This window comes from Pediococcus argentinicus (assembly GCF_001437605.1).
In the GTDB taxonomy this organism is placed as follows: Bacteria; Bacillota; Bacilli; order Lactobacillales; family Lactobacillaceae; genus Pediococcus; species Pediococcus argentinicus.
In genome coordinates this window covers 1-42,136 of record NZ_JQCQ01000014.1, presented here as the reverse complement: position 1 = coordinate 42,136, position 42,136 = coordinate 1, and the positions used below count along the sequence as shown (strand labels likewise).

Sequence of the window (42,136 nt, the reverse complement as noted above, 5' to 3'; positions counted from 1 at the left end):
TTTCTCAGAGCTAATCTTAGTATGTTTTAGTTTAAAATTGCGACACTGAATGTTAGATAGGTGGCGAATAGAATCCAAGCCAGATAAGGGATTAGTAAATAAGAAGCATATTTGTTAGTGGCGTAATACTGTTTAATACAGACGGCAACTGTGATATCTAACAGGATAATAACTGCTAATCCGAGCCAGTAGAGATTTCCAGCGAAGAAAATAATGCTCCAAATGAAGTTCAAAAACAGCTGACCGATGAATAAACTGATATTGGTAGTTTTAGCTTTAGAAGTAGGACTGTCTAGAACTAATAGAAATCCACTAATTCCAATTAGGCAGTATAAAATGGGCCAGACAATCCCGAATAGTCCAGCAGGTGGAGCTAATGGCGGTAGCTGTAAAGCTAAGTAATCACTACGAATGTTACCAGCGAGAATTCCAGATAATCCACCAATTAATTCGACTAAAATAATCGTTAAAACTAGGTAAATCCAACGGTGAGTCTTATGAATACTGTTCATCTTCAAGGACCTCCTTTGAGTAATCAGCTATGTAGTAAGTTAAGTTTAACAAGGCTGTTTGTGAAACTACAGATTATTGCCTACAAAAAAGCACCCAAACAATTTGTCTGGGTGCTTTATTTTAATTACGTTTGAATGTAACTGTTAAATCATTTCCTGGTGCCGGATCAGTATGTGTAGCGGTTATTCCATGAGCTTCACCAACAGCGGGTTGATTAGTTTTGATAACTTGCTGATAGGCGTTGAAGAAGTTAATTGAACTCCAACCCATACCTTGTTCAAATCCTTCAAAAGCTTCATCCCAACCAGGTGTTTGATCTAAATCAGAATGAATTTTAATTTCATCCACCTGGCCTGCATGAACATTCATAGAAATCCGAATCGGACCATTATGAAGCAGTTCATTGTTTCCATCTGGTGCAGAAGCTGGAAGCTTCATGTTTGGATCCTTAGTAAATCCATTAAATGCATCACGTAATTCGGAATAGCTAGCAATAATTGCCAATGATGACACCTCCCTTAAGGTGAACTAGAACACTCCACCTGCAGGGATATTTTAGCATAACTCTTAGTACTTCCGATAAAAATAAACGTCAAACTTACCAAGCTGTTTGGTAAAGTCGTAATCACGAGTATTTAGACCACCAATTTCAAAGTTGTTTTTTAGATAGAATTTACAAGCAGCTAAGTTATTGTCTTGTCCAATGGTGTACATACCCTGGTAACCCTGCTCTTTTGATATCTTTTTAGCAAATTCTAAAAGTTGACTGGCAATACCTTGTTTACGATATTCGGGATTAACTTTAAGGTCGTCTAGATAAATATAATGGTTCCAATTATTAGCGAAAATTGCGAGTCCGATACATTTATCATTCTCAAATGCGCCAACGGCAAAACCATTCTGATTAACTTCACTTAACTTATAGTTTTCATCGGGGAACTTCATAGTTTGAACTTTATCAAATAATACTTCTGAATATTTCCATTGATCATTTGTTCGAGTTACAACCAAGCGACCAAAGAGATTGAAATCGTAGTTTTTAAGTTGTAAATCAGCTTCATTATCGATTAGTTTTAAGTTCATTTAAGTTAAATACCACCTAGTTCGTTATTTCTTACTATCCTGCAGGCTCTTACGCGCAGGGCTAATCCAGGTTCCAGATCCAAAACCGAGAATGGTTTTTAAGGCTGGAATAAAAGTCATAACTACTGTAATTGGGTTTACCATCCAATAGAACAACATGTACAGCGGTGCGAATAGCAGATACTTCATTTTAGCACCATGGTGATCTAATATCAGGGCCGCTAATAATTGAATAAAGCCAGCTAGTACTTCGAAGGCAACAAAGATCAAAGCCATCAGAACACTTTTCTCAATCCGAGCATACTGACCAGTGGCTACAAAATAAGCCATCGTTCCAATAAAGATGATACTTGTAATCATAAAGAAGAATGACCAGATGATAGACAAGGTAGAATCGACAAACATCGACATTTGATAACGGTGACGAATGGGATACATTAGGAACTTTTTAATGTTTGTTAACCAAACTTCTGTACCACCTTGGGCCCAACGTTTACGTTGTTTATATAAATCACGGACGGTTTCAGGAACATTCATGTGAAAGACGATGTTGGGTGCGAAACGTGGAACAGCACCAATCATCTGATGATCCCAAGCGATACTAATATCTTCGGTTGCACGATTTTGTCTGAAACCACCTACATCAATAAGGAAATCTTTCTTGTAGAGTGTATTGGCTCCGCTATAGGCATACATTGAATCATTAATTGCAGTTTGGCTTCGCTTGATAATTCCAACGATACTTGAGAACTCAACTGTTTGTGACTTACCAATTAAAGTAGTTCGGTTTTGAACATCCATATTAGCTGTTACAGCAGATGTGTTTAAATCGCGCGCATTCATAAAGAAGTTCATGTATTTCATCAGAGCATCCGGTTCAGGAATCGTATCAGCATCGTTACTTAAGATATATTCACCCTTAGCAAAGTACATTCCAATATTAAACGCATGGGCTTTACCCTTATTTTTAGTGACACGAACAGTTCTTAGTCGAGGATACTTATTTCGCAATATGGCTAAAATTTCAGGCGTTTGATCGGTCGATCCATCATCCATGACTAATACTTCAAAGTTAGAGTAGTTAATTTCTTCAAATAGGTAAGTAATTGTTTCTTCAATCATGACTTCTTCATTGTGGGCTGGAATCATAATAGTTATTAGTGGCTGTTCATCTTCAGGTATTTCTTGCCAATTATCATCACGTTTATTCGTTTTAAAAAAACGGTATGACATTGATCCAGCAAACCAGAAGAACGCTCCAATAACTGGATATAAACATAGGATTAACAGACAAACATACAAAAAAGTGTTTATGGTGCCGGAGCTCCAAATAGTTGATATAACCATAATTGTTCCTCCTAATCCATATCGTTAATATCTAAATCATCGTAGAGCTTGGAAATTACATGAGTATCCAAGTTTTGATCGGGAGCTACCTCATAATAACGGGTGTTTTCACGAAACTCTTTGTCACCAAAACGCTTGCTCATATAGTCTTCTAAAGCTTGTCCACGTTTCTTTTGGTTAATTGGACTAAAAGTTGGCCATTGTTCAATTAAGCGATCTCGACGTCGATTTTGAATCAGAGTCATGCTGACAGCGAATAGGAAAGCCATTGAGAAACTAAAGAGAAGTAAAATTCCGAGGAATTTAATTTCAAAGATCCCATCTTTATATGACCATATATGTGGTATTTTAGGATTATAAGAGGCTAAAAAGGCGGTTACTGTAATTACCACGGGGATAATTGCAGCAAACCAGCCTAGGATTGCTATGAATGTTTGCCAAATTTTTAAGCCAATATGGCCTTTTTCGAAATAAGAATCAGAGTATAACTGCTGACGGTCGTCTTTTTTTGTCATTAGTCTACCTTTCTACTTTGAATATTCTCGGGTTTACCAAATGAGAATCCTTGTCGGACTTCTATTTTTAATTGATCGGCTAGTGCTTGATCGTCCTCATTTTCTACACCCACTAGAACCAGTTCGATTTGATGTTCTTGGGCTAATTTATTCCAAAATTGAAGGTTCAAGTCGAGCCATTCATCAGGAGTCTCTTTTCTAAAACTACTCATTGAACATTTTAAAATATCAATTTGTGGTAAAAGCCAGTCGATTTTTTTAAGACTAGTCAGAGAAGAATCAACGTTATCAATCGCGAACTTCATCCCAAATGCTCGTGCAGCTTTTAGTTGGCGTGCTAACTGTAATTGATTAATGTGATTTTGGTTATTCTTTGGTGTGTATTCAACGGTAAGTGTCATAGAGTTAATACGAGTAACAGACCAACGGACAAAATATAGAAAGTCACGACTCATAATTTGGTTATAATCTAGATTAATTGATAGGTTGTATGGTTCTAAAGGTAATGCGTCTGAAGTTTCTTCCAATAGTTTAATAACACGTTGTAAGGGAATCGATTCGAGATGTTCAGGTAATACCCATGATCCATCTGCCTGCTTGGTCCGCAATAAACATTCATAACCAATAATTTGACCACGCCAATCAACCTGTTTTTGAATGAAATAGCGCAGGTTAACGTCATCTTTGCCAAGATAGTTACTTCCCTTATGACGTGAATGCCAATAATAGGTAACGATAATTATTATGACAATAATATTCATAAAGAGGGTTAGCCATAGTAAATCTCGACCCAATATCTGCAACGACATAGCGAAAATCCTTTCTTACAAAAAGTCAGTTGTACACATAAATCAACGATTATACACTAGTTAAGTTATTTATTCTAACCTACCCAGATATTAAGTCAACAAAATAGCTTAGAGGCTTATTCTATTGCGGTTTTGTTAATTTCTGTTACAATGTTAACTAATATGTGAAAAGGGGTATTTTTATGAAAAATACAGTAAAGAAAACGAGCATTGTGCTAGCCTAGGAGGCTAGTGGGAAGCCTCCCAAGTTTAAAAACTTTTAGGAGGATACAATGCAAAGTAAGAATAATCAAAAATTTCAAGTGAGTTTTCAGGCCCAGGATAATTATCGGGTCATGGATCAAAATGGAAATGAAAAGTTGGCCAAGCTATCCGGTCAGCTCATGTACAACGATAAGCGTCCCGTTGTGGGTGATTATGTTAATGGTAGTCCCCAACAGGATTTTGTCTTGATTGAACAAATTGAACCAAGAAAGAGTAAGCTAACACGTCAGACACAGGGAACTGACCAGCGTGAACACGTGATTGCTGCAAATCTCGATTATGTCTTTATCACCATGTCATTAAATGACGACTTTAGTTTGACGCGTCTAGATCGTTATACAACGTTGGTATGGGATAGTGGTGCTTCTCCAGTTATCGTATTAACTAAGGCTGATTTAGTTTCTGATGATGAAAGAACGGATTTAGTTGAACAGGTGGAGGACAATTCAATTGGTGTGCCAATTATTATCACTGAGCAAGATCAAGTTGCTGAGACGCTCCAACAATTTGAACCATATCTAAACAATCATCAGAACATTGCCTTTGTAGGTTCATCAGGTGTTGGTAAATCAACGCTGGTAAACTTATTGATGCAACGTGTGGTTGCTAAAACTAAGGGGATTCGAGCTGATGACAGCAAGGGCCGTCATACAACGACTAGTAGTGCTCTGCATCTATTGGATAATGGTTCGAGAGTTATTGATACGCCTGGAATTAGAACGGTAGGGGTGGCAAATGTTGACGAGGCAGCAACCCAACAGAGCTTTGCAGATATTATGGAGCTTGCTGCTAATTGTCGTTTTAAGGATTGTCAGCATAATCAAGAACCAGGCTGTGCTGTGAAAGCAGCCATTGAAGCAGGTGAGTTATCAAGTAGTCGATTGAATAGTTTTCGAAAATTACAGTTTGAATCACAGTATGCCGGACTAACCGCTAAACAAATTGAAAAGACAAAGATGGACCGTATGTTTAGTTCCGTCGGTGGCGCAAAACAGTTCAAAAAGCAGTTGAAGCATAAATAGAAAAAGTGATGCTACTAAGTTTTTAGTGGCATCACTTTTTAATTTGTTTATTGTTCAAACAAGCAGAAGGATAAAAGATCGTGATATTCTTCATCGACCAGTAATTGTTGTTTTAAGGTGGCTTCTTGTTTCATATTTAACTTCAAAGCAATGTTAATACTCTTTTGATTAGTAGAGTCTGCTTCAAGAATGATTTTATGTAAATGAAGTTCATTGAACCCGATTGAGATTAACTCTTTAACGGATTTTGTCATAGAACCTTGTCCTTGAAATTGAGATCCAAGCCAATATCCAATTTTAGCGTTCTTATTTTCAGGATCGATTTCATGTAAATCAAGATTACCGATAACTTGATTGTTATAAAGAATACACATCGGTAGTAACCGACTATTATTCATCTGCTTTAGGGCATATTTAATAAAGCGAAGTTCATCCTTAGCGGTTTTTGTCTGTGCTGCCCATGGCATCCATTTGGTCAATTCCTGACGATCATGTTCTACTAACTGAAATAGGTCCTCTGCATCAGATTCTTGAATAGTTCTGATGGATAGTTTTTCATTAATTTGATAAGTTTTTGGTTCCATAAAGAGCTCCTAGTTCCTAAAGCGTGTGTTTTTAGCTTTCCAGTCCATGATTTTAATGTTAACCCAAAAGCCGTAAATTCCAAGTGTGATAATGGTTAGAATGAGCCATTTAATCCAATTTCCAAATAATCCCCAAGCACTTCCGACAAAGGCCATGCGTTTACCTTCAATGACAGTGTGATTGATTTTCCAACCATATAACATTACTACAGCCCAGGGATATAGGATTCCGAGTGATAATGTTGTAATAACGAATCCTAGAATTGACCAACCAATAAGTTGTAATAAGCCTCCATCAAAAAATGAATTCCGACCGTATTTGATTTCCATAAGAATATCCCCCAAAGTTATTGATAGTAGTCATTATAATAGAAAGTAGAGTGAAATGCTCCATATTGAATGAACATTTTAATAGGAATTTTGGCATAGACAATAGTAGGATAGAGTTAAAGTAGTCAGATGGATGGTGTTAATAGATGGAGTATCAAGGACCAGCACAGATTGAAGTTAGAGGTGCGAGGGTAAATAATTTAAAAAATATTGATGTTAATATTCCATTGCATCAGTTAGTAGCAATTACCGGAAAGAGTGGATCTGGTAAATCTTCTTTAGCGATGGGTGTATTGTACGCGGAAGGGATGAGTCGGTACGTAAGCTCACTCTCAACATATACTAGACGTCGCTTGTCTCAAGCTAAGAGAACTGATGTAGCGAGTGTTAAGCATATTCCGAGTGCAATCGCTTTGAAACAAAGACCCGGAGTTCCTGACGTTAGATCTACGGTGGGAACAGTCACGGAAACTCTAAATATTCTGCGTTTAATCTTTTCGAGATTGGGTTCACCACTATGTCCAAATGGGCATCGAATTAAACCAACTTTAGATATTGCACGAGCAATGGATTTGCCAAATGACGGTGTGAGTCATATGGGAGAAATTACTTGTCCAGTTTGTGGCGTGGTATTTGATGCGTTTTCAGCTGAAGACTTTGCGTTCAATGCTGAAGGAGCCTGTCCTACTTGCGAAGGCACGGGGATGACGCGTCAGATTAACCCACATAAACTAATTGGAGATCCAAAGCTCAGTATTCGTGATGGAGCAGTTGCGGCTTGGCACGTTCCGGGTCGTAGTTTTATGTTCTTGATTGCTGAACAAGTAGGAATTGATATTGATACACCATTTGAAAAACTGTCTGAAAAAGATAAAGACTTGGTTTTCCATGGCCCAGTGAAGGAATATGAAATTAACATTCCAACCAAAACTGGTAAGGTTTTCCACATGGATCATGCCAAATATAAAAATGCCTATAACGCAATTGAACATAGTATGGCTAATACTGACAATGCTCGCACCATTAAGAAGCTGAATAAGTTTTATGAGTTTAGTGAATGCCCAACTTGTCATGGAAGTCGCTTTGATCCTAAACTTTTTACGCAATTAATTTTAGGTAAGAACATTGCTGAAGTAAGCGATATGGAATTAGATCAACTAGTTCAGTTTGTTCCAAAAGTGTTGGAATGGTTGCCAGATGAGATGCATTCCTTAGGCAAAGAGTTATTGAACGAGTTAATGAGTCTCTTAAAGCCTTTGATCGATTTAGGATTGGACTATTTAACACTGAGTCGAGCAGGTAACACTCTTTCAACCGGTGAATTACAGCGAATTCAACTTGGTAGAACCCTACGGACTGAGACCACAGGCGTTTTATATGTGTTAGATGAACCTTCGATTGGACTGCATCCTGCTAATGTTCAGGGGTTAATTTCGATTATGCAAGGTTTAGTGGAACAGGGAAATTCAGTAGTGGTGGTCGATCATGATCCAACTATTATTGAATCTGCGGATTATGTAGTTGAAATTGGACCAGGGTCTGGCGTGAATGGCGGCCAGGTGATTACACGTGGAACGGTTTCTCAAATCCTAAAACACAAAGATTCCTTGATTACGCCATTCATTAATGGAACCGCGCAATTGATTCAACGTGACTTAGCATCAGACTCAACAAATGTATTTAAGCATGGATCCATCAATATTGAGATTGGCGAATATCACAATATTAAGAAGCTATCTGCTTCGTTGCCGATTAATCAATTTTCAGTAATAAGTGGGTTTTCAGGTGCTGGTAAGTCGACTTTATTGTTTGACGCTTTGATTCCAGCTTTAGAAGATCAAAAGAATCCACCTTCATTTGTTAAGAAGATTGAGGCTAAAGAAATTAAACATGTGTATACCATTGATGCGACACCAATTGGTAAAAATATTCGCTCCACACTCGCAACTTACACAAATATTTTGGACGAGTTACGTGAGTTATTTGCGGGGCTACCTGAAAGTATTGCTCAAGGATATGATAAGAAGTACTTTTCATACAATTTGAAAGAAGGGGCTTGTCCCACTTGTAATGGAACGGGAATAATCACGCTGGATATTCAGTATTTACCGGATATGCAGCAAATATGTTCCACGTGTAACGGTAATCGATATAACCAAGATGTTTTGAAGATTAAATGGCATGGCTACAATATTGCCGAAGTGCTACGGCTAAGTGTTGATGATGCTCGTTCTATTTTCAAAGATGAACCTAAGATTCTAAATACACTTGAAGTTCTGCACGAAATTGGATTGGGATATATCACATTAGGTGAAAGTACCGTAACTTTATCCGGTGGCGAATCTCAGCGCTTACGATTGTCTAAATACATTCGAACACGTCAAAAAGGAGTGCTGTTTGTCTTTGATGAACCTTCAATTGGACTTCACCCACTGGATATTCAGGTTCTACTTCATGTCATTCAAACATTAATTGATCAAGGTGGCACAGTTGTTGCTATTGAGCATGATATGGATATTATTCAGAATGCTGATTATGTGATTGATATGGGCCCCGGCGGTGGTAGTCATGGTGGAAAAATTGTGGCACAAGGTACTCCTAAAGAAATAGCTGAGAGTGGCAGTTTAACAGGCAAGTTTATTCAGGAACAACGGGAATTGTTTAAGTTGAATTAAGTTCAAAAAAAGTCGTTCAATGCGAGATTGATTCCCGCGTTGAACGACTTTTTACTTTTATCTACACAAGTTAATGTGCTTGTTAATTATTTTAAATATTAATGCACCAGCACACATAACAATGAATTCACCGGCAGCTACGGTGCCAAAAGTAATCCAAAATGGATAGTGCAAAATCCAGAATAGCTCTAATGCGACTGTGAACATCGAAAATGTCACAATCACCACACAGTAGGCTAGCTTCAGGTTTTCGTTCGTAATGTTTTTGACAACCAGATAAATAATAATCAAGGTTATACAAGTTGCAGCACTACCCCAAATAACATCCAAGGGACCGAGTGGGGATGCAATATTAGAAATGAAAACACCGAGTGTTACCGATAATATGTATCGTCGGTTATAAATAACTAAAATATTGAATATTTCAGCTATTCTTAACTGGATTGGACCAAAACTAATTGGAGCAAAAACGAGCGTAACTGCAACATAGATACCTGCTACTAAGGCGGTTAAAATAAGTTCTTTAGTTGAAAATTTAGATTTCGTTAACATGTAATTCTCCTTTATAACTTAATAGTTATTAATAACTGTGACCAAAGGAAAGTCTTTTACGACTGAAGTGTCACAGTGGGGATGAAAAATTATTTAGCTGTCCATCCACCATCAATAGGTACAATTGTTCCGTGAATATAATCTGATTCTGGGCTAACTAGAAAGCGACTTAATTTAGCAACTTCACTAGCCTGACCCCATCTCTGTGCCGGAGTTTCTTTAGCAACCCACTTAGCCATCTTAGCATCATCAGCAAAATCGGCCTGATTCATGGGAGTATCAATGGCTCCAAGGGCAATTGCATTTACTCGAATGCCTTGGTTAGCATATTCAAAATCTAGTTGTTTAGTAAAACCAACAATAGCATGCTTAGCGCTTGTATATGCGATACCTCCGCCACCAGCTACTAGTCCAGCAATAGATGCCATGTTGAGAATCACACCGTGTTGTTGATTTAGCATTTCTGGGAGTACAAAGCGACATGCAGTGAAAATGCTAGTTAAATTGGTATTTAGAAACTTTTGCCAGTCATCCAAATCAGTTTCTAGTAGTGGACGGTACTGATCAAGAATTCCCGCGGTATTGCACAGGATAGTTGCAGCTCCAAATTTCTTTTCAGCATTTTCAAGTTGGTTAGTAAACTCCTCAGGATGGGATACATCAGCAACGAAGAAGTTCAAATTGTTATAGTTGGATGCTAACAATTTAAGGTTAGTATCTGATATATCAAAAACAATTACAGTAGCATCCAGTTGTAGAAATTCTGTCGTTTGTGCTAATCCAATCCCAGAGTTTCCGCCAGTTATATAGATAATTTCATTTTGCCAGTTCGAGCTAGTCATCTACTACTGCCCAATCTTCAGCAAGTACATCACAGTCGGTTGGTGTCCACATACTGAAAGCTTCATCTGCAGTCTTAATAACAAAGTAAGGATTGAGAGGTTGGCCCTCAAATGTAGTTTTAGGAATCATCTGAATGTATAGTTCAGTTCCTTCCCAGTTAGTTCGAACCATTTTTGAACCAGATTTAATTAAAGGTAGTGCCTTTTCAAATGTCATAATAATCTCCTAAAATAAGTTGTTAGTTAATATTAAAGACCCATTTCGTTATATGCATTGCCAATGAAGAATACAACAAATACTGTATACAAAACAAAAATTGCAATAGAAATGATGAATTGGAATAATCCAGCACGGTTCCAAGTTTTTTGAACGGCTTTAAAAGTTTCAACATCCTTATAGTCACCTTTTTGCCAAGCCCAACCGTTACCTTTGAATCCGACAATGAAAATCCAAACAATGTTAAATACTGGAATTAAGCATAGTAGTGGCAAATAAGTACGGTTCCCAATTCCCCACATAATGTTGTACATAAATGCTCCCCAGTTCCAGCCTTTAACTTCTTGTGGAATTGTTTTTCCATTTTCTTCCATGATGTGTGTTCCTCCAAGTTAATATGTAGTTTATGGTGTATGTTTTAGATTATATCATGTGGTAGGTTTGTAAATTTGATTAAAAAAATAGTAACCACTCTCGTAGTTACTATTTTATCTTATTAATAGCCATATCTTATTGAGGATAGTACACTCAATTTTTTGAATTCAGTTAATTGAGCATCGGATAATACAATATTATTTTTTTGAATCGTATTTGAGATTTCTATATTCATTCTACTTAATACTAATGGTACAGAAGATTCTCCGTTTTCTAATTCTACTTGGTAGTTTTGTAAGGTATCGTGTAGAGCATTATAACCGTTACTCTTGCTATCTAAATTATTTATCAATTTTGAAATAGCAGTTATTGCTTCTTCTTTTCTATCCTTACCACCAGAAAACCATTTTAACTTTTTCATAATTTATTCCTCGCAATACTTATATGATTTTTTAAGCTTAATAGGAAATATAAATAGAAACAAGCTGGTTATCTAAGACAAGCCCTGAAGCTAGTGAGTCTGTAATAACCAGACACGAAAAATAGAGGATATATTAATTCCTATTAGGTCGTAAAAAGAATACTGAAGTAAAGCTTGTGGACAATAAAGTCAAAACAAAAAACTTTCCTGTTAAAAAGCCATTAATAAAATTCACATCTTCATGATCTAAGTTTATTGTAGTTCCATACAACAAAAAGAGTTCGAACATAAATGCTCCAACTATGATATGTATTATAAATGTTAGAGTGATTTTAATTATTGATTTTTTATTTGAAAGGCTGTACCAATTATCATAATGAGCTAGTAACAAAATAGTATTTATTAAAAGGAATAAAGATATTAAGATAATGTGTATTTTGAATAAATTGAAAAATTCGATATATCCCAGTAGCAAGAATAGAATATTCACAATATAAAAAAAGTTATAAATATGCCTATTGTTGTGATTAATCTTAGTCTGTAATTCATAATGTTGAACAATTCTATCGTCGTCTAATAAATCATCTAGGGAGATATTATATAGTTTGCTGATGGTTACTAAATTGGAAATGTCAGGGTAATTTCTATTATTCTCCCAACCAGAAATTGTCTTTCTAGATACATTTAGTTTCTCAGCAACATCAGCCTGAGTCATATTATTATCTAGTCGACATTTTTTGAGTTTTTCAGAGATATTCATGATAACGCCTCAAGGTTCATTGTTAGTGTTGTTTATTATTTCATAATATCATTGCATTTAAATTGCTTACCAGCCTAGGTACTAATTCTTTTTGACTTGTATATTTAAAATTCCAAACATTATTGATAGTGCAAGATAGATAGTAATTCTACTGAAAGTAAAATGAATACTTTCCTTTAGAAAAGCAGGTAGTATGATTTCTTCTACCAATAACATGGTTGCAAAGAATCCTAAAGCTAACATAATACATTGAAATAGTAGGTATGACTTGTGCTTACTAAGTTCCTTTGAGCGTTTTGTATGTGGTAATGCGTATTTGAACATTAATAAATTGATCGGAATAATACCTATAAAAAACAAGATAATGGTTTGAATATGGAGTTGCATACTTACTAAATCAGTAATCAAAGAAATTAATAGTAGGACAGCTATAACAACAATATATACTTTAAATATGTTTTGCTTAGTACTAGATTTAATTTGATTTAGTCCGACAAGCTCATAAATTTTTTTCACTATGGAACCCCCACTTTAATTTTTTAATAGCATAGAAGTAATTCGTGAAATAAACAAGCTGGAATTTCAAGACACCCGGTATATAGGGCGCTTCTCAACATTTATAATTTTGCATTTTTACACAAAAAAATCAGCAACTACGGCTTTTAGCAGCGTAATTACTGATTAGTGGTGTCTTTTGATGGGTGGTCAGGGGATCGAACCCTGGACCCACGGATTAAGAGTCCGTTGCTCTGCCAGCTGAGCTAACCACCCATATATGATATGTATCAATCGACTTAAATATATTATCACGAAAAAAAAGACTTGGCAACAGCTTTTCTGAAAAAGATTCACTAAATCATATAAAAAGTCCTGTGTGGTATAATACTATCGTATGCGGTAGGAATATTCCTACTATAAAAGGATTAGATGAGACTAGTCTAATTACGGAAAAAAGTTCTGTTTTAAGGAGGGCTAATATGCCAAAGATTTTAGTAGTTGATGACGAAAAACCCATTTCAGATATTGTTAAATTTAACCTAACAAAAGAAGGTTACGATGTAGTAACAGCTTATGATGGTGAAGAAGCCCTAGAATTAGTGGAATCAGAATCACCAGATTTAATTTTACTTGATTTGATGTTACCAAAAGTTGATGGATTGGAAGTTGCTCGTCAGGTCCGTGCAAAACATAATATTCCAATTATCATGGTTACAGCTAAGGATTCTGAATTAGACAAAGTTGTTGGTTTGGAACTCGGTGCTGATGATTACGTTACAAAGCCATTTTCAAACCGTGAGTTAGTTGCTCGTGTTAAGGCTAACTTACGTCGTCAAGATCAAAATATCGCTGAAGAAGCTGAAAACAACGATGTTAAAATTGGACCACTTACAATCAATGCGGATGCATATTCAGTTACACGTGACGGTAACCAATTAGATTTAACCCATCGTGAATTTGAACTTTTGCACTACTTAGCTAAGCACATGGGTCAAGTAATGACACGTGAACATTTATTACAAACTGTTTGGGGATACGATTACTTTGGTGATGTCCGTACAGTTGATGTTACCGTTCGTCGCTTGCGTGAAAAGATTGAAGAAACACCAAGTAACCCTCAATTCCTTGTAACTCGTCGTGGCGTTGGTTACTACCTACGTAACCCAGAAAATGATTAATCTAGGAGCCGCAAATCTTCTATGAAGAAACGAACAGCATTTTTTAAATCAATTAACTTTAAAATAGCTCTAGTGTTTGCAATGTTATTAGTCGTAACGTTGGAAGTCGTTGGGGTTATTTTTGTACGCCAATTAGAGCAACAAAATTTAAACCAATTTAAAACTCAAATTCAGCTCCAACCTTACTATGACAATGCAATTATCGACCAGTTGAGCCGTTCCAATACAAAGAGTGCTGATCGTCAAATTGGTCAGATTATCGCGAACGTGAATAACCAAAACATCACTGAAATTCGGGTTGTTGATAATAAAGGTACAATTCGCGGAACTAGTAATGGAAATAATCAATCGATTGTTGGTCAAAAAACGACTGATAGTAATGTAAAAAACGTTATTTATAATACGAGAACCTACCAACAGGTTTCTTATGATAAGCAAAACAACACCCGTTACTATATTTCGGCGGTACCTTTAATTAATACGTCAGGTGCTACGAATAACTTGGTTGGTGTCTTGTATATCAGGGCTAACCTAGAGTCAGTTTATCAAAATGTGAATAATATTACGCTGATTTTCGTAGTTGCGGCCTTAGTTGCGGTTACGATTGGTTTGGTGTTGGCAATTTTCATTGCGCGAGCGATTACGCGACCAATTGAAGAGATGCGTCTTAGAACGATGCAGATTGCTCGTGGCGACTATTCTGGTCACGTTCAAGTCTATGGGGATGATGAACTAGGTCAACTTGCTTCAGCGGTTAATAACTTGTCTGTCCGAGTTGAAGAAGCACAGGAATCAACTGAATCTGAACGGCGTCGTTTGGATTCGGTCCTTGGTTATATGACCGATGGGGTTATTGCGACCGACCGTCGTGGAAAAATTACAATTATTAATGAAATGGCGACTGACTTTTTGAATGCAACCGATGATCAAATTGTCGGTAAGTCCATTTTAGATATTCTTGATTTACGTGATTCATTCACCCTACGTGATCTTTTAGAAAATGAAGAACAAGTCGTCCTTGATTTCTCAACGGATGAACAAGACTTAATTTTGCATGCATCATTTGCGTTGATTCAGCGTGAATCAGGCTTTATTAGTGGTCTTGTATGTGTGCTTCATGATGTTACTGAACAACAAAAGATTGATCAAGATCGTAAAGAATTCGTTTCAAACGTTTCGCATGAATTGAGAACCCCGCTAACTTCGATGAGAAGTTATATCGAAGCGCTTGTTGATGGTGCCTGGAAGGACCCAGAAGTTGCTCCGAACTTCCTTCAAGTTACCCAGGAAGAAACTGATCGAATGATGCGAATGATCAACGATCTATTAAACCTTTCTCGGATGGATTCTGGAACTGCTAAATTAGACCTAGAAATGGTTAACTTGAACGAAATGTTTAATCATATTTTGGATCGTTTCGATATGATTATTAAAAATGGTGACAAGGACCAGAAAAACTATTCCATCAAGCGTGACTTTACTCGTCGCGATATTTGGGTTGAAGTCGATACTGATCGTTTACAACAGGTTTTGGATAATATTATGAATAACGCGATTAAGTACTCACCAGATGGTGGGATTATTACTTGTCGTCTTTTAGAGACTCACAACCACGTTATCATGAGCATTACTGACCAAGGTTTGGGTATTCCGAAAGATGCGCTCCCACATGTCTTTGACCGTTTCTACCGGGTTGATAAAGCTCGTTCAAGAGCTCAAGGTGGAACTGGTTTAGGATTGGCTATTTCAAAAGAAGTTATTCAAATGCATGGTGGCCGAATTTGGGTTGAAAGTAAGGAAGGAGAAGGTTCAACCTTCTATATTTCACTTCCATACGAACCACTTGAAGAGGGGGATACTTGGGAATGAAAGATTCAAAGCTCAGAGTAATTCTAAGACATACCGTATTAACAATCTTAGCCCTATTAAGTATGGCTCTTTCGTGGATAATTTGGACAAATCCAGCTCGCTATGAACGATCACATCAACAAGTATCGAGTGAAAAGGTTCAATCAAGCCAAGTCAGTCATGACATGAGTGATGTGATTTTACCGACGCAATTGATTCGGACTGATAGTGATCAAAAACAAACTTTACTAGCTAAAAGCCAAGTTAATTTAAATCAAGTAGTGACGGATAAAGTTGCTAAATGGAAGTTTGAAAGTGTTCGAATGGTGTCTAAGGGTAACAAGGAACGCTATTTAGACTATGCACGTGAAGCTAATAGTTTATTGCTCAAATATCCTAGCAATATTGCGGGTGGAGTTTTAAATGAAGTGCTCGATCAGAAGCTTGATTTTAGTTCAGAAGTGGGTCGCATTGTTATTTCATTAGATAAGAACAACGGTGTTTATCTGTTAAATGACAAGAACTATGGGGTTTACCAAGTTCAAGTTAGTGGACAGGATTTAAGTTCATTGAAGGAAAGTTTAACTGGCTCAAAACGCAGTGTAGACGTGAAGGAATCGATATTAAATCATAATTTAATCACGGAGTATCAAGACAGCTATCAAGTACCAAACTATAGTTATGTGATTAATAAGCAGAGTAATGGGATGTTTTCATCTAATTTGTTAGCTAATGATGATTCCGCAACGGTTACAACAAAGAAAGAAAAAGATAGTACGATTTACAGCGACGGCAACCGGAAGCAGTTAACAATTAACAAAGATGGTACTGCTCGATTTGAGGATTATACACGTAAAGGAACAGATGGGAATTCACTTAGAGCCCATATCGAAAATGGATTCTATCAATTACGTGAAATGGGTGTACCCATGGATAACATGCGCTTCTTTAACTACACTGATCGACATGATGAAGTAGTTTTCAGAAGTTATGTTGAAGGATATCCGATTTTCAATGATAACGACTATGGAACCGTGACAGTTTCACATAATAACTCTGGACGAGTGACTGATTTCTCACTCTATGGATTAGAAATTCCAGTGCCAGCAGATAAAAAAGAAACAGAACTACCTAGCACTAAAATGGTGCTGTCCCAGTTAGAAGCAACGGGGATCAATTCGGATGATATCTCTGATATTCAGATTGGTTATCAATGGACGAGTGCCAAGGGTAGTGGTTCGACAATCAATTTAACCCCAACATGGTATGTAAATTACAAAAATAACTGGTATCCATACGACCAAGTTTCAACTCAAGGATAGGAGGTGACTTAAATGAATTTTAAACGCATTGAATTAATGTTTATCGTGGTATTTGCCGTGTTAGACGCTTTTCTATTTGCTTCTTTTTGGCAAAATCAGGCTGGTATTCATACCACAACTAACTCCAACCGGAACGCAACCATTTTAAAAGAGATGCGCAATGATCAAATTACATTTGAGCCACTTTCTAACAGTAAATCAAAAGGCTACTATGCTTCTGCTAACAACAATAGTAATGATTTACGCAATATGAAGCAGTTGGTCGGCCAAAGTTCACATTTAGTAGATGGAAAATTAGTCAGCACTTTAGATACGCCACTTCAAGTTGACCGTAGCCATCCATCAAAAGTGTTAAATAATTTCGTAAAAATTAGTTCCAATATCATTCATGGCACAGAGTATGAGTATAATGGTAGCCTATCAACTGATGATCAGGTTGTGTACACACAGATGATTGATGATCGTCCCGTTTATTCGCATCAAGGACAATTGATTTTTGATGTTAACGGACAAGGTGTGGTAAATGGTTATACGCAAGGATATTTAGCTAACATTGAACCATTGCGGGAATCAGATGAACTAATCAGTCAAACTCGAGCTGTAACGTGGTTATATCAATATAATGAAATTCCAAATGATTCACGTATTGAATGGGCCAACCTAGGGTATACTCGTTTACTTAGCAGTGATAATGGCTTAGTATATGTACCAACATGGGTCGTTGCAATTAAGAGTAAGAGTAGTCAAAATATTCAGTTGAAACGAATCAACGCCTTTACTGGTGTAATGTTAAAACGAGTCACACAACAAAGTGGTGAAACCACTACTAGTGATACTTTAGGCAATGAAGATACATCTAGCTCAACAGCTAATAAAAGCGAAAGTACAACTCAATCTAATAAAACAGCGAGTGGTCAGTCTTCTGCAAGTAGTGCTTCAAGTAGCAGTAATACTGCGGAAGAGTGACCTTCAGTTGAAGTTAATTAAAGGGTTCAGTGAAGTTCAATTAAGAAAGAGGATAACAGTTCATGAACGATGATGAGATGAAGATCAGTGTGCTATCAAGTGGTAGTACGGGAAATGTAACTTATATCGAAACGCCCCAACATAAAGTTTTAGTGGATGCTGGATTAAGCGGTAAGAAGATTGCCGGATTAATGGATAGCATTGGTCGTGATATTAATGATGTTGATTCACTCTTAATCACTCATGAACATTCTGATCATATTGCGGGTGCAGGTGTATTGGCCCGTAAGTACAACCTAGATGTCTATGCTAATAAAGGTACTTGGGATGCAATGGCATCTAAAATTGGTAAAGTACCTGAAGAACAACGTTATATCTTTGATCCCAACACTACGAAATCATTGGGCGATTTAGATATTGAAAGTTTCTCAGTTTCACATGATGCAGCTGAACCTCAATTTTATGAATTTCATCATAATGGCAAATCCTTTGTGATCTTAACGGATACTGGATACGTATCAGACCGCGTGGCTGGCACGATTGAAAATGCGGATTGTTATCTATTTGAAGTTAACCATGATACAGAAATGCTTCGAATGGGAGGCTATCCATGGCCTTTGAAGCAACGTATTCTTGGTGATCATGGTCATTTATCTAATGAAGATGGTGCTAATGCTTTAATGGACGTGATTGGTAATCGTACTAAGAAAATCTATCTTGGACATTTGAGTTTGCATAACAATATGAAAGAACTCGCTCATTTAACAGTTTCTTCTATGATGCAAAACAAGGATATCGCGGTTGGTCATGATTTCCAATTGCTAGATACTGACCATGATAGGGCTGCTCATTTAACAATTCTTTAAAAGTTATTTGCACAAACATCAGTTTTACTTCATAAATTAGTCTTAATTACTGGTTACAATAATAACTAGCAAAAACTTTATTCGAGGAGGGTTGGCGGATCGTTCGCCGAAATTATGAAAAATAGTACATCGAAAACATTTATTACAGCTTTAGTAGCTGGATTAATTGGTGGAGGTGTGGCATTTGGTGGCGCTAATTTCATGCAAAACCAAGCCCAAAACTCCAACACAGCCGTACCAACATCATCAAATAAGTCAGGTACTGCTCAAGTTAGCAATGTTAAAGTGAACGTTGATAATCAATCTGAAAAAGCTTTTGATACGATTAAAGATTCAGTTGTTTCCGTAATTAATTTACAAAACGCTAAGTCTTCTAATAGTAGTAATGGAATTTTAGGGCAGATATTTGGGGAACAAGGTTCCGCAAGTAAACCTAAGACGGATTCAAAATTAGAGACAGCTTCTGAAGGTTCTGGTGTTATCTATAAGAAGAGTGGTGACACCGCTTATATCGTAACTAATAATCACGTGGTAGAAGGTTCTAACTCACTTGAAATCATTATGAGTGATGGTAAGAAGGTTCCAGCAAAGATTGTTGGTAAAGACTCGGTTACCGATTTAGCCGTTGTTAAGATTAATGGATCTGCTGTTAAGAAGGTTGCCAGTTTTGGTAATTCAGATAATATCAAAGTTGGTGAAACAGCCTTAGCAATTGGTTCACCACTTGGTTCAGATTATGCAACGTCCTTAACACAAGGTATTATTTCCGCTAAGAAACGTACAATCGCTACTGGTAGTGAACAAGGGCAAAAAACCGGTGAAGCAACTGTTATCCAGACAGATGCTGCGATTAACCCTGGTAACTCTGGTGGACCACTGATTAACCTTGCTGGACAAGTTGTTGGGATTAACTCAATGAAGTTATCCACATCAACTGATGGACAAACAAGCGTTGAAGGAATGGGATTTGCGATTCCTTCTAATGAAGTAGTTTCAATTATTGATCAGTTGGTTCAAAACGGTAAAATTACACGTCCTGCATTAGGAGTTTCACTCGTTGATTTGACTCAGATTTCCGCTAGTCAGCAAAAATCAGTTCTGAAATTACCTGGGGATGTTAATGCTGGTGCTGTAATCATGCAAGTATTCGGTGGTTCTCCTGCAGCAAATGCTGGTTTGAAGAAATATGATGTAATCACAAAAGTTAATAACGATAAAATTACAGGCTTAGCTAGTTTGAGAGAAAACCTTTACAAATATAAAGTAAACGATAAAGTTACAGTTGGCTACTATCACAACGGTCAGTACAAAACTGCCAAAGTGTCGTTAACTGAGACGTCTAACAAGCTTAGTTCGCAAGCTAAGTAAATTTAAATCCTGTTAAATCCATCTTCATGTGAAGGTGGATTTTTTGTTTACAAAGACTGATATAATAGAGTTTGAGTATTTTAGATGCAAAATTAGTCACATTCTAATTGTTAAAAATCGACAAATTCGTTGTATAGTACAACTAACGGAGCGTTACGGCCTTAATTAGTTAAACGTATGAACGGTTAAAGTTTAATTCACATATCTGTGGAAAACTTTGTTAATAACTTTCTAGCAGAAGTGGTGTAGTTCTATAAAAGTTATTAAATAAGTCTTAAGGGCGGTTAATAAAGTTATCCACAATTGACCTGTTTACTTGTGGATTAAAAATTTACCAACCGGGATTTAACTTCACAAACGCTGTTGTAACAACTCTTTCAGCTTGTGGATTGCAACAAAATTAAATGTGGATAACTGTGGACAACTAAAATAATCGTTGACAATTTTAGGTAGATAAATATGGTGGCGAACATAAATTCGACCCAATATATAGTGATTTAAAATTTTAACCTGTGGACAACTTTGTGAATAACTAAAATGGAGATGTGAATAACTGTGAATATAAAATTTGTTGTTGTGGGTAAATTAAAAGAAAAATACTTCAAACAAGGAATCGCAGAGTATGCGAAGCGCTTATCGAAATTTTGTAAGTTTCAAATTGTAGAAGTACCAGATGAAAAAGCCCCCGAAAGCTTAAGCGAAGCCGAAATGGCAAACGTGAAAGAAAAAGAGGGCGAACGGATTCTGGATAAGATTAAGGATAAGGAATATGTCTTTGCTTTGGAGATACTAGGCAAAGAACGCACTTCAGAAGAGTTCTCGAAGGAATTAGAACAGTTAACAACCTATGGACATTCCGATATTACTTTTGTTATTGGTGGATCTTTGGGATTAAGTCCGCAGGTTATCAAACGTGCGAACACCCATATTTCATTTGGTCGGTTTACATTGCCTCATCAGTTGATGAGGTTGGTATTGGTGGAACAGGTATATCGGGCGTTTATGATTCAGCAGGGTTCGCCTTACCATAAGTAGAGGAGGACTTCATAATAATGGTAAATAAATTAACCAACTTAAATAATAATCAATTAGATCAAATTATGAATCTCTGGTTAACAGGAAACATAGAAGCACACGGTGCATACGTAAGTGATGAGTACTGGAAGAACAATATGGCAATGGTTCGCCACGAAATTGAACATAATGCGGATGTTTATGTAGTAGAAAAAGATAATCAGATTCAAGGATTCTGTGGTGTGCAAGAAGGATATATTGCTGGGATCTTTGTTAGTCATGATGCTCAAGGACAGGGGATCGGAACACAACTAATCGAGGCAGCAAAGCGTGATAATAATCAACTAGTTTTATCAGTGTATGCAAAAAATAAAAAAGCCATTAAACTTTATGAAAACCAGGGATTTAAAATCACTAAATCTGAAATAGATGATGAAACTAACGTCGAGGATTGTGAAATGATTTGGAAATTAGAGTAAGTATTTAAAATTATCGGGAGGAAATAAAAATGATTATTAATCCTACAAAAAAAGCTCAACCAATTTTTAATAAAATCAAACAATCAACTGATAAAGATGATGCAAAGTCTTTCGCCACAGCCAACCCATTTTTTTCATGGCACGCGAATTATATTAACGTTAATCGCAAGAAGCTAGTTATTTTAATTAATGACTTAACCTTCGCAGTAGTTGCGTTATATGACGTAAATGCGAAAAATAAAATTGAACTGGACCAAAGAATTAAAGAAGGAATCTATGCCGCGTTTCGTATGCAGGATATTTCAGCAGAAAAGGTTCAAACATATTTTAAACTAGCTGGAGATATAGAAATTAATGCAGGATTTAATCGGCGTGTAACAAGTATCATAACTAATTTAATTGTTATGGTTGATAATAGGTTTATGCAGATTGACAAATCTGAAATGCTTCAACTATCGCTTATGGATTATATGATGCAAGTGCCAATTACTACTAGTGAGTATTCATTTGCAGATGATCGAGTTCACCAGGCTTTCAAACATAATTTGAGAATTCAGTCAGTGGATAAAAAAGATAAGAAAAAATTGGCGCCTAAGAAAACGTGGTCTGATTATCATAAATTTGATAAATATGCTGAACAATTTGAGTCGATGATGGATGATCCGGAAAAATATGAAAAAATAGCTAACGAAATAAAGAACAATAATAAACTATTATTGAAAGAATTTGGAAAGTATCTGGCTACTCAAGATTTGACCGATAAAACGATTAAAAAGCATGTCGATAGAGTTGAATTTTTTATTAATGGGTACTTAGTTTACCCCACATTAAGAACTCCTTTGGCAGCACCCGATGCAGTTGAGGAGTATTTATCAGATTGGTATCCACGAAAAGCAGCTAATTCTGAAACGGATTTTAAAGCAAATGTTGGTTCTATAAAACGATTTTTAAAGTTTTTGGAAGTTATCGGTGAAATTGATGCAGCATCATTAAAGCACGGTAATTCAGAACTCAAAATGGGAAAAGAAATTGGATTAGAATACTTTGATAACTTTATGAATATGTCGGACTTTTGGTGAGTAGGTGTACACTAAACGTATGACAAAATCATTTCAAAAGGAAGCGTCTAATAAATGAAAATTGAAGAAGGCTACATGCCATTTCGCGAATATAAAACGTATTACCGAATTGTAGGAGAACCAAATCCGTATAAAGCACCATTATTATTAATTCATGGTGGACCGGGTTCATCGCATAACTATTTTGAATTGTTGGATGACTTTGCTGAAACTAGTGGTCGTCAGTTGATTATGTACGATCAAGTTGGTTGTGGGAAATCTACGTTGCCAGAAGATGAAAGTGTTTATGTGAAAGAAACATGGGCAGAGGAATTAGTCGCGCTCAGAAAGTATTTACACTTGGACCATGTACATATGCTGGGTCAATCATGGGGCGGAATGCTTGAAATGCTCTACTTAACTCAATATGATCAAACCGGAGTTAAGAGTGTCATGATTGATGGTTCACCAGCTTCAATTAAGTTATGGACGAAAGAACAACACCGCTTAATTTCATATTTAAGTTACGAAGACCGTGAAGCAATCGCTGAAGCTGAACGTACTGGTGATTTTAGTGGACCCAAGTATTTAGCAGCTAATGACCGTTATATGGAACGTTATTGCTGGGATGATCCTGATGAAAACTCACCAGAACCACTACGTCGACCAACGAACGGAAAACGTGCTAGCTTAATTGCAGAAGGACCTAATGAATTTACGGAAAATGGAACTATCAGTGACTTTGAATTAACTGACGAGTTACATAAAATTAAAGTACCTGTTTTGGTTACTAATGGTACTGATGATTTATGTACGCCATTAATTGCTAAATCAGTTCATGACCATATTCCTGGTTCTAAATGGCACTTGTTTGGTAACAGCCGTCATTTAGCATTACTTGATCAACATGATGAATTTATCAGTGTACTTGATAATTGGTTGAAGGAAAACGATTAATAATAGCAAAGCATCCAATCGTATGATACGGTTGGATGCTTTTTATGTCATAGCTTAATCTAAAAATTCAAAGTGTAGTCAAGAACACGTATTTATCATCAGTCGATAACTGTGGTTGAAACTCGTATTCCATAATTTTAAATTGCTTTAATTCTTCTGAATCCGTTACGTTATTTTCAGCCATAAATCGAACCATTTCACCCCGAGCCATTTTTGCGAATGTGGCGCGGTTTTTTAATTTACCATCAACTAGATGTCCGAAGACAATATCAATCATTTTATCGGTTGATTTCATATGTTTACGAATGATTTTTGAGTATTCTTGTGAGGCTAAGTTGATAATTGGTTCGTGGTTTAAGTTTAGACCTTGATAAGGTAAATCGTTCCAATAGTCATATAGATTATTTGCATGATTAATCGGTAACCTAGATTGCATTTCCAAGCGATAAGGAATGATACCATCAAATGGACGGAGTGCACCGTAAAAGCCAGACAGAATTCTTAAATTAGCACTGACGTATTGTAAAGCTGGTTCAGTGAACAAGTCTGGTGCCATATGTTGATACTGAATTCCAACGTAAGCCATGATTGCTGGTGTTAGATTTTTACTTAAATTAACTTCATGAAGTAGGCGGTAACTATCTTGTGCAATTTTGTCACTACATTGCCAGAGCTCTTTTAAATCAGTGTAATCGAACTTCAATAGTTTATTAAAAATAGTTTCAGTTTGTTTCATGAATTGCGGTAATTCTTCATAACTAAAACTATCTGTGTCTATTTTCATTTTCTTGGCCGGTGAGATAATTATTTTCATAACAGTTCCTTTGTTTACATAATAGATACTTCTATTATATATTAATCGAGAAGGAGGTATGTGATATGACAGTAATAACTGATTATATTAAACAAGCTCCAAAAGAACAGCAGGATTATTTAAACCAGATATATAAATTAAGTAAGAAACTTCTACCAAAAGCTGATGAAAAGATAAGCTATAGTATGCCAACTTTTTATCAAAATGGGAATGTAATGCACTTTGCTGCAATGAAAAGTCATCTCGGATTTTATCCAACTCCAGAACCGATTGTCCATTTTGAAGAAGAATTGAAACCTTATAAGACAAGTAAGGGAGCGATTCAATTTAAATATAGTGAATCACTTCCACTAGATTTAATTGAGCAGATTATTTTATATATAAAGCAAACCAAAAACCTCTGATATAGGTAATGTCAGAGGTTTTTAGATTGATAAACATTTCCAAATTCCCTTTTTACTTATTTATTATGATTTAGGTATTGATTATTTTCCAAATGGTGATCAATACAAAAGTAAGCCTAAAAAGGTGTTAGACAAAAGTTTTTTTAAAAACTTATTAACGATAGACCAAAAAGAAATTAAAATTAATAATCTTAAGGATACGGCTTTTTAGATTTAATAATAGGTATAGACCAAATGTAAAACTCTCATACGCGTATGGTATATACCAATTGTATCGCCTTGAAAAAGCATTTTCACTCACATAAACTATAATTTGTAGCAATTATTTATTGTTTTTCTATAATTTATATTTTGGAGGTATTATTCATGAAGGATTATTTACAACGCATGGGTCGTTCTTTGCAACTTCCTGTTGCCGTTCTACCTGCTGCTGCCTTATTGGTAGGTATTGGTAATTGGTGGGCTTCTTACAGTAATGATGTAGTTGCACATTTCTTACAGGCCGGTGGTAATGCAGTTTTAGGTCAATTACCATTGCTATTCGCTGTTGGTTTAGCTCTTGGTATGTCAGTTGATCAATCTGGTGCCGCTGCTCTTGCAGGGTTAGTTGCTTTTGAAGTTCCGGTTAGTGTTTTAAAACCCGAATCAGTTGCAACATTGTTGAATGTGAAACCGACTGCGGTTGATCCATCATTTGCTCAGATAGGTAATGTATTTATTGGTATTGTGGCCGGGCTAATTGCAGCCGCATTGTACAATAGGTTACATGAAACAAAGCTACCAATGGCATTATCATTCTTTAGTGGTAAACGGTTGGTTCCTATTGCAGCCGCATTTGTTATGTTGCTCGTTAGTGTAATCCTATTATTCGTTTGGCCACCAGTTTATGGAGCACTCGTTGCATTCGCTAAGTTTATCTTGAACTTAGGTTGGGTTGGTGCCGGTATATATGGTTTCTTCAACCGGTTACTTATTCCAACTGGGTTACATCAAGCCTTAAACTCAGTTTTCTGGTTTGATGTTGCTGGAATTAACGATATTGGTAAGTTCTTAGCTTCTCAAGGTACAAAAGGTGTTACTGGTATGTATCAAGCAGGATTCTTCCCAGTTATGATGTTTGGCCTTCCTGCTGGTGCCTTTGCTATTTATAAAAATGCACGTCCTGAAAATAAAGCAACTACAGCTTCATTGATGTTGGCTGCAGCTTTTGCTTCATTCTTTACAGGTGTTACAGAACCACTTGAATTCNCATTTATGTTTGTTGCATGGCCACTATACTTATTGCATGCTGCCTTTACAGGACTTTCACTTGCATTTGCTGCATTTATGCACTGGACTGCTGGATTTGCATTTAGTGCTGGATTAGTTGATTATGTTCTTAGTTTGAAGAATCCGATTGCAAACCAACCATTATGGTTAATTGTTCAAGGCTTAGTTATGGCTGCAATTTACTACTTTGGATTTGATTTTGCTATCAAGAAATTCAACTTAATGACTCCTGGTCGTGAAGACTTATCAGCTGATGATTCTGATACTGAAGAAACATTAACTAATGATTCAGATGATAAATATACAATTCAAGCAAAAAAGATTTACGCTGCATTAGGTGGTTCAGATAATTTACAAGTGGTTGATAACTGTACAACTCGTCTTCGTCTCAAGTTAGAGGATACAGATAATATTAACGAAAATGCCATTAAACGTAGTGGCGCAGCTGGATTAAACAAAATCGATAAAAATAATTTACAAGTTGTTATTGGTACTGAAGTTCAATTCGTTGCCGATGAACTTGCAAAATTAAATAATACTAAAGCACCAATCTCATCAGTAAAGAATGAGGATAATGCTCAACCTACAGAAGAGCAAGTTGCTGATGGTATTAAACGTTCGACAACAGAAGAATTCTATAGTGTTGCTAATGGTAAATATATGGACATCGAAGAAGTTCCTGATGATACATTTGCACAAAAAATGTTAGGGGACGGATATGCTATTGATCCAACGAATGGAACTATCACAGCTCCAGTAGATGGAACCGTTATGTCAGTCTTTCCAACTAAACACGCAATTAGTTTCAAAACTGATGCTGGTTTAGAAGTTCTCCTTCACATGGGTATTGATACTGTTGAACTAAAAGGAGCACCGTTCGATATTAAGGTTAAAGATGGACAAGTGGTTAAGCATGGTGACGTTGTGGCTGAAGTCGATTTAGATGCTATCAAGGCTGCTGGTAAAAAGACACCTATGTTAGTGGTTATTACAAACATGGATGCCGTTGGAGTTATGAAGTTTAAGGGTAGCGAAAATGTTACTCCTGAATCATTGATTCTTACTACGACTACTAAATAGATAATCCAAATACTAACTCATAAATAAGCACTTCATTTACTTTAAATGTCGTGCTTATTTTTTATATAACAAGATTGATTACTCCATATCCACAACTACACCCCATAACCCCATTAATGTGGTAGCATATGGTATGGAGTTTTTTTAGAAAAACGAGGGAGATAATACTGAAATGATTACACTTAAATCAGACCGTGAGATTAAAGGGATGCGCGAATCAGGTAAAGTCATTGCTGGAATTCATTTGGCATTGAAAGATATGATTAAACCTGGTGTCACGGCAATGGAAATTGAAAACTTTGCTAATGATTATATCTTGGCACATGGCGCAACACCTTCTGAAAAGGGCTTTGAAGGTTACAAATATGCTACTTGTGTTGATGTAAATGATGAAGTTGCTCATGGAACACCGCGTAAAGGTCTCGTTTTAAAGAACGGTGATATCGTGAAAGTTGATATGACTGTTAACAAAGATGGTTATGAAAGTGATTCATGCTGGAGCTTTGCTGTTGGTGAAGTTTCACAATCAACTAAAGACTTGATGGACGTTACTAAGAAGGCATTGTACCTAGGAATTGCTCAAAGCCAAGTTGGCAAACGCCTTGGTGATATTGGCTTTGCCATTCAAGACTTTACTGAAAACAAGCATGGTTATGGCGATGTTCGTGACTTGATTGGTCATGGTATTCAACCAACAATGCATGAAAAACCAGATGTTTTCCATTATGGTGAAAAAGGTAAGGGTCTCCGTCTGAAGGCTGGTATGACTATTACTATTGAACCAATGATTAACGAAGGTACATGGGAAATTATGGATCATGAAGTTCCTGATAAGAATGACCCATGGATTTATTACGTATCTGCAGATGGTAGCTGGTCAGCTCAATATGAACATACACTAGCAATCACTGAAGACGGTCCAAAAATTTTAACTTCACAAGATGCTGAAGACGACGCTAAAATGTTGGCTTGGGCAAAGAAGTATATTGAAGATAACAATTATTAGAATATGTATTAATTTGGCCATTTAACGGGCCGTTTTTTTATCATTATAATGAGTTGGCTAGAGGATTATTTTTAAAAGAATGCTAAATATAGACCTCTCAAATGAGATGGATTTTACGTTGATAACCCGTCTTGTTACATGGTAATGTAGTAAATGTACCAGAGAGGTGGTGATTGAGTTGAGCCAGTTCAGGTGTAAAATAAAAAAGCCTAGATGCATAAAGATTGAATTCGCTGTTCGACTTTATGTTCTGACTTTTAAATTCTACCTTGAGTGGTAATTCCATTCACAGTTAGGTCGTTTAGACCGACCTTTCTGGTACACTTTTATTATATCACGGAGGTTATAAATTATGAAACTAGTTGATACAAAGCATGTTACAATTACCGTTCAAAAGAATACCAAAAAAGAATTCTGGCAGGGCGTTTTAGGTACGATAATTATTGCTGGCATTGTATGGTTCTTTGTGAAGTAAAGTATCGTTACAGAAAGAAGTCCAAAATGGGTAGTGCTATGTTCTCGTCAATCTATGAGCATATAGCACTGCCTTTTTTGTATAAGTTATCTAGTTGCTGTTTTTCTGATGGGCTTGGATTGTAAGGCCAATTTTAATTGTTGTCCTAGCATTTCAACACCAGTTTCAATGTCTTGATCATTAACGTTGGTAAAGTTAAGACGGGCAGCATTCTTCAACTGCTTTGATGGAACCAAATTAGCTGAAGGAACAAAGGAAACATTGGAGTTCGGAATTAAGCTTTCTTGTAAGAACCTAGTTGAATCAAAACCTTGTGGCATGGTTAACCAAAGGAAGAATCCACCTTCAGGATTGTTAAAATGAACTTCAGAAGGTAAATGCTTTTTCAAAGCAGAGACCATTAAGTCTTTTCGATGTTGGTAAGTGGCTTTAACTTCTTTAATGTGAGCATCAAGATCATTTTCTGCCAAGTAACCATCAACACTACTCATCATTAAATTGCTAGTTTCAACATCTGAACCGCCTTTAAGAGCTACTAATCCATCAAATAATTCAGGACTGGCTGTCAGCCATCCCAATCTTAAACTTGGCGCTAGGATTTTACTAAAGCTTCCGAGGAAAATCACGCGCCCTTCGGTATCAAAGTGCTTAATTGGTGGCAATGGTTCACCAGTGTACCGCAGATTACGATAAGGACCATCTTCTAGGATAACGACGTCGTAAATATTAGCCAACTGAACTAATGCTTTTCTTTTTTCGAGTGACATAACAGTTCCAGTCGGATTCTGAAAATCAGGTACGGTATAAATCATTTTAACTTCATGCTTCATCAGTACTTTTTGAAGTTCATCGATGTTCATACCGTCTGCTTCCATATGGACTTCATAGTAATTCGGCTCGTAAACATCAAAGGCAGCTAGCGCACCAAGATAAGTTGGAGCTTCCACAACCATTCCGTCACCACGATTGAGTAATAATCTGGCAGCTAAATCAATTCCTTGTTGAGCACCTTGGGTTAACATCACAGATTCAGTTGTGGTGTTAATGCCATCATTTCGCATCCGTGTAGCTAGCTTTTCACGTAATGGTAAGTATCCTTTACTGCTATTGTATTGTAGTAATGTTGCGGGTGCGGATTGAAAAGTATGTGAGAATGCTTGTTCAATTTCAACTCGTGGAAATAGTTTTGAGTCTGGATAACCGCCGGCAAATGAAATCATACCTGGCTTTGAAGCAGCAAAAATCTCATCTAAACCAGAATGTGATGTTTTTTCCGTTCTTTTCGCTAATTTCATAATAAATCCCCCCGATTGGTTATGATATTGCTATCATAAACTGGTATTATAATTAAGTAAAACTCAACTATTTCATTTTTACATGAATTAAATTCATGGTAGGAGGTTAAAATGGCTAACTTTAGTTACGAAGTGTTTACGCGTGTTGTGGAACAAGGGACTTTCAATTCGGCAGCCATTGAACTGAATGTGACACCAAGTGCGGTCAGCCACAGTATTAGTCAGTTGGAAACCGATTTGGGATTTCCTTTATTTATTAGAAATCGAACTGGAGTCCAATTGACGGCCGATGGACGAAAAATATTACCAATTATTCAGACTATCTTGAATACGGAAGAACAACTTAAACAGGTTTCAAATAATATTATCGGTTTGAACTCTGGCCGAATCAGAATTGGGGCATTCTCCTCGGTTTCAACTAATTGGCTACCAGAAATCATTCAAGAATTTAAACAACAGTATCCCAAAATTAAGATTGAACTTATTCAAGGTGGCTTTAATGAAATTGCTGAAGCAGTGCGGGTTGGTAGTATTGATATTGGATTCTCGTTATTACCAATTACGGAAAATATATCTGTTGAACCCTTGATCAAGGATCCTATTTTTTGTGTCACGCCAGCTGACTTTATTCCACGCAATAAAAAGACACTTACTAAATCTGATACTGATCGACAAAACTTCATCCTACAAGAGGGTGATTATGATCGTGATACTAAACGGGCGTTAGATAAGTATCAGGTATCTGGAAATGCCATCAGTTACTCAATTGATGATGCTTCAATTTTAGCAATGGTGGAATCCGGATTAGGATTGGGAATCTTACCAGAATTAGCTTTAAAAAAGGTATCTGGAGCATATAATGTATTTCCATTTTCAAACGACTTTGCGAGAACGATTTGTTTGCTAACGAATCCAACTACACAAAAATCACCAGCAGTCACTAAGATGCATGAAGTTATTTTTGAATATCTTAAAGCGCAGTATGAACAGGAATTTTTAAGTTAGAAAAGGATAGAATCTAGTGGTTCTATCTTTTTTTATATGTGTGGCGATGCTAGTTAGTTATTCAATCATGAATAGAAAATAAAAAGGAGAATTCAGCATCGATAAGGTGCGATTCTCCTTTTGAAATTAAATTAAGATACCTTCGCAATGATCAACTTCATGTTGAATGATTTGAGCAGGCCAATCTTGGAATGTTTGTGTGTGTTCTTTTAAGCTAGTGTCCTGATACTTAACGGTAATTTGCTTGAATCGTTTAGCTGGACGTTCACCATCGAGTGATAGGCATCCTTCGTCGGTAGTGTAAGGACCTTGCTTCTGTGAAATAGTTGGATTAATCATAGCGACTGCGATTGGTCCAAGCTGGCAAACGATAATTCGTTTATTAATTCCAATCATATTGGCTGCCATACCAACACAATCAGCGCTGTGAGCTTTAAGCGTGTCGAGTAGGTCTGAAACAATTTGTTTATCTTTGGGAGTAGCTAACTGTGCTTTTTGCTGTAAGGTTAATGGATTACGATTGATAGGTTTAATCATGTTTCATAAAACTCCTTTTTATCTAATTTGAATGCCTAAAAATTGAATAGCAAATTCTGCGGCTTGCTCTCGATTAATAATGCAATTGTGTAATTGATTTTGGGCTACTTCAAGTCGTTCTAACTTACAGGTGCTAAAATCGATTCTAGCCAATGAAGTTTCAAGGAAGCTGACTTCTGAGAGATCATTGCGATCAAAAATCGTTTTCTGAAGAGTACAGTGAACAAAATCCGAACTAGTTAAATTACTGTCCGTAAACTTGGTGGATTTGAACTTGCTATCTGAAAAAGTAGCATAATCCATTTTACAATCTGTGAAATGAACTTCACTGAAGTAGCTTTCAGGTAGTTTAGTACCGACTAATTTAGATTCTTTGAATTCTGATTTAAAAAATGAACTTTTTGAATAGTCCTCACCTGAGAAATCGCAGTTAACAAATTGGCAATTATTAATTTCTAGAATTTCAAAATCATTTTCAATGAAAGTTACGTTTTTGAAGAGACAATTTTCAAAAACGGGATGATGAATTGAGTTCTGTGTTATTAATTCATGTTCTATAAGTGCATTCTCTAAAGTGAAATCTTCACTATTGTAGATTTCCTCAAATGGTTGTTTGGTAAGGTTAACTTGATTAAGCATGGTGAACTCCTTTAAATGACTATGTATGAAGTATAGCTAATTTGAGGGATAGATGCATTAACTTATATAGGATTGTTTATATAAAAACGCAGGAGTAAAATGACGTTCAAGGGGGGAGATATTATGGATGAGAAGGCACAGGAGTTATTTGATTTAATTGATGCAGCATATAATGAAGATCTTAGTAATCAACCAGATATTTATAAGTCCAATTTATTGAAACGGGCTGGAGAGCTTGAGTCAGGAAAAGATGGCATAACGGTTATGACTGAAATCTTCAAAGATTATCCAACGAATGCATTGGATGCAATGAGTCTTCCTGAGCACAGCAGAAAATTGTATATGTATGTAAATGAGCGTTTTAAGAAATTAACTGAAAAAGAACTTCGTGATTTAAATCTGGGTGTTGGCTTGATTGCCACCAGCTTCACGTTTGGATCGATAATGTAGATAATAAACAATCCGCCTAATACAGGCTAATGTCTGTATTAGGCGGATTTTAGTTGGTCTAATTACCTTTTAACGGCTATCCGTGCTAAACTGGTTTTGGGTGATGATAATGGATAGGACAACGTGTGAACAGATTGTTGATGCAACCAAACGACTGGTCTTACATCAAGACTTCGGACAAGTTTCAGTAGTTACGATTTGTAAAGAAGCTGGGATTAGTCGTCAAACATTTTATGATTATTTTCATGATAAATATGATGTGTTGGCATGGATTTATCAAAATGATGTCCAAAAAATAACGGTCAATGCTAAATATCAAGATTGGCAAACTATTTTAAAACAGATGCTGGCATACTTTGAACAGGAACGAACTCTGTATCAAAAGATGTTTCAAATTACGGGCCAAAATGCACCAGATCAAGTGATTCATGATCATTTGATGGATTTAATCTGTTCAATTTTCAATGATTTGCGGGATCGAAAAGTATTGATGGTTCATACTAATTACTGTGATTTTGTACGTGATTTATTATCGACCGCGACAGCTAATGAAGTTAAAAGCTGGATTTTAAGCAGTCATCCGCGTTCTCTGAAGCAGGAGACGGAGATGCTTGAAATTTACATTGAAGATGGCATTAATGGCCTTTTACTAAGGTTGAAACAGGTATATCCAGAACGAGTTCGATAGAGAGTAGACACTTGAGTAAAAGTGTCTACTCTTTTTTAATTTCAAAGAACTATACTGAACTTGAAATTTGAAAGGGGAGTTTAACTATGACAAATGTTTTAATTTTAGGTGCTAACGGACAAATCGCTCGTTTAGCAGAACAACAACTTTTGGATGATACAGATAATAAATTGACGTTATTTCTTCGCAATAAGGATCGCTTGAGCGTTCATAATGAAAGTCGTGAAACTCTATTTGAAGGCGATGCAACCAGTGAAGCGGATTTGGAAAAGGCCATGCAAGGACAGGACATTGTTTATGCAAACCTTGGAAATCGCTCGATTGAACAGCAAGCTAAAGCAGTCGTTGCAGCAATGGATAAGGCAGGTCTGAAACGTCTAATTTGGATTTCTACATTAGGTATTTATGATGAAGTGCCTGGCAACTTTGGTAAATGGAACCATCAAATGTTAGATGGTGGATATCTTGAAACATATGGAGCTGCAGCTAAAGTGATTGAAGGATCTGATTTGGACTACACCATCATTCGTCCCGCTTGGTTATCTAACAAGGACATAGTGAGCTACGAGTTTACACATAAAGGCGAAGACTTTAAGGGAACCGAGGTTTCACGTAAGAGTATCGCTGATGTAGTTGTGAAATTAATTCAAAAGCCAGATCAAGAAGTTCGTGAATCAATTGGAGTTAACCAACCAAATACGGATGGCGACAAGCCTTCATTTTATTAGAATAGTAAAATTGCACACCTAAATGTTGGTGTGCTTTTTTATGGTTTCACTTTCATAATATCTATATAGGTTAAAAATGAAGTTCAATCATAGTTGGATAAAGCTTGTTAAAATAGGATTGCTAAGGATTATAGCTTTCTTTTTAAGGGCGCAAGTATAAAATAATAGTTAGAAAATAAATAATTTAATACCAAGTAGGGGGAGTTATTATGACAAATAATAACAAGAGCGCTCGAAGTCGATTTCTAATAACATATTGGATTAATGTCATTTTACTGGTTATATTGATAGGATTGCTTAGTACGAATTTACCTTTTGGTGGATTGGTGATGTTTTTATTGACCATTAATATACTAGTTATAGCTTCTGATAATGGTCAGGGCTTTTTACGAAGAGACCGTACAACTCTCCAAATATTTATCAGTGTCATCATGTTTTTTGTTATAGTAGGTCTTTTTTCAATGGTGGATTTTGCTGAAATAAAGGCTGATAATAACGTATTCGAAATGGCTACGGATATTATGGGAATAGTCACTCATGCTATGTTAGTAACCTTATCTATTTTGTATGCTTGGAAATTTCGAAAGATAGCTTTCCATATATAAGCGGGGATAGAGAATAATATGAAAATTGGGCCAGCTTTAAAAGAGGGTCGTGAGGCCAATCATTTAACACAAGAAATAGTTTCTGAAAAACTATTTGTAACTAGACAGACTATTTCAAATTGGGAAACGAATCGCAGTTATCCGGATTTGGATCGACTGGTACAGCTATGTGATTTATATCATCTTTCGCTTGATGATATTCTCCGGGGGGATAGTGATATCATGGAGCACTTTAAAGAACAGGAACAAGTTAGTAAACGTACTAAAGTGATCATACAAGTTAGTTATTGGTTGAATATTGTAATGCTGGTTTTAACTTTACTGGCGTCTGAGTTTCGAATTCCATATGGACCAATTTATCCAATAACGCTAGTGATTAATTTGATTTATCTATCATCAACTTGTGGCATTGTTGAATTGAAAAAGTATTCGCTTTTTGAAAAAATAATAGCGGGCATATTGGTTGTGATATTGACTGGCTTTCTGGGAATTAATGCATTCCTTGATATTAACTATAATGTAGGAGACCGATCATACTTATACGGTGAACTGACGGGAACGATAGTCAGGTTCATCGTTGTTGTAATTGCAATCCTATCAGTTTGGTTCTACCGAAATTATGCGATTAGGAAGTAAACACTAATAGTACTTTATTATGGAAAACAGTATGAATGATAATTGTGGTGGCAGTGCTTTAACAATTGTTTCGGGTATTTTTAAGATTACATATTACTATAAAAAATGAGGTTCACACATATTTAAAATGTGAACCTCATTTTGGCTTAGATTAACGTTTATAAACCATTGCTCCATAATTAGCGTTGCCTTGATAGTTTCCAGACGTAAAAAGTGGATGTTTTTTAATAATCCAAAATTGTTTACTGCTGATAACTTTAATTTTAACTGGTGAAGAATCATGTTTGCTAAATTTCAAATTAGCGTAGTAAGTACCTTTGTGTTTAGAATCCTTGCGAATCTTAGAGAATGACCAAGTATAGGTTTTATGTTTTGTCCAAGATGCCTTAGCATGTACAGACTTTTTAGTAAACGTTGTTCGATCATGGAATCCGCCTTGATGACCATCAGTCAATCGATACCAGACATGACTTCTAATGCTGGTTGGTAATGATGTGTACTTAGTTTTAGCATTTACAGGTTTTACAGCTGTTAAAGGTAATGCTAGAAAAATAGTTGTAATAACAAGAATAATCTTTTTCATAAGTAACTCCTCCAATTATTTTTAATCAAATTAATCTTATCGGGTTAATGTGCATAAAACAACCATTTTGTTATTTTCTATTCTGTAGTTTTGAATTTTTAATTCCGTAAATAAAGTAAATAACTAATCCAATTAAAATCCAAATTGAAACCCAGATCTTAGTAACGGAAGGTAACATGATAATAAAATAAATACTGAACAATCCAGCTATTACTGGTAATACAGGATACCAAGGCATTTTGAAACCAGTATTAACGATGTCTTTTCGGTGACGTAATGGAATGATACCAAAAGAGATAAACGCAAATGCTAGTAATGTTCCAGCATTGATTAGGGAAGCTAGTTCGGTCAATGGAACTAAGCCGGCAAAGAATGCTTGGACGATGGTTGCTAGGATAATTGCAACTGTTGGAACTTGATTCTTATGGCTAACTGTACCTAATTTCTTAGGGAGTAAACCGTCACGACCAAGCGCATAAACTAAACGTGATCCACCGATGAACATTGTGAGCATGGCGGTGAAAATTCCAATTAGAGCACCAATCGTAATCAATTTATTCCAACCAGAAAGATGAATGACAGTTAAAGCATATGCAGCCGGATCATCAACGTTTAACTGCTTGTAATTAACCATTCCGGTTAGGACGAATGAGAAAGTTACATATAGAACAACGGAGATCAATACAGTTCCTAAAATACCACGAATCATATTCTTATTGGGTTCAATTGTTTCAGCGGAGTTGGAAGCTAAGGCATCAAAACCAATAAAGGCAAAGAAGACGGTTGCAGCAGCTGTTGAAATTCCACCTAGTCCAAATGGTGCACCATGAAATTGTTTAGGATAGAAAGGCACATAATTGGAACTCTTAATATAGAAAATACCAACAGCGATAAAGATAATGATAATTGCAACCTTAATAACAACCGCCACATTTTCAACACTCTTAGAAAGCGTAGCACCTTGGCTAACAATTAAAGCAACGATGAGAACAATTAAGACGGCGGTAATGTTGATAGTTCCACCTTCCATGGGTCCCGCTTGAAGTGCTTTGGGTAAATTAATTCCTAGTGCTCCTAAAATATTGTTGTTGAAGTAGGCGGCAAAACCAGTTGCCTCGGCGGAAACGGCTAAGAAATATTCGAGGACTAAGGCCCATCCGAGCACCCATCCAACAATTTCACCGTATACGACCGAACCAAATGAATAAGCGGATCCAGCAACAGGCATTGCTGATGAGAACTCAGCGTAAGCCATTCCTACTAAGCCTGAAACCAGAGCGGCTAATAAAAAGGCGATTGTAACGGCCGGGCCAGCATGTTGAGCTGCTTCATGACCTGGTAAAATGAAAATACCAGTTCCGATTACGGCTCCGATTCCTAAACCGATCAGGTCTCGTGTACGTAATGTTCGACGTAAGCGAGCGTCGGCTTGAATATATGTATCAACAGATTCTTTTTTGAAGATGTTTGGCATGAGTGCTCCTTTAAATGTTTAAAATGGATCTATATTCTAATTGTATTTTAATTAACACATTATAAAAATATAACATTGTGGAAAAAGTGCGTCAAATAAGCTTTTGAAGTTAAAATAGTTGAGTTATGAATCGAAGATGAGTACAGTGAGTATACCAATTAAACAAGAGGAGTAATTTATGAAAGCATGGCAAGTGAATCAAAAAGCAGATCAATCAATTGATGCTTTGAGCTTAAATGAAGTTCAAGTTCCCGAGCCACAGGCAGGCCAAGTACTAGTTCGTGTGTTAGAGGTTGGATTAAATCCAGTTGATTATAAAATAATCGAAGGCGGAGTAGATGTCTGGACCTTTCCGCACACCATTGGAATTGATGGTGTTGGATTCATTGAAAAAGTCGGTGATGGCGTAACTAACGTTGCTGTTGGTGACCGAGTGTTTTATCACGGCGATTTACGTAAAGATGGCACGTTAGCAGAATATGCATTGACCGATGCACGGGGATTAGCAAATGTACCCGACGACTTATCAAATGAAAATGCAGCAGCAATCCTTTGTTCAGCTATGACCGCCTATCAAGCACTTTATCGCAAAGCCAATTTGACTAATAAGCAGACTATTTTAGTCCATGCAGGTGGCGGAAATGTGGGCTTTGTCGCAATCCAGTTAGCAAAGCAATTAGGATTAACAGTGATTAGTACCACTTCGAAACGTAAGCAATCTTTAGTTGAAGAAGCCGGAGCTGATTTTATTATTAATTATCGGGATGAAGATGTTACCGAAAGAGTCATGGAAGTAACAGATGGCAAAGGTGTCGACTTAAGTCTCAACACAGTCGGTGGTGCAGAAATCAAAGCTGATTTAGATCGAGTTGCTTACAATGGTCAGATTTTAGTGGTCGGTGATGAAATCCCTGCTGATTTAGATTTGGATCAACGAGCAACTACCATTGCAAGACTTGCTTTGGGTGGTGTTTATCGATCAGACAATACTAACGAAATTAAAGATTTAGGTCGGATGGCAACTGAACTGGCCGGTATGGTGGTTAATCATCAGTTGGAAGTACCAGTTGACCAATCTTTCGGCTTCAATGAAGTTCCAGTAGCCCTACAAGCGATTAAAGATGGTTCCGCATTGGGCAAATTAACTATTAAAGTAAGTGAATAATTAAATCAAAGGCCATTTAAAATTGAATAAATTTAAAATGGTTTTTATTTTGCACTTTATTTTTATATCTTTTAGATGTATTATAACTTTCAAAGATCGGAGGAAATAAAAAATGTATGAATTGTTTGTTCTTTCAGAATTAATGGAAGGCCCTAAGAGTGGATACCGCTTGCGTGAAATTATGGAGACTACTTTAGGACCAAATCGCAAGATTAGTTTTGGTGTTTTATATCCGCTATTAAATAAGTTAGCTGAGGCTGGGTATATTGTGATTGAGAATCCTGAAGACCGTAAGAAACGAAGCATTACTATTACGGCTGCAGGTGAATCCCATTTCAAAGAATTGATGAAAGAACCAATCCCACGCAACGCGCATACAGATGATCTCTATTTAATCCGATTAGATGCAATGCAACACGTTGATGTGGCAACCCAACTTCAAATTTTAGCGGGATATAAAGAAGAACAATTACAAATTCTATCTAGTACCAAGGCAACATTAAATGATTTTAGTCAAACAGAACGAAAGGCCGACCATTTATATGCCGAACGCATTTTAAAATTAAGACAATTAAAAACTGAAACAACAATTGATTGGATCAGAGATTATGAAAGCGAGTTGAAAGAATGACCAAGCAGATTCAAATTGCTCTATTAGTAGCTGCCAGTTTCTTTATGGAAATGCTTGATGGAACAATTATTACGACGGCTTTACCAAAAATGGCCGTTGATTTTAATACAAATTTATCGACAATCACTTTAATGATTAGTACGTACCTAGTTGCAGTGGCAGTTTCAATTCCACTTTGTGGCTGGTTAGCGCAACGATACGGTAAGAAACGGATTTGGATTATTGCCGTTTTGATTTTTACGATTAGTTCACTTGGTAGCACATTGGCACCTAACCTGGGAATTTTGTTAGTGATGAGACTACTACAAGGATTTTCAGGAGCGTTGATGACTCCGACCGGTCAGCTGATTGTATTGCAGAATACTCCGCCACAACAGATGTTACGCATGACTAGTTACCTAGTCTGGCCATCTTTGATTGCACCAGCTATTGCGCCCGTTATTGGTGGATTGATTGTTACTTATTGGAGTTGGCATTGGATTTTTCTAATCAACATTCCGATTGGACTGATTATCGCAGGATTAGGCGTCTTTGTGATGGAAAATGACGACCAGGACCGTAAACAAACACCATTTGATTTTGTCGGATTTATTGAAGTTGGACTTGCTTCGATTTTATTATTAGTCGGAGCTGAATTAGCAACACATGGTCCCGTGTTAATGGTTGTGGGACTAATCCTAGTAGTACTTGGAATTGTTTTTGGGTGGATGGTATATCGTCATTTAAGAACTGTTTCAAATCCACTTTTTTCGGTCGATGCAGTTAAATTTCCGAGTTTTCGGATTTACCAAACTGGTGGTTCAGTATTTTGGATTACAGTTGCTGCTATGCCATACGTTATGACGATGTTATTGCAGACGATTTTCCACTGGTCAGCGGCTAAAACTGGTTGGTATATTATCTTCATTTTCATTGGAAATATTGGTATCAAGCCGTTCACGAGTTGGATTATTAATAAATTACAATTCCGAGGGGCATTACTATTATCATTCTGGGCCTCAATTATCAGTTCAGTTTGTTTAGCTATTATTGGACCGAATACGTTTGGTCCATGGATTATGTTCTTAGCACTCATTTCAGGATGTGGCCGTTCCTTAGCATTAACTGCATATAATGGAATCAATTTGATTGATATTGAACCCAAGGAACGTCCTAGTGCGAACACTTTAATTGCGGTAACTAGAAGCTTGGCACAAGGATTAGGTATCTCGTTGATTACAGTGGTGATTAATTTATTTGAGCAGGTTGTTTCTAACCAGATGGCCTTTACATTGAGCTTTTTGTTCTTAGCGCTAATCACAGTTTATCCACTAATTGAAGTTTGGGTGCTACCCCATGATATTGGTAAAGAAGCACTCACAAAGTAAAGTGTGATGCTGGTAATTTGATTTTGAACACGATAGGATTAGTTAACAAGAATTCATAAGGAGTGTTCAAAATGGACTTACATTTAAAGAATAAGTTAGCGATGATTACGGGTTCAACTAAAGGAATCGGTAAGGCAATTGCGATTGAAATGGCCCGTGAAGGCGTTGATGTTGTGATTAATGGTCGTAAAGCGGAAGATGTTAAACAAGTAGTGGATGAAATTAAGAATGAGTTTCCAGATACTAATCCACAAGCGGCCGCCGGAGATTTAGCTGTTGAATCAGATCGAGAACAGATTTTTAAACGGTTTCCAAAAGTTGATATATTGGTAAATAATATGGGGATTTTTCAACCGATGGAATATCAGGATATTGATGATGATACTTGGCGAAAATTCTTTGAGGTGAATGTTTTAGCTGGTAATGCGATGGCAAAACAATATCTTCAACCGATGTTAGATCAAGACTTCGGTCGAATTATCTTCATTGCTAGTGAAGAAGCAGTTATGCCATCTGGTGAAATGCCTCAATATAGTATGACGAAATCAATGAATTTGTCATTAGCTAAGAGTCTATCGAAGTTAACAGTGGCAACACATGTTACTGTCAATACAATTATGCCGGGATCAACGTTAACTGAAGGTGTCCAACAAATGCTTGAGGATATGTACGCTGACAGCGGACTTCCAAAAGACCGATGGGAAGCTGATTTTATGAAAAATCATCGTTCTCGTTCTCAAATCCAACGACTAATTCGTCCATCTGAAATTGGTCGCTTTACAGCATTTGTGGCCAGTCCGGATTCAATGTCCTTCTCTGGTGAAGCATTACGAGTGGACGGCGGATTAGTGCCAACTATTTTTTAATATATTTTAAATCATATAAAAAGCTAGAAGCCTGTTAGGTTTCTAGCTTTTTGCTGTATTAACATCTAATAAATCCTTCAAATAAGGTTCAATCTTCTCAGGTTTAGTAATTGGTGCGAAGCGTTTCACTAGCTTGCCATCACCATCAACTAAGAACTTAGTAAAGTTCCATTTGATCATGCCGCCGCTCTGATCTTTTAGGAATTTAAATAGAGGAGATGTCTGTGATCCATTAACGTGAATTATTTCGCCCATTGGGAAAGTGACTCCGTAATGAACCTTACAGTATTCAACAATCTCGTCTTCTTGATCGAGTTCCTGTTTAAAATCATTTGATGGAAAACCAATAATTGTAAATCCAGAATCATGGTATTTTTTGTATAAATTTTCTAAATCTGTAAATTGTGGAGCGAGTCCACAGTTGCTGGCAGTATTAACGATTAAAAAGGGATGACCACGTAGTTCGTTTAGGTCAATCGGACTTCCATTGATTTCTTTAATTGAAAAATCATAGATACTCATTTTAACCACTTCCTCGTATATTTAAAATATATAT

General features: G+C 36.5%; 48 protein-coding genes, 1 tRNA gene and 1 pseudogene. 27 read left to right on the top strand and 23 right to left on the bottom strand.

Annotation, left to right across the window (positions count from 1 at the left end):
• Positions 1 to 26 precede the first annotated feature (26 nt).
• The 6 genes from IV88_RS04740 to IV88_RS04715 all read right to left on the bottom strand — a co-directional run bounded on the left by IV88_RS04740 (position 27) and on the right by IV88_RS04715 (position 4,267).
• Positions 27 to 512, bottom strand: coding sequence for a TspO/MBR family protein (locus tag IV88_RS04740; RefSeq protein WP_057799307.1), 486 nt, complete (start codon positions 510 to 512; stop codon positions 27 to 29).
• Between the two features lie 121 nt (positions 513 to 633).
• Positions 634 to 1,017 carry a hypothetical protein gene (locus tag IV88_RS04735; protein ID WP_057799306.1) on the bottom strand — a complete coding sequence of 128 codons (384 nt, stop codon included), beginning with the start codon at positions 1,015 to 1,017 and terminating at the stop codon, positions 634 to 636.
• 63 nt (positions 1,018 to 1,080) lie between these two features.
• A complete protein-coding gene (locus tag IV88_RS04730) occupies positions 1,081 to 1,596 on the bottom strand; it encodes a GNAT family N-acetyltransferase (RefSeq protein ID WP_057799304.1) in 516 nt (171 codons plus the stop codon).
• Positions 1,597 to 1,620: 24 nt separating this feature from the next.
• On the bottom strand, positions 1,621 to 2,943 hold the full coding sequence (locus IV88_RS04725; protein WP_057799302.1) for a glycosyltransferase family 2 protein: 1,323 nt from the start codon (positions 2,941 to 2,943) through the stop codon (positions 1,621 to 1,623).
• A gap of 11 nt (positions 2,944 to 2,954) precedes the next feature.
• On the bottom strand, positions 2,955 to 3,458 hold the full coding sequence (locus IV88_RS04720; RefSeq protein ID WP_057799300.1) for a hypothetical protein: 504 nt from the start codon (positions 3,456 to 3,458) through the stop codon (positions 2,955 to 2,957).
• Complete coding sequence (locus IV88_RS04715; RefSeq protein WP_057799298.1) at positions 3,458 to 4,267, bottom strand: EAL domain-containing protein; 810 nt, start codon at positions 4,265 to 4,267, stop codon at positions 3,458 to 3,460. Before IV88_RS04715 ends, IV88_RS04720 begins: the two co-directional genes overlap by 1 nt.
• Positions 4,268 to 4,539: 272 nt before the next feature.
• Between IV88_RS04715 and rsgA the strand changes: the two genes are divergently transcribed.
• Complete coding sequence (gene rsgA, locus IV88_RS04710; RefSeq protein WP_057799296.1) at positions 4,540 to 5,553, top strand: ribosome small subunit-dependent GTPase A; 1,014 nt, start codon at positions 4,540 to 4,542, stop codon at positions 5,551 to 5,553.
• A 47-nt stretch (positions 5,554 to 5,600) separates the two neighbouring features.
• On the opposite strand, the gene IV88_RS04705 is transcribed toward rsgA, so the two are convergent.
• On the bottom strand, positions 5,601 to 6,137 hold the full coding sequence (locus IV88_RS04705) for a GNAT family N-acetyltransferase (protein ID WP_057799294.1): 537 nt from the start codon (positions 6,135 to 6,137) through the stop codon (positions 5,601 to 5,603).
• A gap of 9 nt (positions 6,138 to 6,146) precedes the next feature.
• Complete coding sequence (locus IV88_RS04700; RefSeq protein ID WP_057799292.1) at positions 6,147 to 6,467, bottom strand: YjgN family protein; 321 nt, start codon at positions 6,465 to 6,467, stop codon at positions 6,147 to 6,149.
• Positions 6,468 to 6,613: 146 nt separating this feature from the next.
• On the opposite strand from IV88_RS04700, the gene IV88_RS04695 reads away from it, so the two are divergent.
• The gene (locus IV88_RS04695; RefSeq protein WP_057799290.1) at positions 6,614 to 9,142 is read left to right on the top strand and encodes an excinuclease ABC subunit UvrA; all 2,529 of its coding nucleotides are present in this window, start codon (positions 6,614 to 6,616) and stop codon (positions 9,140 to 9,142) included.
• A 57-nt stretch (positions 9,143 to 9,199) separates the two neighbouring features.
• Here the strand turns inward: IV88_RS04695 and IV88_RS04690 are convergent, their stop codons facing one another.
• The 8 genes from IV88_RS04690 to IV88_RS04655 all read right to left on the bottom strand — a co-directional run bounded on the left by IV88_RS04690 (position 9,200) and on the right by IV88_RS04655 (position 13,080).
• Complete coding sequence (locus IV88_RS04690) at positions 9,200 to 9,694, bottom strand: QueT transporter family protein (RefSeq protein WP_057799288.1); 495 nt, start codon at positions 9,692 to 9,694, stop codon at positions 9,200 to 9,202.
• Between the two features lie 89 nt (positions 9,695 to 9,783).
• A complete protein-coding gene (locus IV88_RS04685; protein ID WP_057799286.1) occupies positions 9,784 to 10,536 on the bottom strand; it encodes a 3-oxoacyl-ACP reductase in 753 nt (250 codons plus the stop codon).
• On the bottom strand, positions 10,529 to 10,753 hold the full coding sequence (locus tag IV88_RS04680; protein WP_057799284.1) for a DUF2829 domain-containing protein: 225 nt from the start codon (positions 10,751 to 10,753) through the stop codon (positions 10,529 to 10,531). The genes IV88_RS04685 and IV88_RS04680 overlap by 8 nt, the downstream gene beginning before the upstream one ends.
• A 32-nt stretch (positions 10,754 to 10,785) precedes the next feature.
• Entirely contained in the window at positions 10,786 to 11,127 is a 342-nt protein-coding gene (locus IV88_RS04675; RefSeq protein WP_057799282.1) for a hypothetical protein, read from the bottom strand.
• Positions 11,128 to 11,249: 122 nt separating this feature from the next.
• Positions 11,250 to 11,549 carry a bacteriocin immunity family protein gene (locus tag IV88_RS04670; protein ID WP_057799280.1) on the bottom strand — a complete coding sequence of 100 codons (300 nt, stop codon included), beginning with the start codon at positions 11,547 to 11,549 and terminating at the stop codon, positions 11,250 to 11,252.
• A gap of 133 nt (positions 11,550 to 11,682) precedes the next feature.
• Positions 11,683 to 12,309, bottom strand: coding sequence for a helix-turn-helix transcriptional regulator (locus IV88_RS04665; protein ID WP_057799278.1), 627 nt, complete (start codon positions 12,307 to 12,309; stop codon positions 11,683 to 11,685).
• Between the two features lie 81 nt (positions 12,310 to 12,390).
• Complete coding sequence (locus IV88_RS04660; RefSeq protein ID WP_057799276.1) at positions 12,391 to 12,825, bottom strand: hypothetical protein; 435 nt, start codon at positions 12,823 to 12,825, stop codon at positions 12,391 to 12,393.
• Positions 12,826 to 13,007: 182 nt separating this feature from the next.
• Positions 13,008 to 13,080, bottom strand: a tRNA-Lys gene (locus IV88_RS04655).
• 206 nt (positions 13,081 to 13,286) lie between these two features.
• On the opposite strand from IV88_RS04655, the gene yycF reads away from it, so the two are divergent.
• From yycF to pepI, 10 genes are all read left to right on the top strand, one after another.
• A complete protein-coding gene (gene yycF, locus IV88_RS04650) occupies positions 13,287 to 13,985 on the top strand; it encodes a response regulator YycF (RefSeq protein WP_057799274.1) in 699 nt (232 codons plus the stop codon).
• 21 nt (positions 13,986 to 14,006) lie between these two features.
• Positions 14,007 to 15,854, top strand: a complete 1,848-nt coding sequence (gene walK / locus IV88_RS04645) for a cell wall metabolism sensor histidine kinase WalK (RefSeq protein WP_057799273.1) — start codon at positions 14,007 to 14,009, stop codon at positions 15,852 to 15,854.
• The gene (locus IV88_RS04640; RefSeq protein WP_057799271.1) at positions 15,851 to 17,155 is read left to right on the top strand and encodes a YycH family regulatory protein; all 1,305 of its coding nucleotides are present in this window, start codon (positions 15,851 to 15,853) and stop codon (positions 17,153 to 17,155) included. The genes walK and IV88_RS04640 overlap by 4 nt, the downstream gene beginning before the upstream one ends.
• A 12-nt stretch (positions 17,156 to 17,167) precedes the next feature.
• Entirely contained in the window at positions 17,168 to 18,121 is a 954-nt protein-coding gene (locus IV88_RS04635; RefSeq protein ID WP_057799269.1) for a two-component system regulatory protein YycI, read from the top strand.
• Between the two features lie 62 nt (positions 18,122 to 18,183).
• Positions 18,184 to 18,987 carry an MBL fold metallo-hydrolase gene (locus IV88_RS04630; protein ID WP_057799267.1) on the top strand — a complete coding sequence of 268 codons (804 nt, stop codon included), beginning with the start codon at positions 18,184 to 18,186 and terminating at the stop codon, positions 18,985 to 18,987.
• Between the two features lie 114 nt (positions 18,988 to 19,101).
• Entirely contained in the window at positions 19,102 to 20,355 is a 1,254-nt protein-coding gene (locus IV88_RS04625) for a S1C family serine protease (RefSeq protein WP_057799266.1), read from the top strand.
• 555 nt (positions 20,356 to 20,910) lie between these two features.
• Positions 20,911 to 21,390, top strand: coding sequence for a 23S rRNA (pseudouridine(1915)-N(3))-methyltransferase RlmH (gene rlmH / locus IV88_RS04620; RefSeq protein ID WP_057799264.1), 480 nt, complete (start codon positions 20,911 to 20,913; stop codon positions 21,388 to 21,390).
• Positions 21,391 to 21,407: 17 nt separating this feature from the next.
• The gene (locus tag IV88_RS04615; RefSeq protein ID WP_057799262.1) at positions 21,408 to 21,848 is read left to right on the top strand and encodes a GNAT family N-acetyltransferase; all 441 of its coding nucleotides are present in this window, start codon (positions 21,408 to 21,410) and stop codon (positions 21,846 to 21,848) included.
• A 29-nt stretch (positions 21,849 to 21,877) separates the two neighbouring features.
• Entirely contained in the window at positions 21,878 to 22,927 is a 1,050-nt protein-coding gene (locus tag IV88_RS04610) for a DUF6933 domain-containing protein (RefSeq protein ID WP_057799260.1), read from the top strand.
• A gap of 54 nt (positions 22,928 to 22,981) precedes the next feature.
• On the top strand, positions 22,982 to 23,863 hold the full coding sequence (gene pepI, locus IV88_RS04605; RefSeq protein ID WP_057799258.1) for a proline iminopeptidase: 882 nt from the start codon (positions 22,982 to 22,984) through the stop codon (positions 23,861 to 23,863).
• Positions 23,864 to 23,930: 67 nt separating this feature from the next.
• Here pepI and yaaA read toward each other — a convergent pair whose 3' ends face one another.
• Positions 23,931 to 24,677, bottom strand: a complete 747-nt coding sequence (yaaA, locus tag IV88_RS04600; RefSeq protein ID WP_057799257.1) for a peroxide stress protein YaaA — start codon at positions 24,675 to 24,677, stop codon at positions 23,931 to 23,933.
• A 65-nt stretch (positions 24,678 to 24,742) separates the two neighbouring features.
• Between yaaA and IV88_RS04595 the strand changes: the two genes are divergently transcribed.
• The 5 genes and pseudogenes from IV88_RS04595 to IV88_RS09505 all read left to right on the top strand — a co-directional run bounded on the left by IV88_RS04595 (position 24,743) and on the right by IV88_RS09505 (position 28,911).
• Entirely contained in the window at positions 24,743 to 25,081 is a 339-nt protein-coding gene (locus IV88_RS04595) for an iron chaperone (RefSeq protein WP_057799255.1), read from the top strand.
• A 366-nt stretch (positions 25,082 to 25,447) separates the two neighbouring features.
• Positions 25,448 to 26,329: pseudogene (locus IV88_RS09425) on the top strand (PTS transporter subunit EIIC); the annotation flags it as partial.
• A gap of 1 nt (position 26,330) precedes the next feature.
• The coding region (locus tag IV88_RS09420; RefSeq protein WP_236698604.1) for a PTS sugar transporter subunit IIABC at positions 26,331 to 27,430 on the top strand (1,100 nt) is incomplete at its 5' end.
• A 172-nt stretch (positions 27,431 to 27,602) separates the two neighbouring features.
• Positions 27,603 to 28,436 carry a type I methionyl aminopeptidase gene (gene map / locus IV88_RS04585; protein ID WP_057799250.1) on the top strand — a complete coding sequence of 278 codons (834 nt, stop codon included), beginning with the start codon at positions 27,603 to 27,605 and terminating at the stop codon, positions 28,434 to 28,436.
• A 352-nt stretch (positions 28,437 to 28,788) separates the two neighbouring features.
• The gene (locus IV88_RS09505; RefSeq protein ID WP_261793393.1) at positions 28,789 to 28,911 is read left to right on the top strand and encodes a hypothetical protein; all 123 of its coding nucleotides are present in this window, start codon (positions 28,789 to 28,791) and stop codon (positions 28,909 to 28,911) included.
• Between the two features lie 86 nt (positions 28,912 to 28,997).
• Here the strand turns inward: IV88_RS09505 and IV88_RS04580 are convergent, their stop codons facing one another.
• Entirely contained in the window at positions 28,998 to 30,206 is a 1,209-nt protein-coding gene (locus tag IV88_RS04580; protein ID WP_057799248.1) for an aminotransferase-like domain-containing protein, read from the bottom strand.
• 111 nt (positions 30,207 to 30,317) lie between these two features.
• Between IV88_RS04580 and IV88_RS04575 the strand changes: the two genes are divergently transcribed.
• The gene (locus IV88_RS04575) at positions 30,318 to 31,211 is read left to right on the top strand and encodes a LysR family transcriptional regulator (protein ID WP_057799246.1); all 894 of its coding nucleotides are present in this window, start codon (positions 30,318 to 30,320) and stop codon (positions 31,209 to 31,211) included.
• A 126-nt stretch (positions 31,212 to 31,337) separates the two neighbouring features.
• Here the strand turns inward: IV88_RS04575 and IV88_RS04570 are convergent, their stop codons facing one another.
• Entirely contained in the window at positions 31,338 to 31,748 is a 411-nt protein-coding gene (locus tag IV88_RS04570) for a peptide deformylase (protein ID WP_057799243.1), read from the bottom strand.
• Between the two features lie 18 nt (positions 31,749 to 31,766).
• Positions 31,767 to 32,387: a pentapeptide repeat-containing protein gene (locus IV88_RS04565; protein WP_057799241.1), complete on the bottom strand. Its 621-nt coding sequence runs from the start codon at positions 32,385 to 32,387 to the stop codon at positions 31,767 to 31,769.
• A 123-nt stretch (positions 32,388 to 32,510) separates the two neighbouring features.
• On the opposite strand from IV88_RS04565, the gene IV88_RS04560 reads away from it, so the two are divergent.
• The 5 genes from IV88_RS04560 (at position 32,511) to IV88_RS04540 (ending at position 35,494) form a co-directional block, all read left to right on the top strand.
• Positions 32,511 to 32,837 (top strand): bacteriocin immunity family protein, encoded by a 327-nt coding sequence (locus IV88_RS04560; RefSeq protein ID WP_057799239.1) that lies wholly within the window; start codon positions 32,511 to 32,513, stop codon positions 32,835 to 32,837.
• Positions 32,838 to 32,946: 109 nt separating this feature from the next.
• A complete protein-coding gene (locus IV88_RS04555; protein ID WP_057799237.1) occupies positions 32,947 to 33,525 on the top strand; it encodes a TetR/AcrR family transcriptional regulator C-terminal domain-containing protein in 579 nt (192 codons plus the stop codon).
• 86 nt (positions 33,526 to 33,611) lie between these two features.
• A complete protein-coding gene (locus tag IV88_RS04550) occupies positions 33,612 to 34,253 on the top strand; it encodes an SDR family oxidoreductase (RefSeq protein ID WP_057799234.1) in 642 nt (213 codons plus the stop codon).
• Positions 34,254 to 34,462: 209 nt separating this feature from the next.
• Positions 34,463 to 34,858 carry a hypothetical protein gene (locus IV88_RS04545; RefSeq protein WP_057799232.1) on the top strand — a complete coding sequence of 132 codons (396 nt, stop codon included), beginning with the start codon at positions 34,463 to 34,465 and terminating at the stop codon, positions 34,856 to 34,858.
• An 18-nt stretch (positions 34,859 to 34,876) separates the two neighbouring features.
• Positions 34,877 to 35,494 (top strand): helix-turn-helix domain-containing protein, encoded by a 618-nt coding sequence (locus IV88_RS04540; RefSeq protein WP_057799230.1) that lies wholly within the window; start codon positions 34,877 to 34,879, stop codon positions 35,492 to 35,494.
• A 151-nt stretch (positions 35,495 to 35,645) separates the two neighbouring features.
• Here the strand turns inward: IV88_RS04540 and IV88_RS04535 are convergent, their stop codons facing one another.
• Together IV88_RS04535 and IV88_RS04530 are read right to left on the bottom strand one after the other, a co-directional pair.
• The gene (locus IV88_RS04535; protein WP_057799228.1) at positions 35,646 to 36,077 is read right to left on the bottom strand and encodes a hypothetical protein; all 432 of its coding nucleotides are present in this window, start codon (positions 36,075 to 36,077) and stop codon (positions 35,646 to 35,648) included.
• 70 nt (positions 36,078 to 36,147) lie between these two features.
• Complete coding sequence (locus IV88_RS04530; protein WP_057799226.1) at positions 36,148 to 37,551, bottom strand: APC family permease; 1,404 nt, start codon at positions 37,549 to 37,551, stop codon at positions 36,148 to 36,150.
• A gap of 178 nt (positions 37,552 to 37,729) precedes the next feature.
• On the opposite strand from IV88_RS04530, the gene IV88_RS04525 reads away from it, so the two are divergent.
• The 4 genes from IV88_RS04525 to IV88_RS04510 all read left to right on the top strand — a co-directional run bounded on the left by IV88_RS04525 (position 37,730) and on the right by IV88_RS04510 (position 41,580).
• Entirely contained in the window at positions 37,730 to 38,716 is a 987-nt protein-coding gene (locus IV88_RS04525; protein WP_057799225.1) for a zinc-binding dehydrogenase, read from the top strand.
• A gap of 112 nt (positions 38,717 to 38,828) precedes the next feature.
• A complete protein-coding gene (locus IV88_RS04520; RefSeq protein ID WP_057799223.1) occupies positions 38,829 to 39,347 on the top strand; it encodes a PadR family transcriptional regulator in 519 nt (172 codons plus the stop codon).
• Complete coding sequence (locus tag IV88_RS04515; protein WP_057799221.1) at positions 39,344 to 40,714, top strand: MFS transporter; 1,371 nt, start codon at positions 39,344 to 39,346, stop codon at positions 40,712 to 40,714. Before IV88_RS04520 ends, IV88_RS04515 begins: the two co-directional genes overlap by 4 nt.
• 71 nt (positions 40,715 to 40,785) lie before the next feature.
• Positions 40,786 to 41,580 (top strand): SDR family NAD(P)-dependent oxidoreductase, encoded by a 795-nt coding sequence (locus IV88_RS04510; protein WP_057799219.1) that lies wholly within the window; start codon positions 40,786 to 40,788, stop codon positions 41,578 to 41,580.
• A 42-nt stretch (positions 41,581 to 41,622) separates the two neighbouring features.
• Here IV88_RS04510 and IV88_RS04505 read toward each other — a convergent pair whose 3' ends face one another.
• Positions 41,623 to 42,102 (bottom strand): glutathione peroxidase, encoded by a 480-nt coding sequence (locus tag IV88_RS04505; protein WP_057799216.1) that lies wholly within the window; start codon positions 42,100 to 42,102, stop codon positions 41,623 to 41,625.
• Positions 42,103 to 42,136 lie beyond the last annotated feature (34 nt).

Coding starts and splice junctions, on each gene's coding strand:
- IV88_RS04740 (WP_057799307.1), bottom strand. CDS start 512: ATGAACAGTATTCATAAGACTCACCGTTGGATTTACCTAGTTTTAACG.
- IV88_RS04730 (WP_057799304.1), bottom strand. CDS start 1,596: ATGAACTTAAAACTAATCGATAATGAAGCTGATTTACAACTTAAAAAC.
- IV88_RS04725 (WP_057799302.1), bottom strand. CDS start 2,943: ATGGTTATATCAACTATTTGGAGCTCCGGCACCATAAACACTTTTTTG.
- IV88_RS04720 (WP_057799300.1), bottom strand. CDS start 3,458: ATGACAAAAAAAGACGACCGTCAGCAGTTATACTCTGATTCTTATTTC.
- IV88_RS04715 (WP_057799298.1), bottom strand. CDS start 4,267: ATGTCGTTGCAGATATTGGGTCGAGATTTACTATGGCTAACCCTCTTT.
- rsgA (WP_057799296.1), top strand. CDS start 4,540: ATGCAAAGTAAGAATAATCAAAAATTTCAAGTGAGTTTTCAGGCCCAG.
- IV88_RS04705 (WP_057799294.1), bottom strand. CDS start 6,137: ATGGAACCAAAAACTTATCAAATTAATGAAAAACTATCCATCAGAACT.
- IV88_RS04700 (WP_057799292.1), bottom strand. CDS start 6,467: ATGGAAATCAAATACGGTCGGAATTCATTTTTTGATGGAGGCTTATTA.
- IV88_RS04695 (WP_057799290.1), top strand. CDS start 6,614: ATGGAGTATCAAGGACCAGCACAGATTGAAGTTAGAGGTGCGAGGGTA.
- IV88_RS04690 (WP_057799288.1), bottom strand. CDS start 9,694: ATGTTAACGAAATCTAAATTTTCAACTAAAGAACTTATTTTAACCGCC.
- IV88_RS04685 (WP_057799286.1), bottom strand. CDS start 10,536: ATGACTAGCTCGAACTGGCAAAATGAAATTATCTATATAACTGGCGGA.
- IV88_RS04680 (WP_057799284.1), bottom strand. CDS start 10,753: ATGACATTTGAAAAGGCACTACCTTTAATTAAATCTGGTTCAAAAATG.
- IV88_RS04675 (WP_057799282.1), bottom strand. CDS start 11,127: ATGGAAGAAAATGGAAAAACAATTCCACAAGAAGTTAAAGGCTGGAAC.
- IV88_RS04670 (WP_057799280.1), bottom strand. CDS start 11,549: ATGAAAAAGTTAAAATGGTTTTCTGGTGGTAAGGATAGAAAAGAAGAA.
- IV88_RS04665 (WP_057799278.1), bottom strand. CDS start 12,309: ATGAATATCTCTGAAAAACTCAAAAAATGTCGACTAGATAATAATATG.
- yycF (WP_057799274.1), top strand. CDS start 13,287: ATGCCAAAGATTTTAGTAGTTGATGACGAAAAACCCATTTCAGATATT.
- walK (WP_057799273.1), top strand. CDS start 14,007: ATGAAGAAACGAACAGCATTTTTTAAATCAATTAACTTTAAAATAGCT.
- IV88_RS04640 (WP_057799271.1), top strand. CDS start 15,851: ATGAAAGATTCAAAGCTCAGAGTAATTCTAAGACATACCGTATTAACA.
- IV88_RS04635 (WP_057799269.1), top strand. CDS start 17,168: ATGAATTTTAAACGCATTGAATTAATGTTTATCGTGGTATTTGCCGTG.
- IV88_RS04630 (WP_057799267.1), top strand. CDS start 18,184: ATGAACGATGATGAGATGAAGATCAGTGTGCTATCAAGTGGTAGTACG.
- IV88_RS04625 (WP_057799266.1), top strand. CDS start 19,102: ATGAAAAATAGTACATCGAAAACATTTATTACAGCTTTAGTAGCTGGA.
- IV88_RS04615 (WP_057799262.1), top strand. CDS start 21,408: ATGGTAAATAAATTAACCAACTTAAATAATAATCAATTAGATCAAATT.
- IV88_RS04610 (WP_057799260.1), top strand. CDS start 21,878: ATGATTATTAATCCTACAAAAAAAGCTCAACCAATTTTTAATAAAATC.
- pepI (WP_057799258.1), top strand. CDS start 22,982: ATGAAAATTGAAGAAGGCTACATGCCATTTCGCGAATATAAAACGTAT.
- yaaA (WP_057799257.1), bottom strand. CDS start 24,677: ATGAAAATAATTATCTCACCGGCCAAGAAAATGAAAATAGACACAGAT.
- IV88_RS04595 (WP_057799255.1), top strand. CDS start 24,743: ATGACAGTAATAACTGATTATATTAAACAAGCTCCAAAAGAACAGCAG.
- map (WP_057799250.1), top strand. CDS start 27,603: ATGATTACACTTAAATCAGACCGTGAGATTAAAGGGATGCGCGAATCA.
- IV88_RS09505 (WP_261793393.1), top strand. CDS start 28,789: ATGAAACTAGTTGATACAAAGCATGTTACAATTACCGTTCAAAAGAAT.
- IV88_RS04580 (WP_057799248.1), bottom strand. CDS start 30,206: ATGAAATTAGCGAAAAGAACGGAAAAAACATCACATTCTGGTTTAGAT.
- IV88_RS04575 (WP_057799246.1), top strand. CDS start 30,318: ATGGCTAACTTTAGTTACGAAGTGTTTACGCGTGTTGTGGAACAAGGG.
- IV88_RS04570 (WP_057799243.1), bottom strand. CDS start 31,748: ATGATTAAACCTATCAATCGTAATCCATTAACCTTACAGCAAAAAGCA.
- IV88_RS04565 (WP_057799241.1), bottom strand. CDS start 32,387: ATGCTTAATCAAGTTAACCTTACCAAACAACCATTTGAGGAAATCTAC.
- IV88_RS04560 (WP_057799239.1), top strand. CDS start 32,511: ATGGATGAGAAGGCACAGGAGTTATTTGATTTAATTGATGCAGCATAT.
- IV88_RS04555 (WP_057799237.1), top strand. CDS start 32,947: ATGGATAGGACAACGTGTGAACAGATTGTTGATGCAACCAAACGACTG.
- IV88_RS04550 (WP_057799234.1), top strand. CDS start 33,612: ATGACAAATGTTTTAATTTTAGGTGCTAACGGACAAATCGCTCGTTTA.
- IV88_RS04545 (WP_057799232.1), top strand. CDS start 34,463: ATGACAAATAATAACAAGAGCGCTCGAAGTCGATTTCTAATAACATAT.
- IV88_RS04540 (WP_057799230.1), top strand. CDS start 34,877: ATGAAAATTGGGCCAGCTTTAAAAGAGGGTCGTGAGGCCAATCATTTA.
- IV88_RS04535 (WP_057799228.1), bottom strand. CDS start 36,077: ATGAAAAAGATTATTCTTGTTATTACAACTATTTTTCTAGCATTACCT.
- IV88_RS04530 (WP_057799226.1), bottom strand. CDS start 37,551: ATGCCAAACATCTTCAAAAAAGAATCTGTTGATACATATATTCAAGCC.
- IV88_RS04525 (WP_057799225.1), top strand. CDS start 37,730: ATGAAAGCATGGCAAGTGAATCAAAAAGCAGATCAATCAATTGATGCT.
- IV88_RS04520 (WP_057799223.1), top strand. CDS start 38,829: ATGTATGAATTGTTTGTTCTTTCAGAATTAATGGAAGGCCCTAAGAGT.
- IV88_RS04515 (WP_057799221.1), top strand. CDS start 39,344: ATGACCAAGCAGATTCAAATTGCTCTATTAGTAGCTGCCAGTTTCTTT.
- IV88_RS04510 (WP_057799219.1), top strand. CDS start 40,786: ATGGACTTACATTTAAAGAATAAGTTAGCGATGATTACGGGTTCAACT.
- IV88_RS04505 (WP_057799216.1), bottom strand. CDS start 42,102: ATGAGTATCTATGATTTTTCAATTAAAGAAATCAATGGAAGTCCGATT.